General features: G+C 72.5%; 42 protein-coding genes and 2 pseudogenes (1 of these 44 only partly in view). 23 read left to right on the top strand and 21 right to left on the bottom strand.

Going from position 1 to position 51,532, the window contains the following annotated elements; translation table 11 throughout:
* Window positions 1-136: 136 nt before the first annotated feature.
* From ACZ7EC_RS13395 to ACZ7EC_RS13345, 11 genes are all read right to left on the bottom strand, one after another.
* Window positions 137-901 (bottom strand): alpha/beta hydrolase family protein, encoded by a 765-nt coding sequence (locus ACZ7EC_RS13395; RefSeq protein WP_471061988.1) that lies wholly within the window; start codon window positions 899-901, stop codon window positions 137-139.
* A 193-nt stretch (window positions 902-1,094) separates the two neighbouring features.
* Window positions 1,095-1,823, bottom strand: coding sequence for a restriction endonuclease (locus tag ACZ7EC_RS13390; protein WP_471061985.1), 729 nt, complete (start codon window positions 1,821-1,823; stop codon window positions 1,095-1,097).
* A 318-nt stretch (window positions 1,824-2,141) separates the two neighbouring features.
* A complete protein-coding gene (gene gap, locus ACZ7EC_RS13385; RefSeq protein WP_471061981.1) occupies window positions 2,142-3,140 on the bottom strand; it encodes a type I glyceraldehyde-3-phosphate dehydrogenase in 999 nt (332 codons plus the stop codon).
* A 105-nt stretch (window positions 3,141-3,245) separates the two neighbouring features.
* A complete protein-coding gene (locus tag ACZ7EC_RS13380; RefSeq protein ID WP_471061979.1) occupies window positions 3,246-4,202 on the bottom strand; it encodes a GlxA family transcriptional regulator in 957 nt (318 codons plus the stop codon).
* 73 nt (window positions 4,203-4,275) lie between these two features.
* On the bottom strand, window positions 4,276-6,738 hold the full coding sequence (locus tag ACZ7EC_RS13375) for a SpoIIE family protein phosphatase (RefSeq protein ID WP_471061976.1): 2,463 nt from the start codon (window positions 6,736-6,738) through the stop codon (window positions 4,276-4,278).
* Window positions 6,735-10,994 carry a HAMP domain-containing protein gene (locus ACZ7EC_RS13370; protein ID WP_471061973.1) on the bottom strand — a complete coding sequence of 1,420 codons (4,260 nt, stop codon included), beginning with the start codon at window positions 10,992-10,994 and terminating at the stop codon, window positions 6,735-6,737. Before ACZ7EC_RS13370 ends, ACZ7EC_RS13375 begins: the two co-directional genes overlap by 4 nt.
* A gap of 317 nt (window positions 10,995-11,311) precedes the next feature.
* Complete coding sequence (locus ACZ7EC_RS13365; protein ID WP_471061971.1) at window positions 11,312-12,328, bottom strand: LacI family DNA-binding transcriptional regulator; 1,017 nt, start codon at window positions 12,326-12,328, stop codon at window positions 11,312-11,314.
* 26 nt (window positions 12,329-12,354) lie between these two features.
* Window positions 12,355-13,374 (bottom strand): ABC transporter permease, encoded by a 1,020-nt coding sequence (locus ACZ7EC_RS13360; RefSeq protein ID WP_471061968.1) that lies wholly within the window; start codon window positions 13,372-13,374, stop codon window positions 12,355-12,357.
* On the bottom strand, window positions 13,371-14,339 hold the full coding sequence (locus ACZ7EC_RS13355; protein ID WP_471061965.1) for an ABC transporter permease: 969 nt from the start codon (window positions 14,337-14,339) through the stop codon (window positions 13,371-13,373). Before ACZ7EC_RS13355 ends, ACZ7EC_RS13360 begins: the two co-directional genes overlap by 4 nt.
* Window positions 14,336-16,000 (bottom strand): sugar ABC transporter ATP-binding protein, encoded by a 1,665-nt coding sequence (locus ACZ7EC_RS13350; protein WP_471061962.1) that lies wholly within the window; start codon window positions 15,998-16,000, stop codon window positions 14,336-14,338. Before ACZ7EC_RS13350 ends, ACZ7EC_RS13355 begins: the two co-directional genes overlap by 4 nt.
* Window positions 16,001-16,040: 40 nt before the next feature.
* Window positions 16,041-17,156 (bottom strand): ABC transporter substrate-binding protein, encoded by a 1,116-nt coding sequence (locus ACZ7EC_RS13345; RefSeq protein ID WP_471061959.1) that lies wholly within the window; start codon window positions 17,154-17,156, stop codon window positions 16,041-16,043.
* Window positions 17,157-17,639: 483 nt separating this feature from the next.
* Here ACZ7EC_RS13345 and ACZ7EC_RS13340 point away from each other — a divergent pair, with 483 nt between their 5' ends.
* From ACZ7EC_RS13340 to ACZ7EC_RS13310, 7 genes and pseudogenes are all read left to right on the top strand, one after another.
* Window positions 17,640-19,532 carry an arabinofuranosidase catalytic domain-containing protein gene (locus ACZ7EC_RS13340; RefSeq protein ID WP_471061956.1) on the top strand — a complete coding sequence of 631 codons (1,893 nt, stop codon included), beginning with the start codon at window positions 17,640-17,642 and terminating at the stop codon, window positions 19,530-19,532.
* Between the two features lie 175 nt (window positions 19,533-19,707).
* Entirely contained in the window at window positions 19,708-20,715 is a 1,008-nt protein-coding gene (locus ACZ7EC_RS13335) for a LacI family DNA-binding transcriptional regulator (RefSeq protein ID WP_471061954.1), read from the top strand.
* Window positions 20,716-21,117: 402 nt separating this feature from the next.
* Window positions 21,118-21,216 (top strand): annotated as a pseudogene (locus ACZ7EC_RS13330).
* Between the two features lie 310 nt (window positions 21,217-21,526).
* Complete coding sequence (locus ACZ7EC_RS13325; RefSeq protein ID WP_471061952.1) at window positions 21,527-22,141, top strand: hypothetical protein; 615 nt, start codon at window positions 21,527-21,529, stop codon at window positions 22,139-22,141.
* 304 nt (window positions 22,142-22,445) lie between these two features.
* Window positions 22,446-23,855: an FAD-dependent oxidoreductase gene (locus ACZ7EC_RS13320; protein ID WP_471061949.1), complete on the top strand. Its 1,410-nt coding sequence runs from the start codon at window positions 22,446-22,448 to the stop codon at window positions 23,853-23,855.
* A gap of 103 nt (window positions 23,856-23,958) precedes the next feature.
* Window positions 23,959-24,144 carry a hypothetical protein gene (locus ACZ7EC_RS13315; protein WP_471061946.1) on the top strand — a complete coding sequence of 62 codons (186 nt, stop codon included), beginning with the start codon at window positions 23,959-23,961 and terminating at the stop codon, window positions 24,142-24,144.
* A 178-nt stretch (window positions 24,145-24,322) separates the two neighbouring features.
* Window positions 24,323-25,114 (top strand): IclR family transcriptional regulator, encoded by a 792-nt coding sequence (locus ACZ7EC_RS13310; protein WP_471061944.1) that lies wholly within the window; start codon window positions 24,323-24,325, stop codon window positions 25,112-25,114.
* A gap of 88 nt (window positions 25,115-25,202) precedes the next feature.
* On the opposite strand, the gene ACZ7EC_RS13305 is transcribed toward ACZ7EC_RS13310, so the two are convergent.
* A complete protein-coding gene (locus tag ACZ7EC_RS13305; protein ID WP_471061941.1) occupies window positions 25,203-26,471 on the bottom strand; it encodes a glucarate dehydratase family protein in 1,269 nt (422 codons plus the stop codon).
* Window positions 26,468-27,388, bottom strand: coding sequence for a 5-dehydro-4-deoxyglucarate dehydratase (locus tag ACZ7EC_RS13300; RefSeq protein WP_471062073.1), 921 nt, complete (start codon window positions 27,386-27,388; stop codon window positions 26,468-26,470). The genes ACZ7EC_RS13305 and ACZ7EC_RS13300 overlap by 4 nt, the downstream gene beginning before the upstream one ends.
* A gap of 155 nt (window positions 27,389-27,543) precedes the next feature.
* Here ACZ7EC_RS13300 and ACZ7EC_RS13295 point away from each other — a divergent pair, with 155 nt between their 5' ends.
* The 3 genes and pseudogenes from ACZ7EC_RS13295 (at window position 27,544) to ACZ7EC_RS13285 (ending at window position 30,164) form a co-directional block, all read left to right on the top strand.
* Window positions 27,544-28,368 carry an NAD-dependent epimerase/dehydratase family protein gene (locus tag ACZ7EC_RS13295; RefSeq protein WP_471061938.1) on the top strand — a complete coding sequence of 275 codons (825 nt, stop codon included), beginning with the start codon at window positions 27,544-27,546 and terminating at the stop codon, window positions 28,366-28,368.
* Window positions 28,369-28,463: 95 nt separating this feature from the next.
* Window positions 28,464-29,969, top strand: coding sequence for an aldehyde dehydrogenase (NADP(+)) (locus tag ACZ7EC_RS13290; RefSeq protein ID WP_471061935.1), 1,506 nt, complete (start codon window positions 28,464-28,466; stop codon window positions 29,967-29,969).
* Between the two features lie 99 nt (window positions 29,970-30,068).
* Window positions 30,069-30,164, top strand: a pseudogene (locus tag ACZ7EC_RS13285).
* A gap of 219 nt (window positions 30,165-30,383) precedes the next feature.
* On the opposite strand, the gene ACZ7EC_RS13280 reads toward ACZ7EC_RS13285, so the two are convergent.
* Both ACZ7EC_RS13280 and ACZ7EC_RS13275 read right to left on the bottom strand, forming a co-directional pair.
* Window positions 30,384-31,292: an aldo/keto reductase gene (locus ACZ7EC_RS13280; RefSeq protein ID WP_471062071.1), complete on the bottom strand. Its 909-nt coding sequence runs from the start codon at window positions 31,290-31,292 to the stop codon at window positions 30,384-30,386.
* A 176-nt stretch (window positions 31,293-31,468) separates the two neighbouring features.
* Window positions 31,469-32,254 (bottom strand): adenosylcobinamide amidohydrolase, encoded by a 786-nt coding sequence (locus ACZ7EC_RS13275; RefSeq protein ID WP_471061933.1) that lies wholly within the window; start codon window positions 32,252-32,254, stop codon window positions 31,469-31,471.
* Between the two features lie 189 nt (window positions 32,255-32,443).
* Between ACZ7EC_RS13275 and ACZ7EC_RS13270 the strand changes: the two genes are divergently transcribed.
* The 9 genes from ACZ7EC_RS13270 (at window position 32,444) to pqqE (ending at window position 41,762) form a co-directional block, all read left to right on the top strand.
* Window positions 32,444-33,841, top strand: a complete 1,398-nt coding sequence (locus ACZ7EC_RS13270; RefSeq protein ID WP_471061930.1) for a LytTR family transcriptional regulator DNA-binding domain-containing protein — start codon at window positions 32,444-32,446, stop codon at window positions 33,839-33,841.
* Window positions 33,842-34,019: 178 nt separating this feature from the next.
* Window positions 34,020-36,161, top strand: coding sequence for a catalase/peroxidase HPI (katG, locus tag ACZ7EC_RS13265; protein ID WP_471062069.1), 2,142 nt, complete (start codon window positions 34,020-34,022; stop codon window positions 36,159-36,161).
* A gap of 146 nt (window positions 36,162-36,307) precedes the next feature.
* Complete coding sequence (locus ACZ7EC_RS13260; RefSeq protein ID WP_471061927.1) at window positions 36,308-36,769, top strand: MSMEG_3727 family PQQ-associated protein; 462 nt, start codon at window positions 36,308-36,310, stop codon at window positions 36,767-36,769.
* Between the two features lie 19 nt (window positions 36,770-36,788).
* The gene (locus tag ACZ7EC_RS13255) at window positions 36,789-38,489 is read left to right on the top strand and encodes a PQQ-dependent dehydrogenase, methanol/ethanol family (RefSeq protein WP_471061925.1); all 1,701 of its coding nucleotides are present in this window, start codon (window positions 36,789-36,791) and stop codon (window positions 38,487-38,489) included.
* 47 nt (window positions 38,490-38,536) lie between these two features.
* Window positions 38,537-38,635 (top strand): pyrroloquinoline quinone precursor peptide PqqA, encoded by a 99-nt coding sequence (pqqA, locus tag ACZ7EC_RS13250; protein WP_471061922.1) that lies wholly within the window; start codon window positions 38,537-38,539, stop codon window positions 38,633-38,635.
* Window positions 38,636-38,722: 87 nt separating this feature from the next.
* Window positions 38,723-39,607, top strand: coding sequence for a pyrroloquinoline quinone biosynthesis protein PqqB (pqqB, locus tag ACZ7EC_RS13245; RefSeq protein ID WP_471061920.1), 885 nt, complete (start codon window positions 38,723-38,725; stop codon window positions 39,605-39,607).
* Window positions 39,608-39,611: 4 nt separating this feature from the next.
* On the top strand, window positions 39,612-40,310 hold the full coding sequence (gene pqqC / locus ACZ7EC_RS13240) for a pyrroloquinoline-quinone synthase PqqC (RefSeq protein ID WP_471061917.1): 699 nt from the start codon (window positions 39,612-39,614) through the stop codon (window positions 40,308-40,310).
* Window positions 40,311-40,315: 5 nt separating this feature from the next.
* Complete coding sequence (pqqD, locus tag ACZ7EC_RS13235) at window positions 40,316-40,663, top strand: pyrroloquinoline quinone biosynthesis peptide chaperone PqqD (RefSeq protein ID WP_471061915.1); 348 nt, start codon at window positions 40,316-40,318, stop codon at window positions 40,661-40,663.
* Window positions 40,656-41,762 carry a pyrroloquinoline quinone biosynthesis protein PqqE gene (gene pqqE, locus ACZ7EC_RS13230; protein WP_471061912.1) on the top strand — a complete coding sequence of 369 codons (1,107 nt, stop codon included), beginning with the start codon at window positions 40,656-40,658 and terminating at the stop codon, window positions 41,760-41,762. Before pqqD ends, pqqE begins: the two co-directional genes overlap by 8 nt.
* Before the next feature lie 16 nt (window positions 41,763-41,778).
* Here pqqE and ACZ7EC_RS13225 read toward each other — a convergent pair whose 3' ends face one another.
* Window positions 41,779-42,318 (bottom strand): manganese efflux pump MntP, encoded by a 540-nt coding sequence (locus ACZ7EC_RS13225; protein WP_471061909.1) that lies wholly within the window; start codon window positions 42,316-42,318, stop codon window positions 41,779-41,781.
* Between the two features lie 163 nt (window positions 42,319-42,481).
* Between ACZ7EC_RS13225 and ACZ7EC_RS13220 the strand changes: the two genes are divergently transcribed.
* Window positions 42,482-43,387 (top strand): GNAT family N-acetyltransferase, encoded by a 906-nt coding sequence (locus tag ACZ7EC_RS13220; RefSeq protein ID WP_471061907.1) that lies wholly within the window; start codon window positions 42,482-42,484, stop codon window positions 43,385-43,387.
* 179 nt (window positions 43,388-43,566) lie between these two features.
* Here ACZ7EC_RS13220 and ACZ7EC_RS13215 read toward each other — a convergent pair whose 3' ends face one another.
* The 4 genes from ACZ7EC_RS13215 to ACZ7EC_RS13200 form a co-directional block, all read right to left on the bottom strand.
* On the bottom strand, window positions 43,567-44,238 hold the full coding sequence (locus ACZ7EC_RS13215) for a CBS domain-containing protein (RefSeq protein WP_471061904.1): 672 nt from the start codon (window positions 44,236-44,238) through the stop codon (window positions 43,567-43,569).
* Between the two features lie 185 nt (window positions 44,239-44,423).
* Entirely contained in the window at window positions 44,424-45,071 is a 648-nt protein-coding gene (locus tag ACZ7EC_RS13210; protein WP_471061903.1) for an FMN-binding negative transcriptional regulator, read from the bottom strand.
* Window positions 45,072-45,245: 174 nt separating this feature from the next.
* Entirely contained in the window at window positions 45,246-46,325 is a 1,080-nt protein-coding gene (locus ACZ7EC_RS13205; protein WP_471061901.1) for a fatty acid desaturase family protein, read from the bottom strand.
* 214 nt (window positions 46,326-46,539) lie between these two features.
* Window positions 46,540-47,502 (bottom strand): DUF8017 domain-containing protein, encoded by a 963-nt coding sequence (locus ACZ7EC_RS13200; protein WP_471061899.1) that lies wholly within the window; start codon window positions 47,500-47,502, stop codon window positions 46,540-46,542.
* Between the two features lie 308 nt (window positions 47,503-47,810).
* Here ACZ7EC_RS13200 and ACZ7EC_RS13195 point away from each other — a divergent pair, with 308 nt between their 5' ends.
* The 3 genes from ACZ7EC_RS13195 (at window position 47,811) to ACZ7EC_RS13185 (ending at window position 50,360) form a co-directional block, all read left to right on the top strand.
* Window positions 47,811-48,257 (top strand): MarR family winged helix-turn-helix transcriptional regulator, encoded by a 447-nt coding sequence (locus ACZ7EC_RS13195; RefSeq protein ID WP_471061896.1) that lies wholly within the window; start codon window positions 47,811-47,813, stop codon window positions 48,255-48,257.
* Complete coding sequence (locus ACZ7EC_RS13190; RefSeq protein ID WP_471061893.1) at window positions 48,250-49,674, top strand: MFS transporter; 1,425 nt, start codon at window positions 48,250-48,252, stop codon at window positions 49,672-49,674. Before ACZ7EC_RS13195 ends, ACZ7EC_RS13190 begins: the two co-directional genes overlap by 8 nt.
* Before the next feature lie 128 nt (window positions 49,675-49,802).
* Window positions 49,803-50,360, top strand: a complete 558-nt coding sequence (locus ACZ7EC_RS13185; RefSeq protein ID WP_471061890.1) for a cysteine hydrolase family protein — start codon at window positions 49,803-49,805, stop codon at window positions 50,358-50,360.
* A 31-nt stretch (window positions 50,361-50,391) separates the two neighbouring features.
* On the opposite strand, the gene ACZ7EC_RS13180 is transcribed toward ACZ7EC_RS13185, so the two are convergent.
* On the bottom strand, window positions 50,392-51,532 hold the 3' portion of the coding sequence (locus ACZ7EC_RS13180) for a DUF6745 domain-containing protein (protein ID WP_471061887.1). Its footprint extends 5 nt past the window's final position; the window shows 1,141 of its 1,146 coding nt (coding positions 6-1,146); its start codon lies beyond the right edge, outside the window; it ends in the stop codon at window positions 50,392-50,394.

Genomic DNA, 51,532 nt, shown 5'->3' with positions numbered 1-51,532 from the left:
GTCGAACGCACGGGGGCCCACCCCCGGCGGTGGCCGCACCAAAAAGGGACGGGCCTAGGCCCCCTCCTCTCCCCCCCCCCCTCCCCCCCCCCCCCCCTCCCCCCCGCCCCCCCCCCCCCCCCCCCCACCGCTGGGCTCAGGCCGGCGAGGTGCCCGCCCGGCCGAGGTGGCGGGCGAGGAACCGGACCGCGCTGTCGACCTCGAACCTGGGCCAGTCGAAGTGCTTGCCCGCGTTGGCGTGCAGCGTCTTCTCCGTCGAGGCGAAGGCGTCGAACAGCGCGAGACCGGCCTCGCGCGGGATGCGCTCGTCGTCCCACTGGAGGTCGAACTCGACCGGGACGGTGATCCGCTTCGCCGCTTCGACCAGGGCGTCGGGCCAGTGCAGGCCGAAGACCGCGGCCCTGATCCTGGGCTCGGCCGCGACCAGCGGCACACCGATCGCGGTGCCCAGGCCGAGCCCGGTGTAGCCGACCGGGGCGTCGGCGCCGATCTCGGGAAGTCCCTGGAGGGCGTCCAGGGTCGCCCGCCACTCGGGCACGGCGAGCCGCGCCAGGCGGGCGTTGTACGGGACGACGGCCGGCCCTTCCGGCTCGCCGGCCGCCTGCGCGGCGCGCAGCGCGGCGATGTCCTGCTCGTCCTGCGCGGTGCGCGGCCGGTCGCCGTGACCGGGTGCGTCGATGGCGACGGCGTGGAAGCCGCAGCCGTTCACGAGAAGGCGGGCGCGGCCCGTCATGGCCGGCTCCATCTTGTGCCTGCCGCCGCCGTGGCCCATCAGGACCAGGGGCGCGTGCTCGGCGCCGTCGAGCGGCGACCAGAGGACTCCGGGAATGTCGCCGACGGTGAAGGCGCGCTCGACCATGCCGTCCGAGGACGACTCGGTGGTGAACCGCAGAGAATGCACGGGTGTTGCCTTTCGGGAGTGCCTTGGGGTGGAGGCGCTCCCGGCGACACCTACGTCGATCGCCGGCCGTGACGGGAAAGGGGGAGCACCCACGTCGATACAGCGTTCATGGGTCTCACCTCCTCGGGCGGTGTCACGGTCGACCGCAAACTACCGGCCGGGACATGATCGCGTCCAACCCTTTTCCCGCGGCTCAGGACAGGGCGGTCGGTCTGCGCGGGGGCGGGACGGCGCGCAGGAGTTCCCACAGCGGGCGCGAGCCGGACGCCCACGCCCCGAGGGTGTGCCGGTCGACCACATGGAGGCGTTGCTGTTCGGCGAAGGCCACGGCCGGGGCGGTGACCCGGCCGTTCGTCACGATGACCGCGACGTCGGCTCCGTGGACCGGTCGGGCGGTGCCGTTGAGGACCTGGAGGTCCGGGGTGCCCACGGCGGAGCCGGCGAGGCCGTTGCGCCGGTGTTTGCACTGGATCACCCACCGGCGCCCGAAGGGGTCGGTGGCCTTCACATCGGCGCCCAGGTCCCCGCCGCCGCCGACGCGCAGCGCGTCCCGGCAGCCGTCACGGTGCATCAGGTCCCGTACCGCGTCCTCGAACCGGGAATGGTGCAAGGCGTCCAGTTGGGCCAGTCCGTAGCGCAAGCCCCGCGCGCGGACCGCTTCCCACCGCGCCCGCTGCCGCTTCAGGCAGAGCCGGACGGCGCCCGCGCCTGCCGCGAGCACGAGGACGACCGCGAGCACCCACCAGTGCGCGAGCAGCCAGTTCACGACGGTCACCACCACGGCCAGCACCAGGGCAGCGGTGACCAGGAGGCCGATCAGGCGGTCGTCCGCGCGCTGCCGCCGCCTGCGCGGCCCGCGGGTACGCCGCCGCACCGGAGGGCGCCTGCTCGTCGCCTTCCTCGCGGGCGTGCGCCGGCTCATCGGCCGGACTCCGTACCGCGCCGCGACCGCCGCGATCCGGCGGCTGCCGGTGGCAGCGCGTCGTTCATGGTCAGCACCCGCCCAGACCTCCCCCTCGGCCGGCCACTTGGTGGGTACGGCAGGACGCCGCCCCCGTCTACTTGTCTAGCGGCGTCCGAGTGCCGTGGGAGGCGGGTTGCCGATGAATGGCACAAAGCCATCGGGCCTGGCCGGATCCCGCGCGTGCGGTCGCTCGGGGCCCGGCCGGGCGAGCCAGGCCGGCGGCCGCACCCAGCCGGGGTTCATGGCATCCTCCGCCTGTTCGCCCGGCCTCGCCGGTCAGTTGCCGGCGAGGAGTTCGAGGGTGTCGATCACGCGGTTGGAGAAGCCCCACTCGTTGTCGTACCAGGCGACCACCTTGACGTGGCGGCCGTCGACGCGCGTGAGAGCCGAGTCGAAGATCGAGGAGGCGGGGTTGCCGGTGATGTCGGAGGAGACGAGCGGGTCCTCCGAGTATTCGAGGATGCCGGCGAGCGGGCCCTGCGCGGCGGTGCGGTACGCCGTCAGCACGTCCTCGCGTGTCACCTCGCGGGCGACGGTCGTGTTGAGTTCGACGATCGAGCCCACCGGCACCGGTACCCGGATCGAGTCGCCCGACAGCTTGCCGTCGAGGTTCGGCAGCACCAGGCCGATCGCCTTGGCGGCGCCGGTCGTGGTCGGCACGATGTTGACGCCGGCGGCGCGGGCGCGGCGGGCGTCGCGGTGCGGGCCGTCCTGGAGGTTCTGCTCCTGGGTATAGGCGTGCACCGTGGTCATGAACCCGTGCTCGATACCGGCGAGTTCGTCGAGGACCGCGGCCAGCGGCGCGAGCGCGTTGGTGGTGCAGGAGGCGTTCGAGACGATCGTGTGCACGGCCGGGTCGTAGGCGTCGGTGTTGACCCCGTACGCGAGCGTGACGTCGGCACCGTCGGAGGGGGCGCTGACCAGTACCTTCTTCGCGCCCGCGTCGAGGTGGGCGCGGGCGGCCTTCGCCGAGGTGAAGCGGCCGGTGGCCTCCAGGACGATGTCGACGCCGAGTTCGGCCCAGGGCAGGCTCGCCGGCTCCCGCTCGGCCAGCACCGTGATCCGGCGGCCGTCCACGACGAGGGCGTTTCCGTCGACCGTCACCGGGCGGCCGAGCCGGCCGGCCGTGCTGTCGTAGGCGAGCAGCCGGGCGAGGGTGGCGGGCTCCGTCAGGTCGTTGACGGCGACGATCTCGAGCGCGCTGTCCCGTTCGAGCAGGGCGCGCAGCACGTTCCGCCCGATGCGGCCGAATCCGTTGATGGCGATGCGGGTCATGGGTGAATCTCCCTTCCGTTCGCCACCAGGTTCGTCCGTGGAACACGCTGCGGACAGTGGCGGGAACGCCATGGTTCGAAAGGATCCCGCCAACGGGTCGGCGGATCACTCGCCGCGTGTGAAGGTGCGCCGGTATTCGCTCGGGGTGGTGCCCAGGATGCGCTGGAAGTGCAGGCGCAGATTGGCGCCGGTGCCGAGCCCGACGTCGGCGGCGATCTGCTCGACACCGCGCTGGGAGCGTTCGAGCAGTTCGCGGGCCCGGTCGAGGCGGGCGCGCATGACCCACTGCATCGGCGTGTAGCCGGTCTCCTCCACGAAGCGCCGGGAGAAGGTGCGCGGGGAGACGCCGGCCTGGCGTGCCAGGATGTCGAGGGTGAGGGGCTCGCCGAGCCGGTGCAGCGCCCACTCGCGGGTGGCGCCGAAGCGCTCGCCGACGGGCTCGGGGACGCTGCGCGGCACGTACTGGGCCTGGCCGCCGCTGCGGTAGGGGGCGGCGACCAGCCGCCGGGCCGCGTGGTTGGAGGCGGCCACGCCGAGGTCGCCGCGCAGGATGTGCAGGCACAGGTCGATGCCGGAGGCGGCGCCGGCCGAGGTGAGCACGCTGCCCTCGTCCACGAACAGCACGTTCTCGTCCACCTGGACGAGCGGGTGCCGGGCCGTGAGTGCCCGTGTGTAGTGCCAGTGCGTGGTGGCGCGCCTGCCGTCGAGCAGGCCGGTGGCGGCGAGCGCGAAGGCGCCCGTCGAGATGGCGGCGAGCCGCGCACCCCGCTCGTGGGCGGTGATCAGTGCGTCGAGGACCGCCCGCGGCGGGTCGTCGCGGTCCGGGAAGCGGTAGCCGGGGACGAAGACGATGTCCGCCCACGCGAGCGCGTCCAGGCCGTGGGCGACGTCGTACGCGAGGCCGTCCCCGCCGGTCACGCGGCCGGGGGCCGCCCCGCACACCCGTACCTCGTACGGCATGCTCGCGCGGGTGGTGAACACCTGGGCGGGGATGCCGACATCGAGCGGTTTGGCGCCTTCGAGTACGAGGACGGCGACACGACGCAGGCGGGAGGCTGGCACAGGAAGAGGTTACGCGGGGAGGGGTGGCGTCGATCCGCCGGCTCGGGGCCCGCACAGCCTCCGTCCACTCTGGTCAGTCCACTCTGATACCCACGATGCAGGTGTCGTCGTCGGTGTCCGACCTGCTGTACGTGAGCAGTCTGTCCAGGTGCTGGTCCAGGGTGCGGGGGCCGGAGCGGGCGGTGGTCAGGAGGTGGGAGAGGGACTCCTCCACCGAGCGGTCCCGGCGTTCGATCAGGCCGTCGGTGTACATGAGGAGGGTGTCGCCCGCGGCCAGGTCCACCTCGGTCTCCTCGTAGACCGCCTCCGGCACGGCGCCCAGCAGCAGGCCGCTGAGCGTGGGCAGCGCGGTGGCCTCGCCCTCGCGCACCAGGACCGGGGGCAGATGCCCGGCCCGCGCCCAGCGCAGGGTGCGCCGTTCGCCGTCGTACAGTCCGCAGACGGCGGTCGCGGTGACGGCGCCCGTCAGATGGTGGGCGACGATGTTCAGCCAGGACAGCAGCTGCGCCGGTCCCGCGCCGGTGACGGCGAGGCCGCGCAGCGCGTTGCGCAGGACGACCATGCTGGTGGCCGCCTCGATGCCGTGTCCGGCGACGTCGCCGACGCACAGCAGGACGAGTCCCGAGGGCAGCACCACGGCGTCGTACCAGTCTCCGCCGACCATGTGCTCGGTCTCGGCGGGCCGGTAGCGCACCGCGACCTGGAGGCTGGGCACGCGCAGCGGTGCCTGGGCGGGGGGCATGATCGCGTGCTGGAGCTGGAGGGCGAGCCGGTTGCGCTCGGCGGCCTGCTGCTCGGTGTGGGCGAGCTGGTCGCGGGTCGCGGCGAGGGCGACCTCCGTCCAGTGCTGGGCGGAGATGTCCTGGTACGCGCCGCGCACACCGAACAGCTGGCCATGGGTGTCGAGGACCGGTTCGGCGACCAGGCGCATGTGCCGGGACACACCGTCCGGCCGCTGCAACCGGAAGGCCGCCGAGGCCGGCCGGCGGTGGTGCAGCAGGGTGCGCAGGAACCGCCCGATCTGCACCGCGTCGTCCGGGTGGGCGTGGGCGGGCAGCTCCTCCAGGGCGACCGGGGAGCTGGTCGGCGGGCGGCCGTAGAGGCTGTACAGCTGGCCGTTCCAGGTGATCTCGCCGGTCAGCAGGTTCTCCTCGAAGCCGCCGATCCGGCCGAGCCGCTGGGCGTGCTGGAGCAGGCTGGCCAGGCGGGCGGCCTCGTCCTCGATGCGCCAGATGAGCAGCAGGCTGGAGCCGTGCCGGCTGATGCTGATGTCGGCGACCGCGGAGAGCGGGACCTGGTCGACCAGCGCGGTGAGCCGCACCCGCTGGGCGCGGAACGGCTCCCCGGTGGCGTAGACCCGTTCCACGCGCTGGAACAGCTCGCTGGAGTCGGCGGCCATCGGATAGGCCTCCAGCAGCAGGGCGCCGCCGATGACGGCCCGTGGCCGGCCCGCCGGGTCGAGGAAGCGGTTGTTGACGTGCTGGATGCGGAAGTCGACGAGCTGCCCGGCGTCGTCGAGGTGCGGCACGAGCACCAGGGCCGGGTCGTGCAGTCCGTCCGCCAGGTCCATCAGCTCCGCGGCATCGGGCATCACCCGTGACTCCCACCGGGGCACGGCGGAGGGCACGAAGTCGTCCAGGGTGTGCGCGCACAGTTCGGCGAGCGTCTCCACCTGGCGCAGCACCTGGCGGGGCAGCGGCTCCTCGGGGGTGGGCCAGGCGATCTCCAGGACGCCGTGGATGCGGCCGCCCGCGCCGGCGGGTACGGCGATCCGGGCGCCGTCGGTGTATTCGCGCCGTCCGATGGTGGGCAGCCCCGATTCGGCGAGCGAGGGCAGCCACTGCCCTCCGGGCTCGGTCAGGCCGCGGCGGGCCACCGTGGCCACGTCCGGCGGGACGTAGCACCAGCGGGCCGCCTCGGCGGGGGTGAAGCCGGCGCTGCCGGCCAGGGTCAGCGAACCGTCCGAGCCGGCCGCCCATATGGCCACGGCGACGGCACCGAGCGGGCGCAGCGCGTGTTCGAGCAGGGAGGCGGCCATCGCCTCGGTGTCGTGGGCGGCCAGCGCCCCGCTCTCGGCGGCGCGCAACCGTACGGCGGCGGTGCCGTCCTCCGGGTCGCCGGGGCCGGCGGTCGTGGCCAGGAAGGCCTCGGTCACCTCGGCGACCCGGTCCTTGGCCGCCTGGTTGATGACGTCCACCGCGAGTTCCAGCGGTGTCACCTGGGCCTGTTCGGCCAGTTCGGCGAGCTGCCGGGCGGCCTGGGCGGGTCCGCAGGCCAGCCGTTCGACCAGGATGCCCTTGGCCAGTTCGATCAGCGCGCGGCCCTCGGCCTCCGCCTGCGCGGTCCGCACCTCGCGGCGCAGCCGCTCCACGGTGGCCGCGAGCCTGCCCACCGGGGAGGTCTCGGGCACGCCGGTCTGCGGGTCGGTCTGCCGGGCGGAGGGCGTGCCGGGGTCGGCGGACGGCTGGGTGGTCACCGGACGGGTACTCCTCGGCCTGCGGAGGGACGGTTGCGCGGCGTCGTTCTCCTGCATCATGCGGGCAGCCAGCGCCGGACACAGGCGATGAGGTCGCGCGTGTCCACGGGTTTCGTCACATAGTCGCTGGCGCCGGAGGCGAGGCTTTTCTCCCGGTCGCCCTGCATGGCCTTCGCGGTGACCGCGATCACCGGCAGGTCGGCGTACCGGGGCATGCTGCGGATCTCGGCGGTGGCGGCGTATCCGTCCATCTCGGGCATCATCACGTCCATCAGGACCAGTTCGACGTCCGGGTTGTTCAGCAGCGTCTCGATGCCCTTGCGGCCGTTCTCCGCGTGCAGGACGCGGAAGCCGTGCAGTTCGAGGATGCCGCTGAGCGCGAACAGGTTCCGCGCGTCGTCGTCGACGACGAGCACGGTACGGCCACTGGTGTGCTCGTCGACCAGCTCCGCCGGGGCGTGCTGGAGTTCCTCGCCGCGGACGAAGGTGAGCACCTCGCCGGGCTCCTCCGCGGACAGGTGGAGGGCGATCCGCTCGCGCAGCTCGTCCAGGCTGGAGAGGTACTCCAGCGAGCCGCCCGGCCCGGCCTGCGGGTGCTCGGCGCGGTGGGAGCCGCTGTGCACCAGGACGGGGACGCCGGCGAGGGCGGAGTCGCCCTGCAGCGCCGCCAGGAAACGGGCCGACTCCCCGTCGGGGGCGCCCAGTTCCACCACGACGCAGTGGCAGGGTTCGGCGGCGAGGGCGCCGGCCGCTTCCTGGGCGCCGACCGCGGTGATGATGTCCACGGGGGTGCCGTCGGCGTGGCCGTGGTCGAGGTCGCCGACGACGCTCTCGGCGACCAGGGTCAGCAGGCCGCGGGGGCGCTCCTCCACGACCAGCAGCCTGCGGGCGCGCGGCGGCTTGGCGGAGACCAGCGGCGGCACCGCCTTGAGCTGGGGCGGTTTCGTGTCGTCGGGGCGCTCCAGCTCGGCCGGTTCGGCGCTGCCGCGGACGCCCCGCAGGTGATCGTCGAAGTCGGGCCGGGCCACGGGCAGGAACAGGGTGAAGGTGCTGCCCTTGCCGGGTGTGCTGTCGACGGTGACGGCACCGCCGAGCAGGTGGGCGATCTCGCGGGTGATGGACAGCCCCAGCCCGGTGCCGCCGTACTTGCGGCTGGTGGTGCCGTCCGCCTGCTGGAACGCGCCGAAGATGCTCTCCAGTTGCTGCTCCGGGATGCCGATGCCGGTGTCCTTCACCCGGAAGGCGACCACGGCGCCGCCACGGACCACGGCCCTCGGCACCTCGTCGTCGGCGGCGGGTTCGACGCGCAGTTCGACCCCGCCCTGTTCGGTGAACTTCACCGCGTTGGACAGCAGGTTGCGCAGGATCTGGCGGAGCCGGGAGTCGTCGGTGAGGAGGTCGGCGGGCGCCCCGGCGGAGGTGGTGATGCTGAAGTCGAGGCTTTTCTGGGAGGTCATCGGCCGGAAGGTGGCCTCGACGTACTCGATGAGCTGGCGCAGCGGGACCCGCTCGGGCGTGACGTCCATCTTGCCGGCCTCGACCTTGGACAGGTCCAGGATGTCGTTGATCAGCTGGAGCAGGTCGGAGCCCGCCGAGTGGATGATGCCCGCGTACTCGACCTGCTTCGGCGTGAGGTTGCGGGAGGGGTTCTGGGCGAGCAGCTGGGCCAGGATGAGCAGGCTGTTGAGCGGGGTGCGCAGCTCGTGGCTCATGTTGGCGAGGAACTCGGACTTGTACTTGGAGGCGAGCGACAACTGCTGGGCGCGTGCCTCCAGTTCCTGCCGGGCCTGCTCGATCTGGAGGTTCTTGCCCTCGATGTCGCGGTTCTGCTCGGCGAGCAGCGAGGCCTTCTCCTCCAGTTCGGCGTTGGAGCGCTGGAGTTCCTCCTGCTGGGCCTGCAACTCGGCGGAGCGGGCCTGGAGTTCGCTGGTGAGGCGCTGGGACTCTTCGAGCAGTTCGTCGGTGCGGGCGTTGGCGACGATCGTGTTGACGTTGACGCCGATGGTGTCCACGAGCTGCTGGAGGAAGTCCCGCTGCACGGCGGTGAACCGGGTGACGGAGGCCAGCTCGATGACGCCGAGCACCTGCTCCTCGAAGAGGATGGGCAGCAGGAGCAGCGCGGTGGGCTCGATCTGGCCGAGCCCGGAGGAGATGGTGACGTACCGGGGCGGCAGTTCGTCGACCGCGATGGTACGGCGGCTGCGGGCGGCCTGGCCGACCAGGGAGCGGCCGAAGGGGATCCGCTCGGGCCGCTCGTCCCCGTCGGGGCGGCCGTAGGAGCCGACGAGCCGCAGCTGGGGGCCGGCGGTGCCGTCCTCGGCGAGGTAGAAGGCGCCGTACTGGGCGGAGACCTGGGGCACCAGCTCGTCCATGATCAGCTCGGCCACCACGTGCAGGTCGCGGTGGCCCTGCATGAGGCCGGAGAGGCGGGCGAGGTTGGTCTTGAGCCAGTCCTGTTCCTGGTTGGCCCGCGTGGTCTCGCGCAGGGACTCCACCATGGAGTTGATGTTGTCCTTGAGGTCGGCGACCTCGCCGGAGGCGTCGACAGTGATGGACCGGGTCAGATCGCCCTCGGCGACGGCGCTGGCGACGTCGGCGATGGCGCGGACCTGCCGGGTGAGGTTCCCGGCGAGTTCGTTGACGTTCTCGGTGAGCCGCTTCCAGGTGCCGGAGACGCCCTCGACCTCGGCCTGGCCCCCGAGGCGGCCCTCGGTGCCGACCTCGCGGGCGACACGGGTCACCTCGTCCGCGAACGCGGAGAGCTGGTCCACCATCGTGTTGATGGTCGTCTTCAGTTCGAGGATCTCGCCCCGCGCGTCGACGTCGATCTTCTTCGACAGGTCGCCCTTGGCCACGGCGGTGGTCACCAGCGCGATGTTGCGCACCTGGCCGGTGAGGTTGTTGGCCATGGAGTTGACGTTGTCGGTGAGGTCCTTCCAGGTGCCGGCCACGTTGGGCACATGGGCCTGGCCGCCGAGCCGGCCCTCGGTGCCCACCTCGCGGGCGACACGGGTCACCTCGTCCGCGAACGCCGAGAGGGTGTCGACCATGGTGTTGATGACGTCGGCGAGCGCGGCGACCTCGCCCTTGGCCTCCACCATGATCTTCTGCGAGAGGTCGCCCTTGGCGACGGCGGTGGCGACCTGGGTGATGGAGCGGACCTGACCGGTGAGGTTGGAGGCCATCACGTTGACGTTGTCGGTGAGGTCCTTCCAGGTGCCGGCGACGCCCCGCACCTGGGCCTGGCCGCCGAGCCGGCCCTCGGTGCCGACCTCGCGGGCGACACGGGTGACTTCGTCCGCGAACGCGGAGAGCTGGTCCACCATCGTGTTGATGGTCGACTTCAGCTCCAGGATCTCGCCCCGCGCGTCCACCGTGATCTTCTGCGACAGATCACCCTGCGCCACGGCCGTGGCCACCTGGGCGACGTTGCGCACCTGGTTGGTCAGGTTTCCGGCCATGAAGTTGACCGAATCCGTGAGGTCCCGCCAGGTCCCCTTGACGCCCTTGACGTCCGCCTGGCCGCCGAGGCGGCCCTCGGTGCCGACCTCGCGGGCGACACGGGTCACCTCGTCCGCGAACGCGGAGAGCTGGTCCACCATCGTGTTGATGGTCGACTTCAGCTCCAGGATCTCGCCCCGCGCGTCCACCGTGATCTTCTGCGACAGATCACCCTGCGCCACGGCCGTCGTCACCTGGGCGACGTTGCGCACCTGGGCGGTGAGGTTTCCGGCCATGAAGTTGACCGAATCCGTGAGGTCCCGCCAGACCCCGGCGACGCCCGGCACCTGCGCCTGACCGCCGAGCCGGCCCTCGGTGCCCACCTCGCGGGCGACACGGGTCACCTCGTCCGCGAACGCCGAGAGCTGGTCCACCATCGTGTTGACGGTCTCCTTCAGCTGAAGGATCTCACCGCGCGCCGGGACGTCGATCTTCTGCGACAGGTCGCCCTTGGCCACGGCGGTGGCCACCTGGGCGATGTCGCGGACCTGGGTGGTGAGGTTGCCCGCCATCGCGTTGACCGAGTCGGTCAGGTCGGCCCAGGTGCCCGAGACCCCCGGCACCTGCGCCTGGCCGCCGAGGGTGCCCTCGGTGCCCACCTCGCGGGCCACGCGGGTGACCTCGGAGGTGAACACGGACAACTGGTCGACCATGCCGTTGAAGACGGTGGCGATGTCCCCCATCAGTCCCGAGGAGTCATCGGGCAGCCGGGTGCCGAAGTCGCCGTCGCGGACGGCGGTCAACCCCGCGAGCAGCCTTCTCAGTTCCTCGTCACCCGGTACCGCGTCGGTCGTCCCGGTCGCCTTGCCGGCCATGCGCGCCTCATTCCGCTCCCCAAGGAGCCCTCGCGCGGAGGGCTCGGCACCATCGCCGGGCACGCGGCCTGACCCGGCGGTTCACCTGTGCGTTTCCCCAGTTCACAGATTCACGTGACGGGAAAATACGCCGCAGATTAACCCAGCCGCACGGGCTCGCACAAAAGCCGGAGCCGGCCACGGACGGTCCCGGAGCCCCCGGCGGCCGGGCGGAGAGCGGGCCCGAGACGGACGAGCGGGGCCATTCCCCGGTTTACGGGACACGAGGCACGGGGGAACCGTGAGGATGACCACACGTCTCCCCCGCGTCCGCCGGTTCAGCCGCGCCGTTCCACCGTGGATTCCCTGACCACGAGTTCGAAGCCCGGCAGGATGCGACGGGGTGCCGGTGCGGTCCGCGCGGCGATGCGTTCCACCACGCAGTCGACGGCGATCTGGGCGATGGCGCGTTTGTCGGGGGCGACGGTCGTGAGCGCGACGGCCGCGTACCGGGCCTCCTCGATGTCGTCGAAGCCGGCCACCGCGATGTCCTGCGGCACCCGCAGCCCGCGTCTGGCCAGGACCCGCAGGGCGCCGAGGGCGACCAGGTCGTTGAAGGCGAACACGGCGTCCGGCCGCTCGCCCCGGTCCAGCAGGGCGGCCATGGCCACCGCGCCGTCCTGGCGGTCGTAGCCGTCGGTGGCCACGACGAGTGGTTCGGGCGGTCGCAGGCCGGTGGCGGTGTGCGCCTCCCGCCAGCCGCGCAGCCGCAGGTGCGCCGGTTCCCGCCCGCTCTCGCGGCGGGCGCCGAGGAAGGCGACCCGGCGGCGGCCGGTGTCGAGCAGGTGCTGCACCGCGGCGCGTGCCGCCGCCACGTTGTCGATGGCGATGTGGTCGAAGGGGGCGTCGTACTCGCGCTCCCCGAGGAGTACCAGGGGCGAGGTGTCCGTGCGGGCGAGCAAGTCCTCCGTCGCCATCCGGATCGGGCTGAGGATGAGACCGTCGATGATCTGCGCGCGGAAGCCCTGGCAGACGAGGATCTCCTTCTCCCGCAGACCCGCCGTGTGGTCGAGCAGCACGGTGTAGTCGTGCCGGGCGGCCGCGTCGATGACGGCTCCGGCCACCTCGGAGAAGTACGGGTTGCCCAGTTCGGGGACGGCCAGCGCGATGATGCCGGTGCGGCCGTTGCGCAGATGGCGGGCGACGAGGTTGGGCCGGTAGCCGAGTTCGTCGATGGCCCGCTGCACCCGTGCCCGCGTGCGGGGGGAGACATGGACATAGTTGTTGACGACGTTCGACACAGTCTTGACGGACACCCCGGCGCGCTGTGCGACGTCCTTCAGGCTGACGCCCACGGGACTCCTTCGGTAGGTGGGCGGCGTCAGTCCGGCTGCCGGGTGCGGCTGAGCAGGCTCTGGGCGAGGACCACGGCGGCCAGGAAGGCGCCGTTGACCGTGTCGGTGAACGCGGAGCCGTACTGCGAGAAGTAGTGGTCGATCAGGTTGTGGATGACGGCCAGCACCAGCACCCCGCTCGCCGTGCCGCCGACGGAGCCGCTGCCGCCGGTCAGGAGGGTGCCGCCGATCACCACCGAGGCGATGGCGGTGAGTTCGTAGCCGACGCCGATCGTGGTGACGCCGGAGCCGAGGCGGGCGCTGCCGAGCGCACCGGCGGTCGCGGCGAGGGTGGCGGACAGGACGTAGACGAGGACCTTGGTGCGGGCCACGGCGAGGCCCATGAGCGTGGCGGCGCTCTCGTTGCCGCCCAGTGCGGTGACCGTGGCGCCGAACCGGGTGCGGGTGAGCAGCAGCGCGCCGAGAGCGAACAGGGCCGCGACGAGGAGGACGGGCACCCAAGTGCCCTCGCCCAGGCGGCGGAAGGCGGAGCGGGCGGGGACGAGATAGGTGGTGGAGCCCTCGTCGGTCAGTGCCTGGAGCAGGCCGCGGGCGCCGAGCAGTCCGGCGAGGGTGACGATGAAGGGCGCCATGCGGGCGCGGGCGATCAGCAGTCCCTGGGCGGTGCCCCACAACGCGCCGACCGCCAGGGGCAGGACGAGGGCGAGCCAGGTGCCGCCGGTGTGCGCGCCGTAGGCGCCGAGCACCCCGCCCAGCGCGTACAGGGAGCCGACGGACAGGTCGATGCCGCCGGTGAGGATGACGAAGGTCATGCCCAGGGCCGGCAGCCAGACGAAGGCGTTGTTGCCGAGGATGCCGGAGATGTTGGACCAGGTGGCGAAGGTGGACGAGGTCGCGGAGGCGAGGGCGGTCATCAGGATCAGCACGGCCGGCGCGCCCCGGCGCTGGAGGTGCGAGGCCAGGCGTTCGCGCAGGGCGGCGGGTCCTGCGGCGTCCGCCTCGGGGCGCGGGGGCAGTGTGGCGGGGCGCAGGGCGGAGGGCGTCATCGGGTACCTCGCTCCTGGGAGGCGTAGACCGCGCAGCAGATGATGACGGCCTCCACGAGTTGGGTGTAGGACGTGTGCACGTCGTGCTGGGTGAGGACGGCGGTGATGAGCTGCATGAACAGCGCCCCGGCCACGGTGCCGAGGACCCGGACCCGGCCGCCGGTGAGCGGGGTGCCGCCGACCACGACTGCGGTGATGGCGCTGAGTTCCATGGTGAGGCCCTGGTTGGCGGGGTCCGCCTCGGCGCCGTGCCCGACGATCATCGTCCCGGCGAGGGCGGCGAGGACGCCGGACAGGACGTAGACGGTGACGAGGACCCGGCGCACCGGCAGCCCGGCCAGCGTGCCGGCCCGGCGGTTGTCGCCGATGGCGACGAGTTGGCGGCCGAAGGTGGTGCGGCGGACCAGCAGTGCGGTGAGTACGGCGCAGGCGGCGGCGATCCAGGCCATGACGGGGATCCCGGCGAACCCGTCGGAGCCGAGGCCGAGCAGCCCGGTGTCGGTGACGGGTTTGGCGGAGTTGCCGTTGATCAGCTCGGCGAGGCCCCGCACTCCGATCATCAGGGAGAGGGTGGCGACGATCGGCTGGACGCGGGCGAAGGCGACCAGGGTGCCGCCGGCCGCGCCCGAGATCCCGCCGCAGGCCAGGGCGATCAGCACGGCGAGCGGCGCGCCGTAGCCGAGGTAGAGGGGGACGACCGAGGCGGCCAGGGCGATGACGGCGCCGACCGAGAGGTCGACGCCCTCGGTTCCGATGACCAGGGCCATGCCGAGGGCGACGACGAGGGTGGGGGCGACCTGGAAAAGCTGGATGCGGACGTTGCCCGCGGACAGGAACGAGCTGTCCAGGGCGGCGGCCACGGCGAACAGGACGAGCAGCGCGGCGTAGACGCCGTACGCCTGGAGCAGCCGGGCCGGCCGGGCCCGGTCCGGTGGGCCGGAGGCGGCCCAGGCCGTGGGGGTCATCGGGGCTCCTTGTGCGTCACGGCCGGGGCGGTCGGGCGTCCTCGGGCCTGCGTGGGGTCTTCGCCGGGGACCGTCGCGGGGGCTTCGCCGTCCGGCGGCCGGGAGGCGGGGGCGGCGGCGAGCGTGTCCAGTACGGTCCGCTCCGTGATGTCCGCGCCCCGGAGGTGGCCGACGGCCCGGCCGTCCTTGAGGACGACGAGCCGGTCCGAGCCCTCGATCAGCTCCTCCAGGTCGGAGGAGATCAGCAGCACTCCGAGACCCTGCCCGGCGAGTTCGCCGACGAGTGCCTGCACCTCCGCTTTGGCGCCCACGTCGATGCCGCGGGTGGGTTCGTCCAGGAGCAGCACCTTGGGGTCGAGGCACAGCCAGCGGGCCAGCAGCACCTTCTGCTGGTTGCCGCCGGACAGGTCGCTGACCTTCTGGTCGGGGCCGGCCGCCTTGATGCGCAGGCGCTCCATGAAGAAGCGCACGACCTCGTCCTGCTTGGCCGCGGAGACCACGCCGGCGCGGGCGAGCCGGGGCAGCAGGGCCAGGCAGATGTTCTCCCGGACGGACAGGTTGGGCAGGATGCCCTCGCTCTTGCGGTCCTCGGCGAGCATCACGACGCCTGCCCTGATGGCGGCGGCCGGGCTCCGGCGGGTGAGGGGGACACCGTCCACCTCGACGGTGCCGCCGTCGGTGGCGAGGGCCCCGGTGATCGCCTTGGCGGTCTCGCTGCGCCCGGCGCCGAGCAGGCCGCCGAGGCCGACGACCTCGCCGTGGTGGATGTCGAGGCCGACGCCGTGCAGCTTGTACCGGACGGTCAGGCCGGTGGCCCGCAGCGCCGGAGGGGTCTCGGACCCGGCATCGCCGCCGGGCCGGCCGCCCCGACCGGTGCCGAACGCCGTGGCGCCCTTGGTCCGCACGGTGGACATCCCCCGGCCGAGCATCAGCGAGACGAGTTCCAGCCGTTCCAGTCCGGCCATGTCGCCGGTGTGCACGACCGCGCCGTCGCGCAGCACGGTGACGCGGTCGCAGATCTCGTACAACTCGTCGAGGCGGTGGCTGACGTAGACGACGGCGATGCCCTGGCTCCTCAGGCCGCGGATCACCGAGAAGAGGGTCTCGACCTCGCGCGGTTCCAGCGAGGAGGTCGGCTCGTCCATCACGACCACGCGGGCATCGACCTGCACCGCGCGGGCCAGGGCCACCATCTGCTGGGCGCCCAGGCCGAGGCTGCCGAGCGGGCGGGTGACGTCCACGTCGACGCCGTAGCGCCCGAGCGTCTCGCGGGCGAGGCGGTTGACGGCGCGGGCGTCGACCAGGCCGAAGCGGCGGGGTTCGCGGCCCAGGCACAGGTTGCGGGCCACCGACATCAGCGGGACGAGGTTCACTTCCTGGTAGATGGTGGAGATGCCAGCCGCCTGCGCCTCCAGGGGGTTTCGGAAGGCGCGGTCCTCGCCCGCGAGGCGGACCCGCCCCGCGTCGGGCCGGTACACGCCGGTCATCACCTTGATCAACGTGGACTTTCCGGCGCCGTTCTCGCCGACGAGCGCGTGCACCTCGGCGGGGCGCAGGCGGAAGTCCACCCCGCGCAGGGCGTGGACGCCCGCGAACTTCTTGTCCAACCCGGCGACTTCGAGGATCCAGTCGCTGCGGGGTGCCCGGCTCTGCTGGACCAACGTCTTCCTCCTCCTGCGGGCTGCCGGCGGCGGCCGCGGCTCAGTAGACGAGGCCCTGGTCGAGGGCCTGCTTGGCGTTGCCGGTGGTGAAGTGGCCGTCCTTGATGATCACTTTGGGCGGTACGCCGGTGGTGCCGTAGAAGTCCTGGAGCGCCTGGAAGGCGAGCGGTCCGAAGCGCGGGTTGGTCTCGATGTCGGAGACCATCTGCCCGGCCCCGACGTTCCTGACGGCCTGTTCGACGCCGTCGATGGAGACGACCTTGACGTCCTTGCCGGGCGTCTTGCCCGCGGACCTGACGGCCTGGAGCGCGCCGAGCGCCATCTCGTCGTTCTCGGCGTAGACGGCGTTGATGTCGGGGTGCGACTGGAGCAGTTGCTCCATCACCTTCTGGCCGTCGGTCTGGGCGAAGTTGCCGGTCTGCGAGGCGACGATCTTCATCGTGGGGTACTTCGCCCTGGCCCGGTCCTCGAAGCCCTTGGTCCGGTCGGTGGTCACGTTGTTGCCGGGGGTGCCGGTGAGGATGGCGACATGGGCGGTGCCCCCGGTGGCGCCGGCGAGGTCGTCGGCCGCGAGCTGCGCCTGGTGGTAGAAGTCGGAGCCGATGAAGGCCATGAAGTCGGTGCAGGCGGCGCCGCCGACGGTGCGGTCGATGGTGAGCACGGGGATCTTCGCGGACTTGGCCTTGGCCAGGGCGGGGCCGAGGCCGTCGGAGTTCTCCGGCGCGACGATCAGCACCTTGGCACCCTGCGCGATCATGTCCTCGATCTGGGAGTTCTGGGTGTTGACGTCGGCGTTGGCGTTGCGTTCGACCAGCTTGACGCCGAGCTTCGCGGCCTGCCGCTCGATGCTCTTGGTCTCGGTGGCGCGGAACGGGTTGCTGGTCGACTCGGACTGGGAGAAGCCGACGATCGTCCTGCCGTCGGTGATGTCGAGCCGGGGAACGCCGCCGCCGTAGGTCTTGTAGGTGCAGCGGGGGCCTGCCGCCGAGGACGAGGCGACCTGCTGGGAGGCGGCCGCGCCGTTGTCCGCTGCCGCCGGGGCGTGGGAGCCGTCGCCGGAGGAGGAGTCCGACTTGGTGCAGCCGGTGGCGGCCAGGCACAGCCCGGCGGTGAGCACTGCGGCGGTCAGGGCCTTGGCCCGGAGGGAGATGTTCACGCGCCGATCACATCCTCAGCGATGCAACGAAGGGGCGGGGCTGAACAGACGAGGCCACCTGGGCCCTCGGTCGCGGAGGGCGGTACGGCAGGCGGGCTTTTCAACGTTGTAGACATTGAGGGAACGTCAAACCCGGTGTCAACCCGCGGTACGCAACTCTTCGGGCGGGCCGTTCCGTTCGCATGCGGGGCGGTTCAGCACAGGCTCCTGAGCACCGGAATTCCGCGCCGGCCACGCCATTCAGGCCGCCAACTCCCCTGCGAGCAACGGGTTTACGCTTCTCCGCCGGGCCGCGTCCGGGCGTGCCGCCGGATTCGCGCACGGGGGATGGACGGCCGCGCGGGGGCTGTGCTGTCATGTGGCGGATCCCGTTTACAACGTTGGCAGAGCCCGGCGCCGCGAAGGCGCCGAGCCGAGTGGGCTCCGCCGCCGCCCCGGCGGGCCGGGTCCCTTCCCCCCTCCCCCCAGCACCGGGAGCACACCATGCACAGAGAGAAATCCCCCGCGGGAGGCGATTCCCGCCGGTCCGCCCGGTGGGCGGTCCTCCGTCCCGTGCGCCATCTGCTGTCCGCCCTCGCGGCGATCGGGCTCGTCGTCGGGGCGCTGATCGCCCTGCCCGGCGCCGCGCAGGCCGCGGGCTCGCTGCCGTGCGACATCTACGGCGCCGCCGGCACCCCCTGTGTCGCCGCGCACAGTACGACCCGCGCCCTGCTGTCGTCGTACAACGGCCCCCTGTACCAGGTCACCCGCGCCTCGGACGGGGCACGCGCCGACATCGGGCTGCTGTCGGCGGGCGGGTACGCCAACGCCGCGCAGCAGGACGCGTTCTGCCAGAACACCACCTGCCGGATCAGCAAGGTCTACGACCAGACCTCCCGGCACAACGATCTGACCCCCGGACCGGCCGGCACCTCCGGCATGGGCGCCGACCGCGGCGCGGACGCGAGCGAGATCGCGGTGACGGCGGGCGGCCACAAGGTGTACGGCATCTGGATCTCGCCGGGCGTCGGCTACCGCTACACCGGGGTGGCCTCCGGTGTAGCGGTCGACGGACAGCCGGAGGGCGCCTACATGGTGGCCAGCGGCACGCATGTCGGCTCGGACTGCTGCTTCGACTACGGCAACGCGGAGCGCACCCCGGCCGACACCGGCAACGGCCACATGGACGCCGTGTCCATCGCCACCACGTGCTACTTCGCGCCGTGCACCGGCTCGGGGCCGTGGGTCGAGGCCGACATGGAGAACGGCATGTTCCAGGGCGACAACGGCTCGAACACCGCCAACCGGGGCAACAACAGCCCGTTCGTCACCGCCATGCTGAAGAACGACGGGCAGACCACATACGCGCTCAAGGGCGGCAACTCCCAGTCGGGGGCGCTGAGTACGTGGTGGAACGGCGGTCTGCCCACCCGCGGCGGCTACCGGCCCATGCAGCAGGAGGGCGGCATCATCCTGGGCACGGGCGGTGACAACAGCAACTGGAACCGGGGCACCTTCTTCGAGGGCGTGATGGTGGCCGGCTACCCGACCGACGCCGCCGAGAACGCGGTCCAGGCGAACGTGGTCTCCGTCGGCTACTCCGGCGAGACGGACGTGCCCAACGGGCCGCAGGGCACCATCACCGGGCCGGGCGGCACGTGTGTGGACGTCGCCGCGGACGACACCGGCGGCAACGGCACGGCCGTACAGCTGTGGGGCTGCCAGACATGGGCCGAGGACCAGCACTGGCAGCACAACGCCGACGGTTCCCTCGGCACGATCGGCCGCTGCCTGGACATCGAGGGCAACGGGACGGCCGCCGGCACCAAGGTCGAGCTGTGGGACTGCGACGGCGCCGGCGGACAGAAATGGGTGCAGCAGGCCGACGGCTCACTCCTCAACCCCCAGTCCGGGCGCTGCCTCGACTCCCCCAGCGGCGCCACCGCCAACGGCACCCGCCTCCAGATCTGGGACTGCAACGGCGCCGCCGCACAGAAGTTCTCCGTCAACGGCGGCGCACCGGTCGTGGGCACGGGGTCGAAGTGCCTCGACGTGGCCGCCGACGACAGCGGTGGCGACGGGGCGGCCGTACAGCTGTGGGACTGCCAGTCCTGGGCCGTGGACCAGCACTGGTACCACAACGCCGACGGCTCGCTGCGCACCCTCGGCCGCTGCCTGGACATCAACGGCAACGGGACGGCCGCCGGCACCAAGGTCGAGCTGTGGGACTGCGACGGCGCCGGCGGACAGAAATGGGTGCAGCAGGCCGACGGCTCACTCCTCAACCCCCAGTCCGGGCGCTGCCTCGACTCCCCCAGCGGCGCCACCGCCAACGGCACCCGCCTCCAGATCTGGGACTGCAACGGCTCCGCCGCACAGAAGTTCCCTTTGACCTGATCTGTCATCAGATTGCTTGACAGATAATCGAGTTGGGGGGCACGGGAACCCTGAGCGGTTCCCGCGCCCCCTTCCCCCGCTTCCCGCCGCCGAGCGGGCTTGCCAGGACGGAGCGCGGCCCCGTATAACGTTGGAAAACCGGCGGCGCCCCTCTTGGCGGACGGGGAGGAACATCGTGCGGGTGAGCCTCAAGGACGTCGCGTCGCACGCGGGTGTCTCCATCAAGACCGTGTCCAATGTGGTCAACGACCAGCCGCATGTCACCCCCGCGATGCGGGCGCGGGTGCAGAAGTCCATCGACGAACTCGGCTACCGGCCCAACCTCACCGCCCGGCACCTGCGCAAGGGCCGGACCGGGATCGTCGCCCTGGCCCTGCCCGAGCTGGGCAATCCCTACTTCGCCGAGCTGGCCGCCGAAGTCGTCGACGCCGCCGCGCAGCACGACTACACCGTGCTGCTCGACCACACGGGCGGCCGCCGCGACCAGGAGACCCTGGTCTGCCAGGGCTTTCGCAGCCGGGTGATCGACGGGCTGATCCTCAGCCCCATCGAGCTGGAGGCGGACGACCTGCGCGAGCGGGCACCGGTCCCGCTCGTCCTGCTCGGCGAGCGCGAGTACGACCTGCCCTACGACCACATCTCCATCGACAATGTCGCCGCCGCCCGCGAGGCGGTGCGTCACCTGGTCTCCCTCGGGCGGCGGGACATCGCCTTCCTGGGTGCCCGGCGCGGTCGCAGCCAGCCCGCCCATCTGCGGCTGCGCGGCTGGCGCGAGGAACTGGACGCGGCGGGACTCGTCGCCGACGGCCGGCTGGTGGCGGCCACCGACGGCTGGGGGCACGCCGACGGGGCGGCGGCCATGGCACGCCTGCTGGACGCGGGCCACCGGCCGGACGCGGTGTTCGCCTACAACGACCTCATCGCCATCGGCGCGATGCGGGTGCTGTCCGAACGCGGGCTGCGTGTCCCCGAGGATGTCGCGGTCGTCGGGTTCGACGATGTGGTGGAGGGCCGCTTCGGCGCCGTCACGCTCACCTCGGTCTCCCCCGACAAAGCGTCCATCGCCAGGATGGCCGTGGAGTCTGTGCTCTCCCAACTCGACGGCGCCCCACGGCAGCAGGCGCGCCGGATCCACGCCGGCTACACCCTGGTGCACCGCGAGAGCACCCTCGGACACGGCTGACCGGTGCGCCGCCCTCAGTCGAGGGCCGGGGCGGACGCCGTGCCGCCGCCGGTACCGGGGCCGGACAGCAGGAAAGGGGCGTGCGGGAGCCAGTGGGCCGCCTGGTCCGGGGCGCCCGTGAGCATGTTTGTAAAGGGGGTGAAGTAGAAGGCGGCGAGGCTGCCCGTGGACAGCAGCGGCGCGGGCACCGGGTGGGCGGGCTGTGCAGTACTGCGGTCAGCCGTCGGCCGCGGGACGTGGGAAGGCCCCCGCAGAGGACACCCACCCCGGATCGGACTGCGCCATCCGGCCTCACCGGCACCGGCCGCCACCCGGCGGAGCGGCCGTCAGTGCCGCGTCAGCATCCTCCGGCACTCTTTTCCTGTGCACGGCGACGGGAGGGACACCCGCCGCCGGGAACATGGAGAGGTGCCCGGAGTGGTTGATCGGGGACCAGCGAGCGCGTCTCGAGGTCGGATCCTTCTGGGGTCCACGCAGGTTCGAATCCTGCCCTCTCCGCCACCGCCGCGGGCGCCCGGCATCGGGCGCCGCCGCGGGCTGTCGGCAGGCGCCGGCCGGAACCGCCCCGGATTCATCGGTCCGGGTTCCGGACCGGAGTGCGCCGGCCCGGAACCCGATGGCTCCACTGTGCCGCGCCCGTCCCGACCGCGCGATTACCTCAGAGGTCATGCCGCCGGGCCGGTCCCCCGGCACCGCACGCGTCCGTGCCCGGCGATCGCTCTTTGGCCGAGAAACGATCTTGAACTCACAGCCGTTGCGCATAGGGTTCCATGAGCATGGCCGCAGTCCCGCGAGCTCTGGGAGCACATCGGTGGAGTCGACGCCGCTGCCCGAGACCCTTCGGCGTCTTGACGCGCTGATCCGGCAGGAGGGCCTCGAACGGTCGGAGTTCCTCGACGCCGGAAGGCTGGCCGTCAGGACGGCGCTGCCCGAACACATCGTCGGCACACTGCTGAGCGGCGGGCAGCCGCCCGTGGAGACGGTCAACGAGCGGGTCCGGTCACGGATCAAGGCGCTCGCGGACGACCGGCTGGCGCGCGCGGGCCGGCGCATGTCGGATCTCGCGGCTTCCATTTCCCGGCAGTTGGGCGTCTCCGCATTCTGGGCCCGGCAGGTCTGCGCGGGCGACAAGGTGCCCAGCGTCGAACTGCTCCACGGCCTGGTCGACTTCTTCGGGGTCGAGGGCGGCGAGGCGTTCTTCACCGCGCCGGCCGACGAGGCCCTCAACCGGGAACTGCGGTCCATGCTCGCCGCGCGGTGCGCGGCCGAGGGACAGGCGGCCCTGCCGGATGCCGCGCCGGGCCCCGACGACGTGCGCGGCTTCGCGCTGCGGCAGGCGCGGGAGCTGCCGGAGGAGCGCTGGAAGGTGCTCAACGCGACCCTGAAGGCCCTGCTGGAACTCGACGGCAAGGAGGGGGACCGGTGAGCGCGGCGGCACGGACGACGCGCCGGCTCGCCGGAGATCGGCCGCCGGCCGGGGACACGGACGTGATCCCGCTTCTCGGCCAGGCCCTGGCCAGCGCACGACGCCGGACGTGGCGGTTGCGCGAGGCGGCCTTCCCGCCGCATACCCCCAGGGCCGTGGGTCGACCCGGACACGCCGCTCACCGACCGTACGGCCGCGCCCCCGCAGCATGCCGGGCGCTCGGACCACCGCGGGGTGGACGAGGCCGGGCACTTCGCTACGGGAGTTCCGTGCACCACCGTTTCCGCGCAGAAAGCAGCCGACCATGAGTGAAGCCACCCCGCACCGCCCCGTCCGCGTCGTCGTGATCGGAGGCAGTATGGCCGGCATGCTCGCCGCGGTCGCCGTCAAGGACCGGGCGGAATCGGTGGAGATCATCGAGGCCCACGAGCTGCCCGACGGGCCCGAACCCCGCGTCGGTGTGCCCCAGGCCGTCCATATCCATCTCCTCCAGTCCGGTGGCGTGGACGCGCTGGAGGAGCTGCTGCCCGGTGTGATCGACCAGTTGGCGGCCGCGGGGGCGCATCGCGTACCGGTGACCACCAACATGGTCGTCTACTCGCCCGAGGGCTGGTACCGGCGCTGGCAGCGCACCACCCACCGGCTGATCACCGCGAGCCGGGACCTGACGGACCATGTCGTCCGGAAGCGGGTGCTCGAAGAACCGCGCGTCGAGGTCCGTACCCGGTGCAGGGCGATCGGGCTGCTCGGCGACGGGCGCCGGGTCACGGGCGTGCGCGTCCGCACCCCGGACGGCGGCGAGAGCGAGCTGCGTGCCGACCTGGTGATCGACGCGTCCGGCCGGGCCTCCCGGCTGCCCCAGTGGCTCACCGAGCTGGGCGTACACGGCCTCGCCGAGGACCGTGTCGACTCCGGGCTGGTGTACGCCAGCCGTATCTACCGCGCTCCCGTTCCCACCCGCGACTGGCCCGTGGTCAGCGTGAACGCCGACCCGCGCCGGCCCGAACCCGCCCGTGCCGGCGGCATCCTGCCGATCGAGGGCGACCGGTGGCACGTCAGCCTGATGGGCGCCCCCGGCGGGCAGCCCAGCCGGGACGCGGACGCCTTCGAGCCCTTCGCACGGACCTTGCGGCACCCGGTCATCGCCGATCTCCTCGAACGCGCGGAGCCGCTGACCGACGTGAGCGTCACGCACAGCACGGCCAACCGGCGCTCCTACTACGAGCGGCTCGAACCCTGGCCCGCGGGGCTGGTGGCGCTGGGGGACACCGTCGCAGCCTTCAACCCGGTGTATGGCCAGGGCCTGTCGGTGATCGCGCGCGGCGCCCTGGCGTTGCGCGATCTGGCCCGCGGCGGACTGGTCCCGGAGTCGTCTCGGCGCGCCCAGCGGGCGATCGCGCGGCCGGTCGAGGCGGCGTGGGCGCTGACCGTCGGGCAGGACATCCACTTCTCCACGACCACCGGCAGGAGCCCGCACTTCGCCGACCGGCTGCTCCACCGGTACGTCAGCCGTCTCTCCCGCACGGCGACCGGTTCCTTCCGTACGGCCACGGCGCTGACCGACGTCCTGGCGCTCCAGGCCCCGCCCGCGTCCCTGGTACGGCCCGGTGTGCTGCTGTCCGCCCTGGTGGGGCCGTTGCGACCGCAGTTGGACGGTCCGCAGTTCACACCGCGGGAGCGGGCGCTGCTCGACGGCACGCGGGAGCGGTCGTAGGCCGGGGCGGGTACCGGCTCAAATTCCGCTCAGAACAGGCGCGTTCGGTGCGGGAGCTGGTGCACACTGCTTGCCGAGACCACGTTCACCTGGGGGAACACACATGAAGAAGCTGCTCGCCCGAGCCATGACGCGCATTCAGGACACGGTGTCGGGCCGTCGGGACCTCGAAAAGTACGAGGCCGACGGGACCGGACAGCACAGCCCGCACAACCGTGACGCCCACCTCGCCTACCACCACGTCCCGGCGGCCCCGCAGATGCCCGTGAACGGCCCCAGCGGCATGTGACCGCTGTTGAGCGCGAGGGGAGCCGAGCGGGCCGCCGAAGTGGCTCGCTTCCACGGCGACCACCGTGCGACGGCCGTCGGACGGAAGCCTGACTTGACCAAGTTGTCTACCTATGTAGACTCGTTTCCCATCCATACTTGGCACTGCGCAGGCAGGACGTCCGAAGGAAGTGGCACCGATGACCGGGACGGGTGACGCCGGGCGCGGGCCGGTGAAGTCGGCGGAGCGCACCGTCCAGATCATGGAAGTGCTCTCGGCCTCGCCGGAGCGGCTCACCCTGGGCCGCCTCCAGGAGCTGACCGGCTACCCGCGCTCCAGCCTCTACGCGCTGCTGCGCACCCTGGTGGCGCTGAAGTGGATCGAGGTCGAGGAGGGCGGCGAGGCGGCAGGCTTCGGGATCGGCCCGCGCGCCCTGCTGTGCGGTACCGCCTACCTGGACCGGGACCCGGCGCTGCCGCACGCGGTGCGCCGGATCGAGCAGTTGCGCGCGGACGTCGGCTACACCACCCACTACGCCCGCCTGGACGGCCCCAACGTCATCTACCTGGCCACCCGCGAGGCCACCGACTCCCGCCGGCTGACCTCCCGCGTGGGCCGGCAGCTCCCGGCGCACGCGACGGCCCTGGGCAAGGCGCTGCTCGCCGAGCTGACCGCGCGGGAGGTGGACGCGCTGCTGTCCGAGCAGCCTCCCGAGGCGCTCACCCCGCACACGGTCACCCGCCGTCCGGCCCTGCGCGAGGAACTGGAGCGGACGCGCACCCGCGGCTGGGCGCTGGAGAGCGAGCAGAACACGCCCGGACTGTGCTGCGTCGCGGCGACCGTGTCGTACCGCATCCCGGCGACCGACGCGATCAGCTGCTCGATCCCGCTGGACCACGCGACGGACCAGGAGGTCGAACGGGTCGCGGAGGCGGTCACCCGGCACGCCGCGGAACTGGCGGCCACCCTGCGCCGCAACGGCATCCGCTGAGGTACGGCACCCGGCAGTCGCCTGCTCGTGCGCGGTGCCCCGCCGGTCCCGCAGGCGTGGCGGTACCGCTTCCAACCGCCGGAAGACCTCACCAGCGGGGAACCTTCTTCTCGTACGACGGGTCGATCCGCCGCATGTAGCCGGTGTCGTCGCGGTTGCGCAGTCCGCAGGAGACGTACTGTTCGTGCAGCCGGGCCAGGGCGTCGCGGTCGAGTTCGACGCCGAGGCCGGGCGCGGTGGGTACGGCGACGGAGCCGTCCCGGAACTCCAGGGTGCCCGGCGCGATCACCTCCTCGGTCTTCCACGGCCAGTGGGTGTCGCAGGCGTACGTCAGGTTCGGTGTGGCCGCCGCCAGGTGGGTCATCGCGGCGAGGCTGATGCCGAGGTGCGAGTTGGAGTGCATGGACAGGCCCAGCTCGAACGTGTCGCAGATCCCGGCGAGCGTCTTCGAGCGCTGGAGGCCGCCCCAGTAGTGGTGGTCGGAGAGGACGACCTGGACCGCGTCCAGGGCCACGGCGGGCTTGAGTTCGTCGAAGGCGACCACACACATGTTCGTGGCGAGCGGCATCGGCGCCTCGCGGGCGACGCGGGCCATGCCCTCCTGCCCCGGCGTGGGGTCCTCCAGGTATTCGAGGACGCCGTCGAGCTCGCGGGCGACCATCAGCGAAGTGTCCACCGTCCAGGCGGCGTTCGGGTCCAGTCGCAGGGGGCGGCCGGGGAACGCCTCGTGCAGGGCGCGGACCGCCGCCATCTCCGCCTCGGGCCGGAACACACCGCCCTTGAGCTTGATCGCCGTGAAGCCGTACTCGTCGATCATGCGGCGGGCCTGCGCGACGATGCCCTCGGGGTCGAGCGCCTCGCCCCAGGGGTCCGGCTCGGCACCGGGGTGCGCGGCCCATTTGTAGAACAGGTAGGCGCTGAACGGCACGCGGTCCCGCACGGCACCGCCGAGCAGGTCGGAGACCGGGCGTCCGGCCGCCTTGCCCTGGATGTCCAGGCAGGCGACCTCGAACGGCGAGAAGACCCGGTCCACCGTGCCGCTGGTGGTGATCATGCCGGTGAGGCCGTGGCCGTCGCTGCCGGTGTCCCCGCCGAGCGCGGCCGCGACCGCGGTGTGCATCCGGCCCAGGTGGTGCACGTCCAGGCCGGTCAGCGCGTCGGCGGCCTGCCGCAGTCGGCGCAGATGGTCCTCGTCGGCGTAGGTCTCGCCGAGACCGGTGATCCCCTGATCGGTGTGCACCTCCAGGATGGCGCGCAGCGCGTACGGTTCGTGCACGCCGACCGCGTTGAGCAGCGCCGGGTCGCGGAAGGCGACGGGGGTGACGGTGACGCCGGTGATGCGGATCGCGTCGCTCATCGGGTGATGTCCTCCACCAGGGCCAGGCCCGCGTCGGTGATCCGGCGCAGGGCGTCGAGGTGTTCGGGGGCGGGGTCGACCAGCGGGGGCCGCACCCCGCCGACGTCCAGGCCCCGCTGCCGCACGCCGGCCTTGACCAGCGCGACCGCGTAGCCGGGCACCAGGTCGCGCAGCGCCACCAGCGGGTGGAAGAACTCCCGCTGGAACCGCTCCACCCGAGCCGCGTCGCCCTCCCCCACCGCCTGGTAGAAGGCGTTGGAGATCTCGGGCGCGAAGCAGAAGACGGCGGAGGAGTAGAGGGTGACGCCGATGCCCCGGTACGCCGGGACGGTCACCTCGGCGGTGGGCATGCCGTTGAAGAACTGGAACTCCTTGCCGGTGCCCGCGAGTTCGTGCCGTACGGCGGTCACCACGCGGGAGAGCAGGTCGAGGTCGCCGACGCCGTCCTTGAAGCCGACCACCCTGTCGTGACGGGCCAGTTCGGCCGCGGTGGCGGGGTCGAAGCGGGCGTTGGAGCGGTTGTAGACGATCAGCGGCAGATCGCCCGCGTCCGCGACCTCGCGCGCGTAGGCGGCGAGTCCGGCCGCCGGGGCCTGGACCAGGTAGGGCGGCAGCAGGAGCAGGCCGTCGGCGCCCGCGTCCCGCGCGATGCGCGCGTACCGGCGGGCCAGTGGCAGCGGGCCGCCGGTGCCGGCGTACACCGGGACGCGGCCGGCCACGGTCTCGACCGCGGTGCGCACCGCCTCGCCGTACTCCTCGGGGCCCAGCGCGTGGAACTCGCCCGTGCCGCAGGCCGCGAAGACCCCGCCGGGGCCGGCGGCCAGTCCGCGCCGCAGATGCTCGGCCAGCGCCTCCCGGTCGACCTGCCCGGACGCCGTGAAGGGCGTCACCGGAAAGAACAGCACGCCGTCGAACATGGGCACTCGGCACTCCTCGGTCGTCCACGCTGCTGTCTACATATGCAGACAGGCTCTACATTTGCGAACTTGCCTCCGAACTGTAAGACTCGCTCCGGAGTATGGTCAAGACGGCCACGGGCACGCCCGGACGCCACGGAGCCGCCACGGAGGAGATGAGGCGAGTGAGTCAGCGCATCGTGATCACCGGAGCCGCGGGAGGGATCGGCAGTCTCCTCCGGCCCCGGCTGGCCCGCCCCGGCCGGACGCTGCGGCTGCTCGACGTGGCGCCGGTGCCCGCGGCGGCGGGAGGCGAGGACGTGGAGATCCTCCGGTCGTCGGTGACCGATCTCCCGGCGATGCGCGAGGCCCTCTCCGGCGCCGACGCGGTGATCCACCTCGGCGGGATGAGTGTCGAGGGGCCGTGGGAGGAGATCCTCGACATCAACATCAACGGCACCCGCACGGTCCTCGAAGCGGCCCGCCGGGCCGGCGTGCCCCGAGTGATCATCGCCAGCAGCAGCCACGCGGTGGGCTTCCACCCGCGCGAGGGCGAGGCGCCCGACTACCTCTTCCCGCGCCCCGACACCTACTACGGCGTGAGCAAGGTGGCCGCCGAGGCCCTGGGCAGCCTCTACCACGACCGCTACGGCCTGGACGTGGTCTGCGTCCGCCTCGGCGGCTGCTACGAACGCCCGATCGCCACCCGCCAGTTGGCCACCTGGCTCTCCCCCGACGACTGCGCCCGCCTGATGGAGGCGCTCATCGCGGCCCCCTCGCCCGGATTCCGTGTCGTGTGGGGCATCTCCGACAACACCCGCCGCTGGTTCTCGCTGGACGAGGCACGCGCCCTGGGCTACGCACCCCGGGACGACGCCGAGCGCTTCGCCGGGGAACTCGAAGGCCGGCACGACCCGTTGGACGAGATGTACCTGGGAGGAGCCTTCTGCTCACCGGATCTCGACGCGGACGACACCGACGGCACGGACGCGAGGGGTTGACCGGGGCCGCGCCCGGCTCCTCTGCTTTCCCTGTGAGTTCATCCGCTTCCTCCCCCGCGAGTTCATCCGCGCCGTCCGACCCGGAGGTCCGACCGATGACCGACCCCACGTCCGCCCCGCTGCGGGGCGTCAGCCCGCGTACCGGTGAGCCCGTCGGCGACCCGGTCGCCGTCTCCACCGCACAGGACGTCGACACGGCGGCCCGCGCCGCCGCGCGCGCCTTCCCCGTCTGGTCCGCGCTGCCCGCCGCCGACCGGGCGAGGGCCCTCGACGCCGCCGCCGACGCGCTGGACGCGGCCCGCGACTCGCTGGTCGCCGTCGCCGACGCGGAGACCGCGCTCGGCGCGGCCCGGCTGACCGGCGAGGTGGGCCGCACCAGTAGTCAACTGCGCCTGTTCGCCGAGGTGCTGCGGGACGGCGGTCATGTGCAGGCCGTCCTCACCCCGGCCGACCCGGCCGCCGGGCGCCCCGACATCCGCCGGATGCGGCAGGCGATCGGACCGGTGGCGGTGTTCAGCGCCTCCAACTTCCCCTTCGCCTTCTCCGTGGCGGGCGGCGACACCGCCTCGGCCCTGGCGGCCGGCTGCCCGGTGGTCGTGAAGGCGCACGAGGGTCACCCGGCGACCTCGGCCGCGGTCGCCCGCGTCGTCGCCGGGGCGCTGCGCGACGCCGGAGCGCCCGAGGGCGTCCTCGGCCTCGTCACCGGCTTCGAGGCCGGAGCGGCGCTGGTGAGGCATCCGGCCGTCAAGGCCGCCGGCTTCACCGGCTCGCAGGCCGGTGGCCGGGCACTGTACGACCTCGCCGCCGCCCGCCCCGAACCGATCCCGTTCTACGGCGAACTCGGCAGCGTCAACCCGGTGGTGGTCCTGCCGGGCGCCGCGGCCGATCGCGCCGGCGCGATCGCCGAAGGGTACGCGCAGTCGCTCACCCTGGGCACCGGCCAGTTCTGCACCAACCCCGGTCTGCTGTTCGTCCCCGAGGACGGCCCGCTGGTGGACGCCGTCGCTGCCGCGGTCGGCGCGGCCACGACCGGGGCGATGCTGACCTCCCGGATCCGGGACGGGTACGAGGCCAGGGTGGCGGAGCTGGAGGAGGCCGCGGACCTCGTGCCGCTGGCCTCCGGCAGCGCGGGCGACGACTCCTTCGCGGTGGCGCCGCGGGTGTGGCGGCTCTCCCTGAAGTCCTTCGCGGACCGGCTGGACTCCCTGGCCGAGGAGTGCTTCGGCCCGGCCGGGCTGGTGGTGACGTACCCGGACGTGGACGCGCTCACCGAGGTCCTGGCGGCCCTGCCGGGCAGCCTGACCGGCTCGGTGCACGCCACAGCCGGCGACGCGGCGGCGGCCGGGCGGGTGGCGGCGGCGCTGCGGCACCGCGTGGGCCGCCTCGTGCACAACGGCTGGCCGACCGGCGTCGCCGTCTGCTGGGCCATGCACCACGGCGGCCCCTGGCCGTCCACGACGGCCCCGCTGCACACCTCGGTCGGCGCCACCGCGATCGATCGCTGGCTGGTCCCGATCGCCTACCAGGACTGGCCGGACGACCTCCTCCCGCCGGAACTCCAGGACGCCAACCCGCTGGGCATCCCCCGCCGGGTGGGCTGACCCGCCCCGCATACGGACCCGCGCGTCAGTCCCCCGTCAGCGGGGCCTGCCACTCTGGTTCCTGTCAACGGGGTCCGGGGAACCGGGCACCGGGAGCGGGGAGAGGTGCCCGGAGTGGTTGATCGGGGACCGGCGAGCGCGTCTCGAGGTCGGATCCTTCTGGGGTCCACGCAGGTTCGAATCCTGCCCTCTCCGCAACAGCGGCAATCCCGCGGCGCCTGACCAGCCGCCGCGGGACCTTCCGGGTTCCGTCGGCCGGTCAGGCCCCGCGCTGAACCGGGCCGACGAGGGGCTACGGCGACCATAGGACGAAATCGCGGCCACGCGGTACCCGACCGAGGGCCTCCGCCCGCCCACCGAGTCGGGCGACGGTGTCTTCCCAGGGACGTGGCGCAGGACATCGCCGGAGTGCCGTCAGAGCGGGCGGCCGACCGAGTCGAGGAGTCGTAGGTCCTCTTCCGTCAGGCGCAGCGCGGCCGCAGCCACGTTGTCGGCGAGGTGGTCGGGGTTGCCGGTGCCCGGTATGGCCAGCACGTGCGCGCCCTGGTGCAGGGTCCAGGCCAGCCGTACCCGTGCCGGGGAGACGCCGTGTGCGCGGGCGACGGCGCGGACCGGGTCGTGCTCGGTGTGGGCGGGTCCGGCCTCGCGGCCCTTCCCGGAGATGGCGAAGAAGGGCACGAACGCGATGCCGTGGTCGGCGCACGCCCGGAGCATGGGTTCGCCCGCGGGGTCGTCGACACCGTGGCGGTTCTGGACGCACACCACCGGTGCGATGGCCAGGGCCTCGGCGAGGTGCTCGGGGCGGGCGCCGGAGATCCCGAGGTGCCGGACGAGTCCCGCGTCCCGCAGTTCGGCGAGGGCGCCGAAGTGCTCGCTGACGCGGTCCTGGCCCATGATGCGCAGGTTGACCACGTCGAGGTGGTCGCGGCCGAGTTGGCGCAGGTTCTCCTCCACCTGACCGCGCAGTCGGTCGGGCCGGGCCGGGGTGGTCCACTCCCCCGAGGCGTCGCGGGCCGGGCCGACCTTGGTGGCGATGACGAGGTCGTCGGGGCAGGGTGCGAGGGCCGCGTTGAGGATCTCGTTGGCGGACCGCAGCCGGGAGAAGTAGAAGGCCGCGGTGTCGAAGTGATTGACCCCGAGTTCGACTGCGCGGCGCACCACCCGGATCGCCTGCGCGCGGTCGCTGGGGACGCCCTGGTGGAAGGGGGCGCTGCCGGTGAGGCGCATCGCTCCGAACCCCATCCGGTTGACCTCGATGTCTCCCAGCGTCCAGGTGCCCGCCGCTGCCGCCGTCCGTGCCGCGGAGTCCGTGCCCGGCTTCATCTCGCCCACCAGTTCCCTTCATCGACTCGCCGCCCCCGAACCGTTCGCGGGGCGGCGGACCCGGAGTATGCGCAGGTGGACGAGAGGGTTGGGAAGGTCTGGAGCGCGGGCGGAATCTCACAGCGGGAGCGGGAACCCACGGGCGGGTACGGCGAGTTGTCCTTACTGACGGTTCCTCACCGGAGCCGAGGGCGCTCACCCGGTCCGCGCTCCTGAAACGCGGGTGCAGCGGCCGGTGCCGCGGCTTCGGCACGGACGGGTTCCACGGCGGCGCACACCGCGGAGTGCACCGCGCGGGCCAGCCGGGCGCCCCACAGGGAGCGGGGCCCGGCGAACGCCGCCGGCTGCTCGCCGGGCCGGGGGACGCGGGCGGCGACGCACACCGCGTCCGTGGGGGTGCCGGAGCAGTCGTAGCCGGAGTCGAGGAGGGCCTGGACCTTGGCCTCGGTGGCGGTGGCGACCGCGTTGACCAGGGCGGCGTCGGTGAGGGCGGTGGGCAGGGCGGCGATGATGTTGATCGTGCCGGGGGCGGGCGGCGAGGGGGTGCCCGGCGCGGAGGTGGCGGCCCAGCCGTGGACGCCGAGGCCGGCGGTGACCACCGCCTCGACGCCCTCGTCGTGCGCGCGGCCGTGGCAGAGGACGTCGGCGGCCGTCATCAGTCCGACGCCCGGCCCGCGCGCCCCCGCGTTCCGGGCGAGGCGCGCGAGGTGGGTGTCGGGGTCGGTGCGGCCGTAGCCGTGCGAAACCTGGGCGTTGAGGACCCAGGCGCGTTCGCCGATGCCTCCGCCGAGGACCGCGCTGCTGATCATCCGCCAGCCGGGCCCCGCCGGCCACAGCAGGGCCGACAGCCGCTCGCCGTCCTCGACACGGGGCAGCGTCCGCAGGACGAGGACGCCGGTCGCGGCGCGGGGCGGTGGGGCGACGGTCACTGAGCGGGACTCCTCCGAGCGGCTGGATCTCATGATCGTACCGACGCGTCGCTCAGGGCATGCGGCCGAGGTCTCCCGTCGCGGGCGCCCCGGCCCGAAGGGGGGTGTGCACGGGACTGTCCCGGTACCTAGGGTGTGTAATGCGCCGGTTTTCCGGCATACAGGAAGAATCGTGGCCGGGAAAAATCGTGGCCGGGGATGGACCGAGGGTGGTTCTGAACCATGAGGGATGTATCGCGGCTCGCCGAGCCGATGTCGGCGGATCTCGGGGACGATGCCGTGCTGGCGGCGTGGGAGCGGTTCGTGCGGGGGGACGACCGGGTGTCCGGGGTGCGGCCGCTGGTGGCGGTCTCATGGCACCGCTGCCGGGAGCGGTACCGGGTCGATCCTCATCTCGCCGAGGCGCCCGTGGCCGTCGCACAGCCCGCCCATCCGCCGGAGCACGATGTCGTCTTCGCCGAACTGGGGTTCCGGGCGGCCTCCGTGGCGCATGAGGTGGGTGGGGTCGGCGGTGTCGTCACGGTCACCGACGCCTCGGGCCGGGTGCTGGCCGAGTGGGGCGACCAGGCCACACTGGCGAGGGCGTACGACTCCCACCTCGCGCCCTGGTTCTGCTGGTCCGAGTCCGCGGCCGGCACGAACGGCCTGGGCACCGCGCTGGAGGTGCACGGACCGGTGCCGATCAACGGTCCGGAGCACTGGTGCCAGGCGTTCCACCACTGGGGCTGCGCGGGCATCGCGGTACGGGACGTGGTGACGCGGGAGCCGATCGCGGTCCTCGGCATCTGCTGCTGGCGCAGCCGGCTGCCCGCGTCCGCAGCGAGCTGGCTGGCGCACGCGGCGGCGATGGCCCAGTACCCGCTCAAGCGGCGTGCCCGCGACAGCGGCGCCGAACTGGTCGCCGCCTACACCAGGGCGAGGCGGCACTCCGGGGCGCCGCTGGCCGCGCTGGACGCCGCGGGCCGGGTGGTGATCGCCGACGAGCCGGCGGGCACGCTGCTGGGGGTCCCGGCGGCCACCCCGGCGGTCGATCCGACACTGCGCTGGAACCCCGGTCTGCCGGACCTGATCGCGGCGTCCCGGCAGGCCACCGGGCAGGCGGCGCACGATCCCGGCTGGGTCGGCGGGACGCAGATCCTCGCCCACCCCTGCGACGAGCCGACGTCGATCAGCATCCGGCCGGTCTTCTCCTCCGGTCATCTGATCGGAAACCTGGTCTCGTTCGGGACCGGTGACGGAGCGCGGCTGCCACCGGTGGAGCGTGCCGCGCGTCCCGCGGAGCGGCCGCGCCGGCTGGTCGCGGTGCACGACAACCGGATGACGCTGCTGCGGCCGCAGGAGGTCTCCTTCGCCGAGTCGCGCGGCAGCGACGTGTGGCTCCGCGCCGACCAGGGTTTCCTGCGCGCCGCCTGCGCGAGCCTGGACAAGCTCGACGGCGAGCTGGCGGACGCCGGCTTCCTGCGGGTGCACCGGCGGTACGTGGTCAACCTCGGCCGGGTCCGGGAGGTCGAGCGGGGGCCGAAGGGCGAACTGTCCCTCGTCATGGACGACGGGGCGAGGGAGATGGTGCCGGTGTCCCGGCGCAACGCGGCCGCCGTGCGCCGCGCGCTGGGCATCTGACGTCCGCGCGTTCGTACGAGCACCGGCTCGTTCCGGGAAGTTCGTTCCGGCACCGGCTCGTTCCGGGAAGGAGGTCCCCGTGTCCGACACTCGGTTCACCACGGCGAACAAGCGAGGCGCGGGTGGCGGCCTCGGCCTCGCGGCCCCGGCCGGACCCCGCACCGGCCCGGTCGGCGGCATGCGCAACCGCGACTGGTGGCCGCACCGGCTCGACCTGTCGGTCCTGCGCAAGCACCCGGCCACGGCCGACCCGCTGGGCGCGGACTTCGACTACGCCGCCGCGTTCCGCACCCTCGACCTGGACGCCCTGGCACGGGACGTCGACGCGGTCCTGACCACCTCCCAGCCCTGGTGGCCCGCCGACTTCGGGCACTACGGGCCGCTCGTGCTGCGGATGGTGTGGCACTGCGCCGGGACGTACCGCGTCGGCGACGGCCGCGGCGGCGCGAGCAGCGGCATGCAGCGCTTCGCACCGGTGAACAGCTGGCCGGACAACCGCAACCTCGACAAGGCGCGCCGTCTGCTGTGGCCGGTGAAGAAGAAGTACGGCCAGAAGATCTCCTGGCCCGACCTGATGGTCTTCGCGGGCAACCGCGCCCTGGAGACGATGGGCCTGAAGACGTTCGGCTTCGCGGGCGGCCGGGCGGAGGTCTGGGAGTCCGACGAGGACGTGTACTGGGGCCCGGAGCGGGCCTGGCTCGGCGACGAGCGCCACAGCGGGGTACGGGAGCTGGAGCAGCCGCTGGCGGCAGCGCAACTGGGCCTCATCTACGTCAACCCGGAGGGCCCGAACACCGTCCCGGACCCGCTGACCTCGGCGCGGGACATCCGCTCGACGTTCCGGCGGATGGGCATGGACGACGAGGAGACCGTCGCGCTGATCGCGGGCGGGCACACCTTCGGCAAGACGCACGGCGCGGCCGACCCGGAGACCTGCCTCGGCCCCGAGCCCGAGGGCGCTCCACTCGAACAGCAGGGCCTGGGCTGGCGCGGCGGCTACGGCACCGGCCGGGGCGCGGACACCGTCTCCAGCGGCCTGGAGGGCACGTGGACGCCCACCCCGACCCGCTGGGACAACAGCTTCCTCGAGACGCTGTTCGGGTACGAATGGGAGCTGGAGCTGAGCCCCGGCGGCCTGTGGCAGTGGATCCCCGCGGACGGCGCCGGGGCCGGTACCGTGCCGGACGCCCATGACCCGGCCGCACGCCACGCGCCGACGGTCCTGACGACGGACCTCGCGCTGCGCCTCGACCCGGCCTACGAACCGATCGCGCGGCGTTTCCTGGACCACCCGGACCGGCTCGCGGACGCTTTCGCCCGCGCGTGGTTCAAGCTGACGCACCTCGACATGGGGCCGATCCAGCGCTACCTCGGACCGCTGGTCCCCCGTGAGCGGCTGCTCTGGCAGGACCCGGTGCCCGCCGTGGACCACCCGCTCGTCGACGCGGCGGACGTCGCCGCGCTCAAGGAGCGGATCCTCGCCTCGGGGCTGCCGGTCGGCCGGCTCGTCTCGACCGCGTGGGCGTCGGCCTCGACGTTCCGCGTCAGCGACCGGCGGGGCGGCGCGAACGGCGGCCGTATCCGCCTCGCGCCCCAGCGGGACTGGGAGGTCAACGAACCCGAGGAGCTGGCGCGGGTGCTGAGCGTCCTGGAGGGGATCCGGGAGTCGTTCGACGGCGAGCAGAGTGGGGGCAAGCGGGTCTCGCTGGCCGACCTCGTCGTACTGGGCGGGGCCGCCGCCGTCGAGCGGGCCGCCGGAATCGCCGGGTACCGGGTGCGGGTCCCCTTCGCGCCGGGACGCACCGACGCCCCGCAGGAGTGGACCGACGTGGAGTCCTTCGCCCCGCTGGAGCCGGCCGCGGACGGGTTCCGCAACTATCCGGGCAACGGCCGCCACCGGCTGGCCCCGGAGCATCTGCTGGTCGACCGGGCGAACCTGCTGGGCCTGACCGCACCCGAGATGACGGTCCTGGTGGGCGGCCTGCGGGTGCTGGGCGCCACCTACCGGCAGTCGCGGCTCGGTGTCCTCACCCCGGCGCCCGGATCGCTCACCAACGACTTCTTCGTGCACCTCCTCGACGGCGACACGCGATGGGAGGCGGCGTCCGCCGGGACCTTCCAGGGGCGCGACCGCACCACGGGGGCGCTCAAGTGGACCGCCGGCCGTGTCGACCTCGCCTTCGGCTCCGACTCCGGACTGCGCGCCCTCGCCGAGGTCTACGCGAGCGACGACGCGCGGGAGAAGTTCGTACGGGACTTCGTCGCCGCGTGGGCCAAGGTCATGAACCTCGACCGGTACGACATCGCGGACGAGCGGTAGCGGAGAACGGGTGAACGGCGTGCGCGGGACCGGGCTCGGTGCCGCGCTTGTCCGGGTGATCGGTGCGGCGTAGCGTATTTATCAAGCCATAAATTATTGATTGTTAGAAAAGGCAGGAAAGAAATACGGAAAAGGGTGAAGACCCGATGACGACCACGCGGGAGCGCACCGATCTGCTGGACCAGATCGGGCTGAACGCACAGAACAAAGCGGCGCTGGGCCAGGTTCTCGGCACCGGGAACATCGGCCGGGCCGGCGAGGATGCGGACGGCCATATGCGGGCGACCATTCGCATCAATCCCGACGAGCTTTCCTGGGATCCCTCCATTCTGGTCATGCCCCATGGAGGCGATATCGAGCTGGAACTCGTCAATGACGACAAGAACACGCATTGCGCGCTGCTGCCGAGCAATGGCGACCGGAAATTCATCTGGCTGGTGAACCATTCGCGCGGACGGGCGCACCTCAATCTCGACGGACCGGGCTACTACTGGTTCGGCTCGCCCACGGGCAATGACGAGGGCCGGGGCCTGACCGGGTCCATCGTCGTCCTCGGGGACGCGCCGCCGGAGGCCCGCCTGGACCGTCCGGCCCAGCCGCGACCGTGAGAGGAAGGAGGCGGAGCACATGACCGTCGACTACGTGGACGCGGGCGAGGCCGTCGACCAGGGCAATCTCAGCGGCAAGATCGCGGGCGGTGAGGTCGCGCCGCCGGTGGTGGCGGGCGTCGACTACGAACGCATCCTGCGGGCCCGCGAGGAACCGCACAACTGGCTGACCTACTACGGCGCCTACGACGGACAGCGCTTCAGCACGCTGGACCAGATCAACACCGAGACCGTGCGGCACATGGTCCCCGCGTGGGTGTTCCAGGCCGGCACCACCGGTCTGATCGCCGGCGCGTCGACCTACTCCTTCGAGGCCGCCCCGATCGTCGTGGACGGGGTCATGTTCCTGTCCGGGTGGGACGGCTGGGTCTGGGCGCTCGACGCGCGGACGGGCACGGAGATCTGGCGGTACAAGCACGCCGTCCCCTTCGACGTCTCCTTGTGCTGCGGCAACGTGAACCGCGGCGTCGCCGTGGCCCGAGGCAAGGTCTTCTTCGTCACGGCGAACGCGCGGCTGCTCGCGCTCGACGCCACCAACGGCAAACGGGTCTGGGACCGCACCTACGGCGACGTCCGGGCCGGCGAGAGTGCCACCGTCGCCCCGCTGGTCGTGAAGAACCTGGTCATCGTGGGCAGTTCGGGCGGCGAGTTCGGCGTCCGCGGCCACCTCGACGCGTTCGACCTGGAGACCGGCGAGCACCAGTGGCGCTGCTACACCGTGCCGAAGCCCGGCGAGCCGGGCGCGGAGACCTGGCCGGCCGACGGCGAGGCCTGGGCGCGCGGTGGCGCGAACTGCTGGCTGACCGGCACCTTCGACCCGGAGACGAACCTGCTGTACGTCGGCACCGGCAACCCGGCGCCCGACTTCGACGGGGCCGTCCGCGAGGGCGACAACCTGTTCACGGACAGCATCATCGCCGTCGACGTGGACAGCGGCCAGATCCGCTGGCACTACCAGTGCACCCCGCACGACCTGTGGGACTACGACAGCATCGGCGAGTGCATCCTGTTCGAGCAGGGCGGGCGCAAACTGCTGGGACACTTCGACAAGAACGGCTACTTCTTCGTCCTCGACCGCACGAACGGCGAGCGGGTCTCGATCACTCCGTTCGTGGACCGCATCACCTGGGGCGCGATCACGCGCGACGGCCAGGTGACGGCCAAGGTCTATCCGGACCAGGAGGGCATACCGGTCCACTTCTACCCCGGCCCGGCCGGCGCCAAGGAGTGGACGCACGCGTCGTACAGCCCGCGGACCGAACTGTTCTACGTCCCGGTCCAGGACACCGGTGCCACGGCGACACGGCGGCGCCGGGAGTTCAAGGAGAGCATCCCCTACTGGGGTGCGGGCGTTCAGGTGGACATCGAGGACATGGCCGGGTCGGTCAGCGCGTTCGACGCGAGCGGCGAGGAGAAGTGGCGCTGGCGCAATGAACTGCCCATGTGCGCCTCGACGCTGGCGACCGGCGGCGACCTGGTGTTCGCCGGGGAGCCCTCCGGCGAGTTCGACGCGCTCGACGCCCGTACCGGAGAGCAGCTGTGGCAGTTCCAGTGCGGCAGCGGCCATCACAGCAGCCCGACCACCTACATGGTGGACGGCAGGCAGTACGTCGCCGTGCCGGTCGGCTGGGGCGGCTGGGCCGAGGGATTCCTGCCCGGCATGCTCGGCGCGGGGCACGGCAGCGCCCTGTTCGCCTTCGCCCTTCCGGAACCGTCCTAGCGCGTGACCGACGTTGCCGCCGAACGGGCGAGAGAGGAGGTGGATCCATGGAGTGCGAGCTCGCCGTGTGGGAGACACCGGACTTCGACGAGATCGTGGTCGCGGCCGAGGTGACCATGTACCTCGCCCGGCTGGACGACGAGTAGGGAAGAGACCGGGAGGAGTGGCCGACCGGGGGGCGCCTGACGCGATCCGGCGCCCCCGATCCCGGTCCGGCGAACGGAGGTGTCGTCGTGTTGCTGCGTGTGCTGGGCTCGGCGGCCGGTGGCGGGTCCCCGCAGTGGAACTGCGGCTGCCCGGTGTGCGCCGCGGTCCGCTCGGGCGCCGGGGTCGCGCGCACCCAGTCGTCGGTGGCGGTCAGCGCCGACGGCCGCCGCTGGTTCCTCGTCAACGCCTCGCCCGACCTGCGCGCCCAGTTCGAGTCCTTTGCGGCGCTGCATCCGCGCGCGGACCGCACGACGCCGCTGGAGGCGGTGCTGCTCACCGACGCGGAGCTGGACCACACGATGGGTCTGCTGCTGCTGCGCGAGGCGGGCACCCTGCTGCTGTACGCGACCCCGGCCGTGCACAAGACCCTGCTGGACGGCTCGGGCATCCTGCGGACGCTGGAGCACTACTGCCTGGTCGAGTGGCGCGCGGTGATCCCCGGCACGGAATTCCCGCTGGCGGACGGGCTGTGGTGCCGGGCGTTCGACGTGCCGACGACCAAGCACCCCCGGTTCGGGGGCGGTCCGGACCCCGACCGCGTCGTGGGCTACCGGCTGACCGACGCGCACGGCAAAACGCTGGTCTACCTGCCCGCGGTGCAGACGCTGACGCGCGCGCTGCGCAGGGAGATCGAGGGCTGCCCCTGCCTGCTGATCGACGGGACGTGCTGGCGCGACGACGAGCTGATACGGCTCGGTCTGGCCGGCAAGACCGCACGGGAGATGGGGCATCTGCCCCTCGACGGCCCGGACGGCAGCCTCGCACAGCTCGCTGCGCTGGGCGTGCGGCGGACCGTCCTCGTGCACATGAACAACACCAACCCGGTGCTGCTGGCGGACACGCCCGAGCGGCGTACCGTCGACGAGTACGGCATGGAGGTCGCCATGGACGGCCTGGAGATCCAGGTGTAGCGCCGTGACGACGACCGACACGGCGACGAGCGCGGACGGTTTCGTCGAGGCGCTGCGGGCGCACTCACGCCGGTACCACGACCAGCATCCGTTCCATGTGCGGATGAACGCCGGTCTGCTGAGTCCCGCGCAGATCCGGGGCTGGGTCGCGAACCGCTTCTACTACCAGGAGAACATCCCGCGCAAGGACGCCGCGATCCTGTCCAACTGCCCCGACCCGCAGGTCCGCCGCCGCTGGGTCCGGCGCATCCTCGACCATGACGGCACCGCCGCCGGGGAGGGCGGCATCGAGGCGTGGCTGCGCCTCGGGGAGGCGGCCGGGCTGAGCCGTGCGGAGATACTGGACCACCGGCATCTGGTGCCGGGGGTGCGGTTCGCCGTCGACGCGTACGTGAACTTCGCCCGGACCCGGCCGTGGGTGGAGGCGGTGGCGTCCTCGCTCACCGAGATGTTCGCACCCGACCTGATGGCGGCGCGGCTTGCGGGGTTCGAGCGCTGGTACCCGTGGATCGCCCCCGAGGGCCTCGCCTACTTCCGGGCCCGCCTCGAACAGGCGCCCCGCGACTGTGAGCACGCCCTGGAGGTGGTCACCGCGCACTGCCGGACCGCCGAGTCGCGGGCGCGCGCGGTGGACGCGCTGTCGTTCAAGTGCGACGTCCTGTGGAGCTTGATGGACGCCGTCGACCAGGCCTATCCGGGGTGACGACCATGGACGCGACCCCTGCCGCGACGAACCGGACCCGCACCACCGGGGTGAGGGGCCCGGACCGGCCCCGGCTGGCGCGGCATGTCCGGCTGGGCTTCGACCGGACCCGGCAGCGCCGGATCCTGCTGCACCCCGAGGCGGTGGTGGTGCTCAACGACAGCGGTGCGGCCATCCTCGACCTGTGCGACGGCCGGCACACCGTGACCGGGATCGTGAGCGAACTGTCCGCGCGCTACCAGCGCGTCCCCGACGACGAGGTGCGGCGGTTCCTGACCAGGCTGGTCGCCCGGCGCTATCTGGAACTCGGCGGCACCGGCACCGAGGACGGTGATGGTGGTGGCGATGGATAGCCCGTTCGGTCTGCTCGCCGAGCTGACGTACCGCTGCCCGCTGGCGTGCCCGTACTGCTCGAATCCGCTGAACCTGGCCGAGTACGGGGACGAGTTGGCCACCGGTGAATGGCTGCGGGTACTGACGCAGGCCGCCGATCTCGGGGTGTTGCAGTGCCATCTGTCCGGCGGGGAGCCGCTGTTGCGACGCGACCTGGTGGAACTGGTCGCGCACGCCCACGACCTGGGTCTCTACACCAACCTGATCACCAGTGCCCTGGGGTTCTCGCGGGCGCGGGCGCGTCGGTTGCGGACCGCCGGGCTCGACCATGTGCAGATCAGCGTCCAGGCCGACGAGCCGGCGCTGTCCGACCGGATCGCCGGGATCCCGTCCTTCCGCCGCAAGGTCGAGGCGATGGGGCTGGTCAAGGAGTTGGGCTGGCCGCTGACCGTGAACGTGGTGCTGCACCGGTACAACATCGACCGTGTCGCCGAGGTGCTCGCCCTGGCCGAGGAGGTGGGCGCCGACCGGGTGGAGCTGGCCAACACCCAGTACTACGGCTGGGCCTGGCGCAACCGGGCCGCGCTGCTGCCGAGCCGGGCGCAGCTGGTGGCGGCCGAGGAGGTCGTACGAGCCGCGAGGGTGCGGCTGCGGGACCGGATGGACATCATCTACGTACTCCCCGACTACTACAGCCGCTACCCGAAGCCGTGTATGGGCGGGTGGGCCGCCCGCCAGCTGACGATCACGCCGAACGGCGATGTGCTGCCGTGCCCGGCCGCCCAGTCGCTGCCGTTGCCGCGGGCCAGTGTGCGCGAGGACTCGCTGGCGCGGATCTGGGCCGAGGCGCCGGTGATGACGGCGTTCCGGGGGACCGACTGGATGCCGGAGCCGTGCCGTGGCTGTCCCCGGCGCGAGGTGGACTTCGGCGGCTGCCGCTGCCAGGCGTTCCAGCTCACCGGCGACGCCGCGCGCACCGACCCGGTCTGCCATCTGTCCCCCGACCACGACCTGGTCGCCCGTGCCGTCGAGACGGCCAACGCCGCACCGCGGCCCGGCGCCCCGGCCCTGGTCCCCCGCCTCCACGGGCCCCGCCATCCGGCCCGGCAGCCGCGCTAGGGCTGCCGAGTCCAGGTCAGCCGCCGAACACCAGGGGCAGTGCCGCCGCCGCGATGATCAGGGTGACGCCGCTGAGCAGGTCCGAGCGGAGCCGGATGAGGCGGGCGGCGGCGCGGCCGAGGCGCAGTCCGATCAGGGACATGGCCGCGGTGATGAGGCCGAAGGTGGCGGCGGACACCCAGGGCGACAGGCCCAGGATGCCGAGGCTCGCCCCGGCGATCAGGTTGTCCAGGCTCAGCGTCAGCGGGATGCCGAACAGGGCCCACGGGTGGTCGAGTTCGTCCGGCTCGGGGTGGCGCAGGGAGGAGACGACGAGGTAGAGGCCGTACGCGCCGAGCGCGGTGGCGCCCACCACATCGGCGTAGCCCTCGATGGACTCCCCTATCTCGTGGCCGATCAGCAGCCCTATCAGGGGCATGACCGCGTCCCACAGCCCGAACGTCCCCGCGACCTGTACCGCGCGTCGCAGACCGAAGGGGACGGTGCCCAGCGCGATCGATACCCGGAAATTGTCGAGACTGAGCACTAAACCCAGGCCCAGCATTTCCCAGACCATAACCGACATTCTATCCCCAATGGCCCGGACGTGGCGCCCGAGAATGGCGGCCACGCGGCTCCGACCTGCGGCTGCTCCCCGCCCTGTGGGAGGTCGACGACCGCCCCGCTGGAGCTCGGAAAATCGTTCAGGCGATGGATAGCGAGGTGACTAATGTGACCGGGTGACAGAATTCAGTGTTCTCGATGACGACACGGCATGGCTGAAGGACTTCGAGCGGCGGCTCGTCGCCGCGTATTCCGCGGCCGGACTGAGCAGGGACGCGGCGGCGGAGTTCGTGGCGACGAGTCGCGCCACCGACGGGGACTGGACGGTCGCCGGGATCATGGATGACGGGGTCCAGGTAGGCTTCGTAGCCGTGACGATGAACGAGAAGGACGGGGGACTCGCGGGGCGGATCGGGGATCTGCACGTGGCGGCGGAGCATGCCGGCCGGGGGCACGAGGCGGCTGCCCGCGCGTGGGCGCAGGAGTGGTGCGCGCGACGGGGCGCACGCCGGGTGAGTGTCCGGGTGGTCGAGCCCGCCCTGGGCGAGGTGTTCGCCGGGTACCGCGTCAACGGGCAGGTCAGGGCACGGCAGCTGACCGCTGCGCCGGAGCCGGTCGGCGGTGTCACCGCGCGGCCGATGGCGCGGGCCGAGTACACCGAGTGGCTCGCCGCCGAGAAGGCGTCCTACGTCGGCGACATCGTCCGGTCGGGATCCCTGAGCCGGGAGGAGGCCGAACGCAAGTCGGACGAGGACTTCGCCACGCTGCTGCCCGAAGGTCTTGAGACGCCCGACAGCGCGCTCCTGGTGCTGGAGGCGGCGGGCGAGCCGGTCGGCACGGCGTGGCTGCGGCACAGGTACCTGCCGGGCGTCACCTACGGGTACTCCCTGAACATCCGCGAGGAACACCGCGGCAAGGGGTACGGGCGGGCGGCGATGGCCGTCGGCGAACGGGCCACGTTCGAGGCCGGCGAATCCGTCCTGATGTTCTCGGTGTGGGGCGGGAACGACGTGGCCATGAACCTCTACACCAGCGCCGGGTACCGGGTCCTGGACGAGGGCCGCTCGATCGAGCTGCCCTGAAGGGTGTCCTTCCCCTGGTGCGCTTCCCCGGTGCGCGGCGGGACGAACGCGGTGGGAGTCAAGGAACAGCCGACCGGGAGGACGTCGGCAAGCCCGCGGGGTCTCGTGGACCGGTGCCGTCCGACGGGTATGCCGGGGCCGGCGACGGGACCACGGGCGGCTCCGCCCGAAGCCGGCGCTCATGTGCCGGGCGCGTCCCGAGCGTCGTCCGTCCGGTAGGTGAGGTCTCCGGACACCGACACCACCCCGTCGACCCCGCGGCACAGCTGCTCGACGACGGGGATCTGGGTCTTGAACTCCACGATGCCGGCGAGGGTGACCCGGCCGTCGCGCACGTCCGCCGTCACATCGCGGGGGTCCAGAAGCAGCGTGTTCCGCAGCAGATCCCGGTTGATCTCCTCGCGGATGGCCTCGTCGCGGCGCAGGAAGATCCGCAACAGGTCGGGACGGCTGACGATGCCCACGAGCCGGTCCGCCTCGTCCACCACGGGCAGGCGCTTGACGTGCTGGATCTCCATGAGGCGCGCGGCCTCGACCACGGTCCACTCGGGCCGGGCGCATACCGCCGGGGCGGACATCAGCTCCTCGGCACGGACGCCCTCGGCTTTCGCCCGCTCCCCTGCCTCCAGGTTCGGGACGGGCGTCAGACCCGACGGGTCGGCCTGGTCGGCGCTCTTGCGCAGCAGGTCGGCCTCGGACACCACGCCCAGCGGACGGTCCATCTCGTCCACCACGGGTACGGCGGTGATGTCGTTGTCCTCCAGCAACCTCGCGAGTTCCTTGAGCGAGGTGTCGCGCCGCGCCCGGACGACGTCGCGGGTCATGAGTTCCTCGACCGTGCGGTGGTGCATGTCGCCTCCCGGATACGGAGCGCCCACCTCGCGGAGACCCGGCCGCGGCCCGTACGGCGGCGAGGCCCGTGTGGCAGGTCGGGTACAGCACCATTCTGCGGAGACGACGGCGATCAGGCGAACTCACCGCGGCGGCCGGCCCGGCGTCCGAGTGGGGCGCCGTGCCGCGGTCCGCGGGAGGGGGGTCAGGGCTTCCAGGTGCCGACCCGGTCCACGCGGCGCAGTTGCTGGCGGGCCGTGGGCACGTCGAGGCCCTCGCCGCGTTCGGTGAGCCGGTCGGCGACCGTGGTGCGCAGTTCCACGGGCTTCTGGTTGTCGTACTTGAACTTGGCCCGCACCTGGAGCACGTCCAGCCTCAGGCCGCGGATGCCCGGCAGCATCCGGCCGTAGGGCGGCTGGTCGACCCCGACGGGGGCGTGGTCGCCGTCGGGCTGGAAGTGCGCCAGCTGGCGGCGGAGCAGCTCGGCCTTGGCCTCCGGGTCGTCGATGATGTGGGCGCCGCAGGTGAACTGGACGGCCGCGTAGTAGCTGGTCGGCACGCCGTCGGTGGGCGGGATGCCCGGTGCGGCGCGCCAGGGGCCGGGGATGAAGGCGTAGTCACCGCTGACGCCGAAGGTGACGTTCGGATCGTGCTCGATCGCCTTCCAGACCGGGTTGGGCCGGGCGAGGTGGATCAGCAGCCGGTTGCCGTCGGTGACGAAGTGGGTGGGGACGACGACGGGGGCCTCACCGGGCAGACCGTTGACGCAGAGGTGTCCGAAGTCGTGGCCGTCGGCGATCCAGCTCTGCCATTCGGCGTCGTCCAGACCGGCGTCCCAGGGCTGGATGAACATGCGGGTCTCCTCGACGGTGGTGCGGCGGGTCGGGCGACACCGGGCACGGCATGTCCCCCACCAGCGGTGGAACGAGTGGACCGTACATCAGCTCGACCGGGCAGCGTCAACCACCTCAAGGAGGCCGGCTGCCTGGCAGCGCGCCGGCCACAGATGGCTCCCGGGGGCCGTACGTCAGGACGCCGCCCTGCGCTGCCGCCTGATCGGTTCCCCCACCCGGTGCATATGGGTGAGCGCCTCGCGGTAGGACCGGATGAGGCCGGTCTCGTGGTACGGCACGCCTATCTCCGCGCAGTACGCCCGCACGACGGCCTGGGCCCGGCGCAGATGGGGCGTGGGCATGCTCGGGAAGAGGTGGTGCTCGATCTGGTAGTTGAGGCCGCCGAGCATCACGTCGGTGAGCAGGCCGCCGCGCACATTGCGGGAGGTGAGCACCTGGCGTCGCAGGAAGTCGGGCCGTTCGTCCCCGGTGAGGGTCGGCATGCCCTTGTGGTTCGGTGCGAAGGTGCAGCCGAGGTAGACGCCGAACAGGCACTGGTGCACGGCGAGGAACGCGACCGCCTTTCCGGGGGAGAGCACCAGGAACAGGGCCGACAGGTAGGCCGCTATGTGCAGAAAGAGCAGGGTGCCCTCCAGCAGGCGGTTCTTCATCCATGGCGAGCGCAGGGCGCGGGCGCTCGCGACATGCAGGTTGAAGCCCTCCAGTGTCAGCAACGGGAAGAACAGGAACGCCTGGTGGCCGCCGATGAGCCGGGCCACGCCGCGGCTGTCGCGGGCTTGGCCGGTGGACCACACCAGGATGTCGGGGGCGACATCGGGGTCGAGTTCCTCGTGGTTGGGGTTGGCGTGGTGGCGGGTGTGCTTGTTCATCCACCAGCCGTAGCTCATGCCGATGCCGAGGTTGCCGAAGAGTCGGCCCCAGATCTCGCTCGGCCGGCGGCGGCGGAAGACCTGCCGGTGGGCCAGGTCGTGGGCCACCAGGGCGACTTGGCCGAACGCCAGGGCGAGGAAGGCGGCGACCGCGAGCTGCCACCAGGTGTCGCCGAGCGCGGCGAACGTCCCCCAGCCTGCCGCCAGCAGCGCGATCACCAGGCCGAGGCGCACCGTGTAGTAACCGGGGCGCCGCTTCAGCAGGCCCGCCTCGGTGATGCGCTGGGAGAGTGCGGCGAAGTCGCTGCCGGGCCGGGCCTGGGAGGTGCGGGAACGGGCGGCAGGAGGTCCCGTGACCACGGTTGCGTCGGTGGAAATCGTCATGCCATCGAGTCTCCCGACGGCCATCGGCCCGAGACAGCCTGCCAGCCACCGGACCTTCCGGGGGCTGTCCCCCGGTCAGGCCAGGGGGGTACCACCCCGGAACGGCCGTTCGCGGGGGCGGGCCGCGCCGGGGCGGGGCGGTGCGGGTGCACTGCGAGGGGGACGCGCCGCGGGGGGGCGCGTCCCGGTAGTGCAGTGCGGTGGCGCGGAGGTGTCAGGAGTCGGACGGGGGCTTGTAGAGGCGCACCGTGGCGGCGATCTTTCGTACCGTCGTGTCCGTCACCTCGCCGGGGACGCCCTTGGCGCCGAAGAAGGACCAGGAGACCAGGTCACCCTGGGCGTTTTTGAAGGCGAAGGTCCATGCCTTGCCGTCCGTCACGCACTTCTGGGACTTCGCCACCCCCTCGGACCAGGCGCTGCCCAGGTCGCCCTGGAGCCCCGAGGCGGTGGTGAAGGGTTCGACGGTGCCGGACTTCACCTTGGTCTCGTCGGGCTGGGTGTAGGCGCCGTAGACCCAGGTCCTCGGGTCGGTGCCGGCTATCTCCTTGGTACCGCGGGCCCCGTTGTTGCGCCTGCTGCCCGCGGTGGCCAGGGCGGTGTCGTCCACGGTGCCGTTCCTGTCCGTGTCCGCGGCACACCACGTCGGCTGGAGGGAGGCGGGGGCCTGGACCCCGATGAGCGGCTTGTCGTCGGGGTCGTCGTTCCTGGAGACGTAGGTGACCCAGTCGGGGGCCTGGAGCTTCCACTGCGGGGGGACGTCGAAGGCGATGCCCTGGGCCGGGTTGGTGACGACCTTCCAGCCCTTGACCGTGGCCGTACGGCCGTCGGGGCTGCGCGGGTTGACGGTGCTCTGGTGCGGCGCCGCGGTGGCCGTGGGGCCCGGATCCGCCCGGCCGTGCCTGTCGCCGCTGAGGAGCAGGAAGCCGGTGACGCCCGCGGCCACGACGACGGCCGTGGCGGCGATGACGGCGACGACCTTGGTACGGTCCCCGCTGCCGCCGCCCGCCGGCGGTGGTACGGGCGCGCCGGCCTGCCGGGTGGGCGCGTTCCAGGGCTGGGGCTGCTGGTAGGGGCTCGGCTGCTGGTAGCCGGGCTGCTGATACGGGTTCGGCTGATGTTCGACCGGGGGCTGCTGCGGATTCCGCCCGCCCCCCGATGGCTGCTCTCCTGGCCACATGCGGAGCAACGATACGGCGGGTGCCCCCCGCTCCCGGACCGGGGTGATCGCCGAGCGGACCGGCCCCCATCCACCTCTGCCACCGAGCGGCTGATCGACTTCGGACGACCGGTCGGCGTCATCCTCAGCGCCGAGCCCAGGCCGGACTCATCGGCACCTTCGGCCGCGGTCGCCGACGCACGGACGCCGAACTCCGGTCTCGGTCTCCCTTTCGCCGAGAGCCGCGCCGCGCCCTGCCGCCATGCCGTCCGCAGCAGTCATACAGGTGAAACTGTACAGATGAAGCTGTACAGATTAGAGTGCGGGATATGAGTGATAATCCGAGCCTGTCGCCGTCGGCGATCGAGGCGTCACGCGAGGTTCGCACGGTGATCAGCCGGTTGCGGCGACGCATTCTGAAGGCTTCCGAGGCCGAGGACATCACCCTGGGGCAGGCGTCCGTGCTGGCGCGGCTCGCCGACAAGAGCGGGGTCACGGCAAGTGAGCTGGCCGCGGCCGAGGGAGTGCGGCACCAGTCGATGACCGCGATGGTCGCCTCGCTCGCCGCACTGGGACTGGTGGAGCGCGCCCACGACCCGGCCGACGGGCGGCGCCTGCTGATCGAGCTGACCGCGGCCGGCCGGCGCCGGGTCGAGCAGGGGCGGCAGGCCCGCACGGAGTGGCTCGCCGGTCGGTTGCAGGACCGGTGCACGGAAGCGGAACGCCGCAATGTGATCGCTGCCATGGCCGTACTGGACCGGCTGACCCATGACTGACACCGAACCGGGGGCGATACGGGAGACGGACCGGCCCGGTTTCGACCGGCGGTTGCTGCCGCCGATGATGCTGGGCTCGATCCTGAACCCGATCAACTCCACCATCATCTCCGTCGCGCTCGTCCCCATCGGCAAGGCCCTGGGCGCCCCGGCCTCGCAGACCGCGTGGCTGGTCTCCGCCCTCTACCTGGCCACTTCGCTCGGGCAGCCAGTCGTGGGCCGGCTCATCGATCTCTTCGGGCCGCGCAGGCTTTTCCTCGCTGGCACCAGCCTCGTCGGAGTCGCCGGTGTCGTCGGCACCCTGGCCCCGAACATGGCGGTGCTGATCGTCGCCCGTGTCCTGCTCGGGTTCGGCACCTGCTCCGGCTATCCCGCCGCGATGGCCCTGGTGCGCAGCGAGGCCGAGCGCACCGGGCGGGACAGTCCCGGTGGCGTACTGACCGCACTGGCCGTCGCCAACCAGACCATCGCGGTCATCGGACCGCTGCTCGGCGGCCTCTTGATCGCGGTGGGCGGCTGGCGGGCCACTTTCGCGCTGAACGTGCCGCTGTCCGTCGCCTCCGTGGTGCTGGGCCTGCTCTGGCTGCCCAAGCCGGCCGCCGCGGCGGGTGATGCACCGCACCGGCGCGGACGCCTGGCCGCCCAGCTCGACCTGCCCGGCATGGCCCTGTTCGCCGGGACGCTCACCTCGCTGCTGCTGTTCCTGATGAACCCGCATCCGCGTACCTGGTACCTGCTGCTGATCGCCGTGGCTCTCGGGGCCGGGTTCGCGGTGCGGGAGCTGCGGGCCGCGACCCCCTTCATCGACCTGCGGGTGTTTGGCGGCAACACACCGCTTCTGACCACCTACCTGCGCGCGCTTGTCGCGTACGTCGTCGCCTACGCCTTCCTCTACGGCTTCAGCCAGTGGACCGAAGAGGGCTACGGGCTGTCCCCCTTCCACGCCGGGCTGGTACAGATCCCCACGTTCCTGGTGGCGATCGGTGTCTCGATCGTCTCCGGGCGGCGGCCGGGCGTCCGCGGGAAGCTGCTGGTCGGCGCGGCGGGGCAGATCGTCGCCTGCCTGCTGATGCTCACGCTCGGCGCAGGCAGCGCGCTGTGGTCGCTGTTCCTGGTCACCCTGGTCTTCGGCATCCCGCAGGGGCTGAACAATCTGGCCCTCCAGAACTCCGTCTACATGCAGGCCGATCCCGAGCGGATCGCGTCCTCGGCCGGGCTGCTGCGCACCTTCGCCTACATCGGCTCGATGGTCGCCTCCTCCGCGGCCGCCGCGTCCTTCGGGCAGCACATCGACACCGGCGGCCTGCACCAGCTCACCTGGATCATGCTCGGCGCGGGCGTGCTCTATCTGCTGCTGACCGCCCTCGACCGCACGCTCGGCCGGGCGCCGGCGCCGGACACCCGGACGGCGAAGTAGCTCGCCGGTCCCTCCCCGCGATCGGAGACCGCACCGCCGCAAGACGGCTCCACCGTAGGACGGCACCCCGTACGACCCGCACGTCCTTCAGGCCGCACCACCACAAGCCCCGCATGAAAGGCGCCCCCATGCCCCGCACCGCCCTGCTGCTCATGGACCTCCAGAACCGCCATCTTTCCCACGTGCCCGACGACTATCTGCCGCGTGCCGCACGCGCCCTGCACACCGCCCGCGCCGCCGGTGTCCCGGTCGTCCATGTGGCGCTTCGGCTGCGCCCCGGTCACGTCGACGCCCACCCCCGGAACAAGACCTTCGGCGCCCTGCCGCTGCACCTGTTCACGCCGGACGACCCCGATGCCGCGATCCACCCTGACGTGGCCCCGGCGGACGGCGAGATCGTCGTGTACAAGAACCGGGTCAGCGCGTTCGCCGGGAACAACCTCCAGCAGATCCTGGCCGCACAGGGCATCGACCAACTCGTCCTGGCCGGCATCGCCACCGGCGGGATCGTCCTGTCCACCGCCCTTCAGGCCGCCGACCTCGACTACCGGGTCACCGTCCTCTCCGACGCCTGCGCCGACCCCGATCCCGCCCTGCACGACACCCTCGTCGACACCGTCCTCGCCCGGCGCGGCGAGGTCACCACGGTGGATGCCTGGAAGCACACGCTCCGCACCGCGGCCTGAGCGCCCAGGAACGCGGCGTGGTGCGGCCGGCTCAGGTCTGGCGCAGCGGTTCGTACTCCGTCTCCTCCAGGCCGAAGGTCCAGGCGACGCCCTCCCGTGCGGTGCGGGTGCGGGGCGGGACGCGGAGCCAGTAGGTGCGGTGGGTGCCGTCGGGTTCCGGGGTGGCGTTGACGACCTCGACCATCACCTGTGGCTCGTCGCCGCTCAGTTGGAGGCGCCAGAGCACGCCCGTCTCGTCCCACTGGACCGGCGCGGCGCCGGACTCCTTCAGATAGCGGTCGTAGCCGTAGTGCTCCAGCATCACCCGGCGCAGTTCGGCGTTCTCCTCCTCGCGTATGCGCCGGGGCGTCAACTCGTCGAGTTCGTCCAGGAATTCGGCGGGGACCGGCATGCCGCGCCAGGCGTACAGGGCGAAGCCGTCTGGGTAGGCGAGCGCGGGGCCGTCGCCGCGGTCGAGTCGGCCCGCCTCGTCCAGGTGGAGCTCCACGGGACGCTCGCAGACGACCGCCACCTTCTCGTACGGCCACCACCAGCCCGCGGCGCGGGCCACCGCGGCGATCCCGGCGAGCGGCTCCCCGCCTTCCTGGCCGTCGAACGCCGCCAGCCACGCGGCGTCGTGCTGACCCCGGACGGCGTCGAGGAGCACCAGGCGGACGGTCTCCTCGGCGGCCGAGACCTCCGCAACTCCGGCGGAGGCATCCGCAGCTCCGGCGGAGGTGCCCGCCGTCACCGCCGAAGCGGCGGCGGGACCGGTCCCGTCCGGCATCACCCCGGCCCGTATCCGCTCGGTCAGCATCACCATGCCGTCCCACAGTTGGGCTCCGGTCCGGGACCAGTGCTCGGCCCAGGCGGCCGGCCCCAGCCGGTCGAGAAGGCGCCGGCGGGCGGTCGCCCACGGCCGGGTGCGTACCGCGTCGCGCACCGCGCGGCCGGCCGTGCCGTCCGCCGTCAGCCGGACGGCCAGGGCCGCGCCCGCGCGCGGTGAGTCGGCCCAGACGACGGTCTCGGGCTCGGGCAGACCCGCCAGCCGATAGGCGAGGCGCACGCCCTCCTCGGCGGCCACGCGATCCGCGGGGCCGGTCGCCGAGGCCACCGCCCGCCATGCGCGGACCGCCTCCGTCACCGCACCGCTGTCCGCCGTCACCGCTCCCCCGGCTCCCGCACCGGCCGCA

The organism is Streptomyces sp. NPDC037203 (assembly GCF_055605065.1).
This window is presented reverse-complemented; position numbering and strand designations above follow the sequence as displayed.

Coding starts and splice junctions, on each gene's coding strand:
- ACZ7EC_RS13390 (WP_471061985.1), bottom strand. CDS start 1,823: ATGAGCCGGCGCACGCCCGCGAGGAAGGCGACGAGCAGGCGCCCTCCG.
- gap (WP_471061981.1), bottom strand. CDS start 3,140: ATGACCCGCATCGCCATCAACGGATTCGGCCGCATCGGGCGGAACGTG.
- ACZ7EC_RS13375 (WP_471061976.1), bottom strand. CDS start 6,738: ATGATGCAGGAGAACGACGCCGCGCAACCGTCCCTCCGCAGGCCGAGG.
- ACZ7EC_RS13370 (WP_471061973.1), bottom strand. CDS start 10,994: ATGGCCGGCAAGGCGACCGGGACGACCGACGCGGTACCGGGTGACGAG.
- ACZ7EC_RS13360 (WP_471061968.1), bottom strand. CDS start 13,374: ATGACGCCCTCCGCCCTGCGCCCCGCCACACTGCCCCCGCGCCCCGAG.
- ACZ7EC_RS13355 (WP_471061965.1), bottom strand. CDS start 14,339: ATGACCCCCACGGCCTGGGCCGCCTCCGGCCCACCGGACCGGGCCCGG.
- ACZ7EC_RS13340 (WP_471061956.1), top strand. CDS start 17,640: ATGCACAGAGAGAAATCCCCCGCGGGAGGCGATTCCCGCCGGTCCGCC.
- ACZ7EC_RS13320 (WP_471061949.1), top strand. CDS start 22,446: ATGAGTGAAGCCACCCCGCACCGCCCCGTCCGCGTCGTCGTGATCGGA.
- ACZ7EC_RS13315 (WP_471061946.1), top strand. CDS start 23,959: ATGAAGAAGCTGCTCGCCCGAGCCATGACGCGCATTCAGGACACGGTG.
- ACZ7EC_RS13310 (WP_471061944.1), top strand. CDS start 24,323: ATGACCGGGACGGGTGACGCCGGGCGCGGGCCGGTGAAGTCGGCGGAG.
- ACZ7EC_RS13305 (WP_471061941.1), bottom strand. CDS start 26,471: ATGAGCGACGCGATCCGCATCACCGGCGTCACCGTCACCCCCGTCGCC.
- ACZ7EC_RS13300 (WP_471062073.1), bottom strand. CDS start 27,388: ATGTTCGACGGCGTGCTGTTCTTTCCGGTGACGCCCTTCACGGCGTCC.
- ACZ7EC_RS13295 (WP_471061938.1), top strand. CDS start 27,544: ATGAGGCGAGTGAGTCAGCGCATCGTGATCACCGGAGCCGCGGGAGGG.
- ACZ7EC_RS13290 (WP_471061935.1), top strand. CDS start 28,464: ATGACCGACCCCACGTCCGCCCCGCTGCGGGGCGTCAGCCCGCGTACC.
- ACZ7EC_RS13280 (WP_471062071.1), bottom strand. CDS start 31,292: ATGAAGCCGGGCACGGACTCCGCGGCACGGACGGCGGCAGCGGCGGGC.
- ACZ7EC_RS13275 (WP_471061933.1), bottom strand. CDS start 32,254: ATGAGATCCAGCCGCTCGGAGGAGTCCCGCTCAGTGACCGTCGCCCCA.
- ACZ7EC_RS13270 (WP_471061930.1), top strand. CDS start 32,444: ATGAGGGATGTATCGCGGCTCGCCGAGCCGATGTCGGCGGATCTCGGG.
- katG (WP_471062069.1), top strand. CDS start 34,020: ATGCGCAACCGCGACTGGTGGCCGCACCGGCTCGACCTGTCGGTCCTG.
- ACZ7EC_RS13260 (WP_471061927.1), top strand. CDS start 36,308: ATGACGACCACGCGGGAGCGCACCGATCTGCTGGACCAGATCGGGCTG.
- ACZ7EC_RS13255 (WP_471061925.1), top strand. CDS start 36,789: ATGACCGTCGACTACGTGGACGCGGGCGAGGCCGTCGACCAGGGCAAT.
- pqqA (WP_471061922.1), top strand. CDS start 38,537: ATGGAGTGCGAGCTCGCCGTGTGGGAGACACCGGACTTCGACGAGATC.
- pqqD (WP_471061915.1), top strand. CDS start 40,316: ATGGACGCGACCCCTGCCGCGACGAACCGGACCCGCACCACCGGGGTG.
- pqqE (WP_471061912.1), top strand. CDS start 40,656: ATGGATAGCCCGTTCGGTCTGCTCGCCGAGCTGACGTACCGCTGCCCG.
- ACZ7EC_RS13225 (WP_471061909.1), bottom strand. CDS start 42,318: ATGGTCTGGGAAATGCTGGGCCTGGGTTTAGTGCTCAGTCTCGACAAT.
- ACZ7EC_RS13215 (WP_471061904.1), bottom strand. CDS start 44,238: ATGCACCACCGCACGGTCGAGGAACTCATGACCCGCGACGTCGTCCGG.
- ACZ7EC_RS13210 (WP_471061903.1), bottom strand. CDS start 45,071: ATGTTCATCCAGCCCTGGGACGCCGGTCTGGACGACGCCGAATGGCAG.
- ACZ7EC_RS13205 (WP_471061901.1), bottom strand. CDS start 46,325: ATGACGATTTCCACCGACGCAACCGTGGTCACGGGACCTCCTGCCGCC.
- ACZ7EC_RS13200 (WP_471061899.1), bottom strand. CDS start 47,502: ATGTGGCCAGGAGAGCAGCCATCGGGGGGCGGGCGGAATCCGCAGCAG.
- ACZ7EC_RS13195 (WP_471061896.1), top strand. CDS start 47,811: ATGAGTGATAATCCGAGCCTGTCGCCGTCGGCGATCGAGGCGTCACGC.
- ACZ7EC_RS13190 (WP_471061893.1), top strand. CDS start 48,250: ATGACTGACACCGAACCGGGGGCGATACGGGAGACGGACCGGCCCGGT.
- ACZ7EC_RS13185 (WP_471061890.1), top strand. CDS start 49,803: ATGCCCCGCACCGCCCTGCTGCTCATGGACCTCCAGAACCGCCATCTT.